This window comes from Methyloversatilis sp. (assembly GCF_030696805.1).
In the GTDB taxonomy this organism is placed as follows: Bacteria; Pseudomonadota; Gammaproteobacteria; order Burkholderiales; family Rhodocyclaceae; genus Methyloversatilis.
This window is the reverse complement of the sequence record NZ_JAUYRO010000103.1, coordinates 1-56,227: the sequence shown is the minus strand read 5'-3', so window position 1 is coordinate 56,227 and position 56,227 is coordinate 1. Positions and strand designations below refer to the sequence as shown.

The following is a 56,227-nucleotide window of genomic DNA, read 5'->3' as shown; positions in this document are numbered from 1 at the left end:
ACGACGGTGCTGTCCCTGACCGAAACGTCGCAGACCTTCGACTTCGACCTGTCGAGACATGGCCTGATGCAGCCACCGCTGCCGTCGCTGCTGCGCAACTTCTCGGCGCCGGTCACGCTGCGGTTCGACTGCCCGGACAGCGCGCTGGCAACGCTGATGGCGCACGACAGCGACGAATTCAATCGCTGGGAAGCGGGGCAGCGGCTGGCAACCAGGCTCATGCTCGCCGGCGTCGCGACCTTGCAGTCAGGTGGCGAACCGGAGGTGCCGGCGGTGTTCCTCGACGCCTTCACCGCCACCCTGAGCAAGGCGGAGCACGACCCGGCCCTCGCCGCCGAGGCGCTGGCGCTGCCGTCGGAAATCTGGCTCGGCGATCAGATGACGGTGATAGATCCGGATGCTGCGCACCGGGTACGCCGGCTGTTCCGCCGCACGCTGGCGCAGGCCTTGCGTCCGCAGTTCGAAGCGCTGCTCGAATCGCTCGCCGTGACCGGTCCCTACGGGCCGGACGCCGCGGCGATGGGTCGGCGTGCGCTACGCAATCTTGCGCTGGGCTATCTGATGGAACTGGACGATCCGGCGCTGCAGTTGCGCGCCCTCGTGCAATTCCGCGATGCCGACAACATGACCGACCAGTCAGCGGCGCTGACCCTGCTGGCACACAGCGAAACGCCGCTGCGCGAGGTTGCGCTCGCGGAGTTCTACGCGCGCTGGAAGCACGAAGCGCTGGTGGTGGACAAGTGGCTTGCGGTGCAGGCGACCTCGCCGGCAGTCGGCACGACGGCACGCGTGCGCGAACTGATGGCGCACGAGGCATTCGACCTGAAGAATCCGAACAAGGTGTACGCGCTGGTGCGCACTTTCTGCGCCGCCAATCCGCTGCATTTTCATGCGGCGGACGGCTCGGGCTACAGCTATGCAGCCGGCGTCATCCGCGAGCTCGACCCGGTGAACCCGCAGGTCGCCTCACGCGTGGCACGCGCCTTCGATCGCTGGCGCCGCTTCGACGACGGCCGCCAGACGCATGCCCGCGCCGCGCTGGAAAGCATCGCCGCACAACCCGGGCTGTCGCCGGATGTCGCCGAGGTCGTCAGCCGGGCTCTGGCCTGACGGCAGCTGCAAGGTGCAAGGCTCAAGAAACAAGGCAATTCCGGGCAGTGCTGGCGGCCCTCCGGGCCTTGCACCTTGGACCTTGATCCTCAATCCGTGGCAATCATCGCCTCGAAGGCGAGCGCCGCGGGGCTGAGTGGCCGACGTGGCAGGCGCAGTCGGTACAGCTGCCGACTCAACTGAACGTCGGGCAGGGTCAAGGTGGCGACCTTGCCGAGCGCGATCTGGTCGGCCGAACTGACCCGCGGCACCATCGAAACGCCGCCGCCGGCCGCCACGGTCTGGATGACGGCTTCCGTGCTGCCGGCTTCGATCAGCCGGGCGGGGCGGATGCCCAGATTGTCGAGCCAGCGATTCACGACTTCGCGCGTGCCCGAACCGGGTTCGCGCACCACCCATGTGGCCTGCGACAGCGCCTCGACCGTGACTTCGCCGGCCTTTGCCAGCGGGCCGTCGGGCGGTGCGACGATCAACAGCGCCTCCTCGCGCCACGGGCGTGATTCGATGCGCTCGTCATCGACCGGGCCTTCCACCAGCGCGATATCGACCTCGCAGGCGAGCAGGCTTTCGGCGATGGTTTGCGTGTTGGCGCTGGTCAGGCTCAGCGACACACCCGGATGGGCCTGCGCAAAGTCGGCCACGTAGCCGGGCAGCCAGTAGGCCGCCACAGTCATGCTGGCGCCGATGCGCAGGCGGCCCCGCTCGAGATCGGAATAGGCCTGCAGCGCTTCCAGCGCCTCGCGCTCCATCGCGAAAATGCCCACCGCGTATTCGAACAGCACCTGACCCGCTTCGGTCAGCGAGACGACGCGCGCGCCGCGTTCGATCAGCACCACGTCTAGCTGGTCTTCCAGCTCTCTCAGCGCCTTGGACACGGCAGGCTGGCTGACGCCCAGATGTTCGGCTGCGCGGGAAAAGCTGGTGTGCTCGCCGACAGCGTGGAAGATGCGCAGAAGGTGCAGGTTCATTGCGGGACAGTCGATGGACGAGCCCGCATTGTTTCACATCGCTGCACGTGAAAAGGCCCGCTTGACGCGGGCCTCGGAGGGGCGCTGCAGACCGGCGGCGGTTCAGCCGGCCATCTGCACCGGAATGTGACCGCGCTGGTTCACGATGCGGTTCTTGCCGTCGACGTACACCAGCTTCGGTTCGAAGCGGGCCAGTTCGACTTCGGTGTATTGCGCGAAACAGGCAATGATCAGCAGGTCCCCGGCTGCCGCCTTGCGGGCCGCCGCACCATTGACCGAAATGATGCCGGTGCCGCGTTCCGCGCTGATCGCATAGGTCGAGAAGCGCTCGCCGTTGGTCACGTTGTAGATATCGATCGCCTGATACTCGCGGATGTCAGCCGCATCGAGCAGGTTCTGATCGATCGCACACGAACCTTCGTAGTGCAGTTCGGAATGGGTGGTCGTGACACGGTGCAGCTTGGACTGAAGCATGGTGCGTTGCATGGGCGCTCCTTCGATATCGCGCTGTTTCAACCACTGCACGTACCGCAGCACGCACAACAGAGCGCTGCTGGAACACCACCGGCCCGATGTCCATGGACTCCGGAGCACATCGTGGCGACCTACACTTCCAGGTTGTCGATCAGGCGCGTCGACCCGAGCAGGGCGGCGGCCACGATCACCAGACTGGATTCGTGAGCGGACGGCGATTGTAGGTCGGCTTGTCGTCGCACTGCAACATATTGTGGAGACCAGCCACGGGCCTCAAGAAACGATGAGGCGTCATGCTCTATCCGGGCGAATTCCCGGTCTCCGGTCTGCAGTGCATCACGCGCCGACGACAGCGCTTCGTACAGCTGCACCGATTGCGCGCGCTCGGCTGCCGACAGATAACCGTTGCGCGACGACAGCGCAAGCCCGTCATCGGCGCGCAGCGTCTCACCGCCCACGATGGTGATCGGCAATGCCATCTGGCGCACCAGTTGGCGGATCACCATCAACTGCTGGTAATCCTTCTTGCCGAACACCGCCACCTGCGGCTGCACGATGTTGAACAGCTTGGCGACCACCGTGGCGACGCCAGTGAAGAAGCCCGGCCGGAACGCGCCTTCGAGCATGTCGGCCAGCACCGGGTCGGGCACGACGCGCAGCGTCTGCGGCTGCGGATACAGCTCGCCTTCGGACGGCGCGAACACGTGCGTCACGCCGGCTGCCTGCATGCGGGCGCAGTCGGCGTCCAGGGTGCGCGGGTAGCGATCGAAATCTTCGTGCGGGGCGAACTGCAGGCGATTGACGAACACGCTGGCCACGACGCTGTCTGCCAGCGTGCCGGCCTGCCGCATCAGCGAGGCGTGGCCCTCGTGCAGATTGCCCATCGTGGGCACGAAAGCAATGCGCGCGCCTTGCGTGCGCAGCGGGTCAAGCGCGGCGCGCAGGCCGTCGATCGTCGGGTGTATCTGCATGGCGGTCCGGCGTGGCGAGGAACAGTGCGAAAGGCGGTCTCGGCGGCGGTCTCAGTAGGCGTGCTCGGGGCCGGGGAAGCTGCGTTCCTTGACCGCGGCGATGTAGCGGCTGAGCGCATCCTGCACGTCGTCGGCACCCGGCATGAAGTTGCGCACGAAACGCGGGCGCCGGCCGGGGAACAGGCCGAGCACGTCATGCAGCACGAGCACCTGACCGTGGCAGTCCAGCCCGGCGCCGATGCCGATCGTTATGAAGCGGCGCGCGACCGTGACTTCCGTCGCCAGTCGCGCCGGCACCATTTCCATCACCAGCATCGAGGCGCCGGCTTCGTCAAGCAGCGCGGCGTCGGCCTTCAGTCGTTCGGCCGATTCGGTGGTCACGCCCTGCGCGCGATAGCCGCCGAGCTGATGCACCGACTGCGGCGTCAGGCCGAGGTGGGCGCATACCGGCACGCCGCGCTCGACCAGGAAGCGCACGGTGTCGACCAGGTGCGCGCCGCCTTCCAGCTTCACCATCTGTGCGCCTGCCGTCAGCAGCTTCACTGCGTTGCGCATCGCCTGTTCGCGGCTTTCCTGATAGCTGCCGAACGGCATGTCGCCGATCAGGAAGGCGCGGCCCTCGACATTGCGCAGTCCGCGTGCCACGCATGCCGTGTGATAAGCCATCTCGTCGATGGTGACCGGCAGCGTCGTGTCATGGCCCTGCAGCACATTGCCGAGCGAGTCGCCGACCAGCAGCACGTCGGCACCGACGGCGTCGCACACCGCTGCGAAGGTGGAGTCGTAGCAGGTCAGCATGGCGATCGGTTCGCCGGCGGTGCGCATGCGGGCGAGCGTATTCAGCGTGACCGGGCGGCGGGCCGGGTCGGTATCGCGGACATAGGTCATGTGGCGTATCCGAAAAATTCGCGGAAGGAGCGCATCTGGGTCAGTCGTTCGACCAGCAACGCAAAATCGTCGTCGTTGTCGACCGGATTGAGCTCCTCCGCATTGACGATGAACAGCGGACTCGCATCGTACTGGTAGAAGAAGCGCGCGTAACGCTCCACCACGCGAGCCAGGTAGCTTTCGCTGATGCGCCGCTCGGCGTCGATGCCGCGCCGGCGTACCCGTTCGGCCAGCGTGTCGGCGTCGGCCTGCAGGTAGATGACCAGATCCGGCGCCGGCGCCTGCAGCTTCAGCGCGGTGAAGATCTGCCGGTACAACGCGTACTCGTCATCGGTCAGGTTCATCGACGCGAACAGCGGGTCCTTGTCGATCAGGAAGTCGGCCACAAGCCGGCCGGAAAACAGGTCGTCCTGCGCCACCTCGCGCAGTTGTTCCATGCGCTGGAACAGAAAGAACAGCTGGGTCTGCAGCGCATAGCGCTCCATGTTCTGGTAGAAGCGGCCAAGGAAGGGGTTTTCTTCCGGCTTCTCGAACAGCGTCGGCGCCTGCAGGTGTTCGGCGAGGCGTCGGGCGAGTGAAGTCTTGCCGACGCCGATGGGCCCTTCGACGACGATGTAGCGTGCTTTGTCCAGCATCGGTGCGGTATTCCGGTCGGAAGGTCGGATCAGCGGAAAATGAAATACACCGCGCCCAGCATACACAGCGCGGCCCACAGGTAGTCAAGCTTGAATGGCTCGTGCATGTAGAAGATCGCGAACGGCACGAACACCGACAGCGTGATCACTTCCTGCATGATTTTCAGCTGGCCGAGCATCAGCTGGGTGTGGCCGATGCGATTGGCCGGTACCTGCAGCAGATACTCGAACAGCGCGATGCCCCATGAAAACAGCGCCGCAACCCACCAGGGCCGATGATTCAGGTCGCGCAGGTGGGCGTACCAGGCGAAGGTCATGAAGATGTTCGACAACCCCAGCAGACCGCCGGTCTGCAACCAGACAGGCAGTTGCGGCATCGTCATTCAGGCGCGACCTGGCTGTTGCCGTTCGGCTTGCGACGTACCCGACGACGTTTCTTGACCGCTTCTTCCGGCCGCAGCATGGCTTCGCGGGTCGGGCCGTCGGCGTCGGCAAATTCGGTCCACCAGTCGGCCAGTTCCTGCGGCACCTCGCCGGAGCCGGCGCGCAGCAGGAGAAAATCATAGGCGGCGCGATAGCGCGGCAGTTCGAGCAGGCGGAATGGCCGCTTGCCGGCGCGCGCGTCGAAGCGCGGCTGCAGCGACCAGATGTCCTTGATGTCGGTGGCGATGCGCCGCGTGATGGCGAGCTTTTCCGCCTGCTGGTCGAGCACCACGGTCATCGCGTCGAACATCGCCGGAATCGATGATTCGCCGGCGTCCTTGCGTTTTTCCCATTCGGCCAGCACCTCGTGCCACAGCAGGGTGGCGAACAGGAAGCCGGGTGAAATCGATTTGCCTTCGCGCACCCGCTCATCGGTGCGCTCCAGCGCCAGCATGACGAAGCGCTCGCCCATCGGCTGTTCAAGGATGACGTCGAGCAGCGGCAGCAGGCCGTGATGCAGGCCATCCTCGCGCAGTTGGCGCACACAGCGCACCGCGTGGCCGCTGGTGAGCAGCTTGAGCATTTCGTCGAAAAGGCGTGCCGGCGGTACGTTTTCGAGCAGGCTGGCCATCGAGCGTATCGGATCGCGTGCATCCGGGTCGATCACCAGCCCGAGCTTGGCCGCGAGGCGCACCGCGCGCAGCATGCGGATCGGGTCTTCGCGGTAGCGGCGTGGCGCTTCGCCGATCATGCGCAGCGTCTTCTGCTTGAGGTCGGCGACGCCGTGGTGGAAGTCGATGACGGTTTCGGTCGCCGGGTCGTAATACAGCGCATTCACCGTGAAGTCGCGCCGCGCGGCGTCTTCTTCCATGGTGCCGAACACGTTGTCGTGCAGGATGCGACCGTGCTCGTCAGTCACCGCTTCGGAATCGCCCCGGAAAGTGGTCACCTCGATCGTGTCGCGGCCGAACATGACATGCACGATCTTGAACCGGCGCCCGATCATGCGCGCCCGGCGGAACACCGCTGTCACCTGTTCCGGTGTCGCGCTGGTGGCGACGTCGAAGTCTTTCGGCACGATGCCGGCGATGAGGTCGCGTACCGCACCGCCCACCACATAAGCCTGATAGCCCTCGGCCTGCAGCCCGTCGCACACCCGGCGCGCGGCCGGCAGCAGTGCGTCGCGCGAAATTCCGTGCTGGGCAATCGGTATGCTGACCGGGCCTCTCGGCCGTGTCGCATTGAGGCGGGTGGGGTCTTCGGGGCGTCGGAATATCCGGCGCAGCAACTTTCGGATCATCAGTAGTGGGACTTTCTGGCGCGGCCCGGCGCCGGGCGCTTGGATAATCGACGCGCCATGTTAACGCAAGCCGGCGCGCGTCAGTCCGCCGTGTTGCATGTCGATCGACAGGCGCGCTACCATCCGCGCCGATGAACGCCACTCGATCCAATTTCCGCCTGACCCTGCTGATCGCGCTCTTCGCGGTCTGCGCGCAGGCACTGCTGCCGACGCTGATGCGCTGGCAGCAGTCGGTCGACCCGACCGCGATGACGGAAATCTGCACCGTGTTCGGTGTTCAGGCGCTGGCCGAGGATGGCACGCCGCAACCGGTCAAGCCGGGGCACTGTCCGTGGTGCGTGGCGCAGACCGCGTTCGTGCTGCCGATGCACACCTTCGACGCCGTGTTCGCCCGCCATGCGGAGTCCGAGCAGCCACCGGCGCAGCTCATACCTGATTTTCCCGCCTTCCCGCCGGTCCCGGCATCTCCACGCGCGCCGCCCCGGCACGCCTGATTCCCGCCTGATCTGCCGGTGACGCGCGGCCCTGCCGCCGCGCGCACTGTCTTCCGACCTTGTCGCGCCCCGGTTGCGCGGCCGCATCACGGAACACCTTCATGCAACAGACCTTCATGGCCGCTGCACGCCTGTGCGCTTTGTCGCCGTTCGTCTTCGCCGCCGGCAGTCTTGCGATCGCGGCTGACACCACGGCTCAGCTGCCGGAGCTGCACATCGAAGCCCAGCGCATTTTGTCCATGACGCTGGCCGACGTCGAAACTGCGCGCGCCGCGATGGCGCTGACGCCCGGCGGCGCCTCGGTGATCGACGCCGAATCGTTTCGCGACGCTCGCGTGTCGACCTTGCAGGACGCGCTCGGCTACAGCGCGGGCGTATTCGTGCAGCCGCGCTTCGGTTCGGAAGAATCGCGCCTGTCGATCCGCGGCTCGGGCCTGCAGCGCACCTTTCACCTGCGCGGCATCAAGCTGATGCAGGACGGTGTGCCGATCAACCAGGCCGATGGCGGCGGCGACTTCCAGGCGCTGGAGCCGCTCGCCACGCGCTACATCGAGGTGTGGCGCGGCGGCAATGCGCTGCAGTACGGCGCGAGCAGCCTGGGCGGTGCGATCAATTACGTATCGCCGACCGGTCACGACGCTCCCCGCCTGACCGTGCGCGCAGAAACCGGCGCCTTCGGCTACCTGCGCAGCCAGATCGCCACCGGCTTTGTCGCCGGCGACATCGATGGCTATCTCAGCGTGTCCAGCTTCAAGCAGGACGGCTTTCGCGACCATGCGCGGCAGGACACGCAACGCGTCGTCGGCAATATCGGGCTGCGCATCGCGCCTTCGCTGGAAACCCGCTTCTTCATGCAGGCCGCGAAAAGCGACTCCGAACTGCCGGGCAATCTGACGCGCGCGCAGCTGCAGGCCAATCCGCGCCAGGCCGCGCTGGCCAACATCACCGGCGACCAGAAGCGCGACATCGACCTGTGGCGCGTGTCGAACCGCACTGTGTGGCTGGTTGGTAACGGCCTGCGGGTCGAACTGTCTGCCTACTACGCCGACAAGGACCTGTTCCATCCGATCTTCCAGGTGCTCGACCAGCGCAGCAAGGATTTCGGCGCCGAACTTCGCGTGGTGTCCGAAGCGACGCTGGCCGGCCTGCCGCATCGGCTGGTTGCAGGCGTCGGCGCGGCGCGCGGCGACACCGACGACGATCGATACGTCAACGTCGCGGGCCGGCGCGGCGGCCGCACCAACAAGCTCGACACCACCGCGCGCAATATCGAAAGTTACGTCGAAAGCCAGCTCACTTTCGCGCCGGCCTGGACGGCGGTGGTCGGCACGCAATACACACATGCGCGCCGAAAGAGCCGCGACCTGTGTTTCGCTGGCGGACCGCTGACCTGTGCCGGCAGTGACGAAAGTTTCGCGCGCACCTTCGACGGCTGGAGTCCCAAGCTCGGCATGCGCCACGACGTGTCGCCGTCCATGCAGCTGTTCGCCAATGTGTCGCGCAGCTTCGAGCCGCCGTCATTCGGTGAGCTGACCGGCGGTGCGACGGTGATCGACTCGCTGCGCGCACAGCGTGCGACCACCTGGGAAGCGGGCAGCCGCGGCGACTTTGCATGGGGGCGTTACGACTTTGCGCTCTACCACGCGCGGGTGACCGACGAATTGCTGGCCTACACGCTCAATCTGGGCGGCGCACCGGTCAGCACCACGCTGAACGTGCCGAAGACGATCCATCGCGGCATCGAATTCGCGGCCGACGGCCGCTTCGGCGCCGGCTTCGAGTGGCGCCAGGCGCTGCTGTACAACGACTTCCGCTTCGACAACGACCCGCTGTTCGGTGACAACCGGTTGCCTGGTGTGCCGCGCACGCTGTTCCGCGGCGAACTGGGCTATCGCTTCCACGCCGCGCCCGGCGGCCCGCTGAAGATCGCAGCCAGCACCGAGTGGTCACCGCAGCGCTACGCGGTCGACATGGCCAATACCGAATTCGCCGACGACTACGCGCTGTTCGGCGTGCGCGTACAGCAGCAGGTCGGCAAGCAGTTCTCGTGGTTCATCGAGGGACGCAACCTGTCCGACCGCCGCTATGCCGCGACCACCAATGTCGTGCGCGATTTCAGTGCGCTGGCGGCCGGGGCTCGCAATGTTTATCTGCCGGGCGACGGCCGCGCCGTCTATGCCGGCATCGAATGGAAGATGTGACATGAATCGATACCTGAATTGCCTGGCCCTCGTGGCGCTCGGCCTGCCGGCCGTGGCGGCGGCCCATGTCGTGCTGGAGCAGCAGACGGCGCCTGCCGGCAGCTACTACAAGGGCACCTTCCGCGTCGGCCACGGCTGCGAAGGCTCGCCGACCACCGCCATCACGATACGTCTGCCCGAGCCGATGGCCAGCGTGAAACCCATGGTAAAGCCGGGCTGGACGGTCGCCGTACGGACCGAAAAGCTGGCGCAGCCGCTGATGCATCACGGCAAGCCGGTCGGCGAGGGGGTCGTCGAAGTCACGTGGACCGGTGGTCCGCTGGCCGACGCGCACTATGACGAATTCGCGCTGATGATGAAGCTGCCGGACGCGCCCGGACGGCGCTGGTTCAAGGTGCTGCAGCAGTGCGAGCGTGGCGCGAACGACTGGTCGCAGATCCCGGCCGAAGGCCAGGGCACGCGTGATGTGAAAATGCCGGCGGCGCTTCTTGACCTGCTGCCGGCGGAATCCCGGCCGCATCACTGAGCCGATGCACCGATACGCGCGCCCACCTCGCACTGCACGCCTGCTCAGGCTGGCGTGGGTGCTGCTGTGCGCGTTCGTTCTGCAGCTCGCCACGGAATCGCTCGGTGGCGCCATGCGCGTCGCCACGCCGTTCGACGAAATCTGCAGCGTATCGGCAGCCGGCACCGGACAGATCCGGGGCGGCACCGGCGATACGATGTCCCATGGCGAGCATTGTGCGCTGTGCGTTTCGGCCGGCGCTCTGTCTCCCCCACCGCTTCCATTTCCGCTCACCGCAGCCGGCCGGTCCGACGCATCGATCACGCGCGCCATCGATTCCGGGCACCGGATCGAATCCGGTGCGCACTGGCAGCCGCGCGCGCCACCCCTGTTCTCCTGATCCACCTGCCCTGTCGTCCGGCACCGACCTCCGGCTATCGCCGGAGGATCGATGTCGCGCGCTTCTGTGCGCTGAAGCCTGCATGGCTCAGCACACCTGCACGTATCAAGGAGAGCACCCACCATGAAGAACAGAATGATCGTGGCCGCAATCGCCGGCCTGTTTTCCGCTTCCGCCTTCGCCCATGTCAGCTACAGCACGCGTGACTTCCTCGCCAATGGCGTGCAGTCGGGCAACACCTGGACGCTTTCGAACCAGCGCGTCACGTCCGATTTCGGCTGGGCCGATGGGGCCGACGCCGACTGGGGCGACAGCCACCGCCTGCGCTGGGCGAAATTCACGCTGACCGAAACATCGGTCGTCACGCTGACGGTCAGCGCCGCGAGCTTCGACTACCTCAGCGGCGGCAACACGCTGACCGCCCTCGGTGACCTGATCCCGGGCTTTTCGCTGTACAGCGGACTGGCACCGGTAGCGGCCTTCGAAGGTGGCGACCATCCGGACTACCTCGCCAATCATCCGGGCTTCCTGCCCACACTCAACCCGAACTACCTCGGCGCCGGCATCACCGGAACGCGTGAAGGCGCCTTCAACGCCAGCGGCGATTTCTGGCTCGGCAACAAGCTGGCCGAAGTAGGGATGGCCGGCTGGGCGGCCGCTCGGCTGGGCTACATCGGACAGGCTGTGGATGGCGCAGGCGTCGACGTCAACGGTGACAAGGTGATCGACATCACCGGCGACGGCAGTGCAGACGGCACCGTCTCGGCCACCTTCACGCTGGCCGCCGGCCGCTACAGCCTGATCGTGGGCGGCGCGCGCTATGCCAGCCCGTACATCGACTTCGACGCCGGCACGGCGCAGCGCGGCTTTTCGGCAGCGCTGTCGGTCACCGCCGTGCCCGAGCCTGAAGGCTGGGCGCTGATGCTCGCCGGCCTCGGCCTGATCGGGCTGATCGCGCGCCGCCGTGTTGCGCTGCATTGAGTGGATTCGCGCCGCCGATTCCCGCAAGCGGGTCGGCGTGACCGATCCGCATCACATATTCAAACGAAAGGAATATCCATCATGAAAAATGCAATTACCCGCAGTGTCGCCGCCGCCGTTCTCTCCGCCGCCGCATTCGCGCCTTCGGCCGCGAGTGCGCACGCCAGTTTCGAAGACCATTCCGTCACGATCCAGTATGGTCTCGACCTCGGCCTCGGCGCGGGCTTCCAGGCGCTGCAGACCTTTGTGGTCAGCGTCAGCGATGCCGTCGAAATACCGAAGATCAGCCTCAATTCAGCCGGTACGTCGTCGTGGCGCGTGGACATCTTCGACAGCGGTCTGTCTTTCACCTACACCGGCAGCCTCGACTTCATGAACTTCGGTTCGCCCGAATTCATCGGTTTCCGCGTGTTCGACGCCGCCAACGTGCTGGAAGCGATCGAATCCGCATCGATCAGCAACACCGGCTACGTCAGCGGCCAGAGCGGCAACCTGATCGAGGGCTTCGAGCCGTCGCTGCATTTTTCGCATGACGAAAACAACCTCTGGCTGAACCTGAATGGGTCGATGTATCACCACGTCGCGATGCCCGGCATGGGCGATCCGTTCCGCAACCAGATCCGCGTCGCGGTGGCTTTCGAACATGAAGTGAGCCCCCCGCCGGTACCGGAACCCCAGACCTGGGCGCTGCTGCTGGGCGGTCTCGGCCTGACGGCTTTTGCGGCCCGCCGCGCGGCCCGACGCAGCTGATGAACAAGCCGCCCGCCGGTGCGCCTGTCGGCATGCCGGCGGGCGGCCCATATCGATGAAATCCAACCTTTCAATCCGGGCGCGCGGCCTGTGTCTTCTGCTGTGGTCGACTGCTGCCGCTTCGCAGACGGTCGCGCCGACGGTCAGCATCACGGCCCCGCGCAACCATGGCGCGCCCGACACAGTGGTCGACCTGCGTGACATGCGGCGTTCGCACAGCGATGCGTCGGAGCTGTTGCGCGACATCACCGGTTTCAACATCAGCCGGGTCGGCGGCACGGCCGGGAGCGCCTTCCTGCGCGGACTGGGCGGCGCGCGCCTGCCCATCGTGGTGAACGACGCCGTCGCCGATGCCGCCTGCAATCACGGCATGGACCCGGCGACCTCCTATCTGCAGCCCGACAGCTATGACGTGCTGACCGTGGTCAAGGGACCGAACACCGTGCAGTTCGGCCCGGCGCTGTCCGGTCAGATACGCGTGCAGCGCCTGCCGCCCGAGCCGGGGCAGGGCAGCCGGCTGAGGGCGGCGGTCGGCCGCAGCGGTTTCGACCGGCTTGATCTGTCGGCGGAATACAGCTGGTCGGGCGAGCAATTCTGGCTGCGGGCCGGTGCCGTACGCAACGATTCCGATGATTACCGCGATGGCGCGGGACGCCGCTTCCAGTCCTTCTACACACGGTATTCGACAACGCTTGCGGCGGGTGCGCGGCTAGGCCCGGACACCGACGTCGAAGTCGATATCGAAAATGGCGACGCGATCGCCGGTTTTCCGGCCTTCCACATGGACGGCACCCGCTTCAAGCGCTCGGTCTGGGGCGCGAAACTCACCCACCGCAGACCCGGCCGGACGTTGTCGGCGCTGGAGCTCTCGGTGCGCTGGCAGCACGTGAATCACCTGATGGACGATTACACCTATCGCCCGATCAAGCCGGTTGAACTGGTGCCCGGCTTTCTCGACCAGTTCCCGACGCTGCTGATGCGTCAGGACTACACCGGACGCACGGCCCGCCTGAGCGCTCGCTTCGACCTCGATGCAGTCACCGATGTGCTGGCCGGCGCCGATATGCGCGATGACGAGCATGAGGGCGCCAACTTCCGCACCACCCGCATCTGTTTCACCGGCACCGACAACTGTCCGCTGTCGACCGCGTCGCTGACCTCGTTCTACAGCCTCGATGCGCGCGCGCAGGGCGCGTTCGCCGAAATGACCCATCGGCGCGACACCGTCACGCTGCGTGCCGGCCTGCGCGTCGATCGTCTGCACACGCAGGCCGGAGAACTGCGCAACTTCCTCGGTACCCAGCGGTTGCCGGGCAGTGGCGAGGAACGCACCGAAACGCTGCGCTCCGGCTTTCTGCGGCTGCAGTGGCAGATCGATCCGTCGCTCGACAGCTTCATCGCCTTTGGTGTTGCACAGCGCGCAGCGTCGAATCTGGAGCGGGCAAGTTTTGCTGCCTTCCACATCGACGCCGAAACCAACCGCGAAATCAACGCCGGGCTTAACTGGCGCGCCGGCGACACGCACGTTGCCCTGAATGCCTTCCACAGCCGTATCGGCGATTTCATCCTCGCCGAGCAGGGCATCACCGCACGCAATGTAGAGGCTCGTCGTGTCGGTGTCGAGCTGGACGGGCGACTGCGCGTCGTCGGCGATCTGCACGCCGTGGGCTCGGTGGCATGGACGCGGGCCGACAACCTGACACAGGACGTTCCGCTCGCCCAGACCTCACCGGCGGAGATGCGGCTCGGACTCGAATACCTGCGCCCCGCGTTCAGCGTGAGCGGCGGTGTCCGGCTGGTGCAGCGGCAGGACCGTATCCATGCGGGATTCGGCAATGCGCTCGGTACCGACCTCGGCGAAACGCCGGGCTTTGCTACCGTGCGCCTGATGACGAGCTGGCAGGCAATGAAGGGCGTCGTGCTGAGCGCCGGCGTCGACAACCTGTTCGACCGCAACTACGCCGAACACATCAGCCGCACCGGCGGATTTCAGCCGGCCGGGCTGGTGCTGACCGAAAGGGTCAATGAACCGGGGCGGCTCGCATGGCTGCGCGCGCGCGTCGACTTCTGAGCGGTAAGCGGCACAGGGCTCGGCGCAGCTCGTCCGATCGACGAAAGACGTGCGAAATGCTTGCGACACGCGTGCGACGCGTTGCCCGACGCTCAGCGCTGAGCCGCGTGAAGAGGCCTGAAGGGCTTGGGCGCGCCGCTGGCACCGAGCACCTTGCCCGCGACCTCGCGGCCGTACATCGAATCGTCGGTATTGTGGAATTCGTGCCGCGTGCCCTGCACGTCGCCGGTGTAGCGCGGGTCCTGCGGTCGTTCGTGGCTGTTCATGTACAGCGCCACGTCCCATGCCTGCTGATCGGTCAGCGAATCGGGCAGTCCGAGCGGCATATTCGCCTTCACGAAGGCGGCGGCGTTGCTGATGCGCCCCATGCCGGCACCCCAGTTGAACGAATCCGGGCCCCACAGTGCGGGGAATACTGCATATCCATCCTGCGTGCGTTGCCCGGCGCCGTCGTCGCCGTGGCACAGCGCGCAGCTTTCGGTGTAGACCGTCTCGCCGCGGGCGAAGTCGGCCGTCTGTGCCGGCGGGGCCAGCGCCGGGTAACCGCGGCCCGGGATTTTCGGGTCGAGCGGCGCACCGGACGCGAGCCAGTACGCATAACTTTCCAGTGCCACCAGCTCCGGCGCACCGAGCGGCGGCGCGCGCCCGTTCATGCTGTATTCGAAACAGCCCTGCAGCCGCTGCTGGAAGGTGGTGACGCTTTTCGTCTTGCTGCGGTAGGCGGGATAACTGACGAAGGCGGCCCACATCGGTGACGAGTCGGCCAGCCGCCCCGCGTCGAGGTGGCAACTGACGCAGCGCAGGCTGTTGCCGACATAAGCGGGCGCCGCGCGCGGCGTATCGATGAAGATATCGCGGCCGCGGCGGATCACATCGCCGAAATCGCCGGTCGGCATTGTGCTTTCCGGCGGCGGCTGGAACGCCACGTGCGCGCCTGCAGTGCCGTCGGGCGAAGCGAGTTCGGTGCGCGGCGGATCACCCACCAGGTCATTCGCTGCGTTCGGCGTCAGTGGCTTCGCATCGAATTGAGCGGCCTCCGGCGCCGCCATCTTCTGTTCGCGATCCTGTGTGACCTGACCGTCGAACACGCCTGCTGCATAAAGGGCGACAGCGATCGCGATCAACGCCAGCGCGCCGCCGCCCAGGAGACGTTGGCGTGCAGTGCTCACCGACTGCCCCTGGCAGGCAGTTCGGCGTAGTAATCAGCAATGGCGCGCACCTCGTCGTCGGACAGCTTCCTTGCAACGACGGTCATCAGGCCCATCGGGCCGGGCGGTCGCGTACCGGCTTTCCATGCGGTCAGCTGTCCGGCGAGATAGGCCGCACTCTGACCCGCGAGAAGCGGGAAGTCCGGACCCACACCGCGCCCGCCCGGGCCGTGACAGTTCTCGCACGCGGGCAGCGTGTCGGCCCAGCGGCCGCGGGTAGCCAGGGTCGCGCCGACCGCCGCCGCTTCAGGACCGGAGGTGGATGCCGTTTTCGGGGTCGTCGGTCCGGGCGGTTCAGGCAGCGCGGCGTAGTACGCCGACACCGCGGCACGGTCGGTGTCGGACAGGGCCTGGGCGATCGGCATCATCACGGCGTTGACGCGCGTACCATCGGCGAAGGCATCCAGCTGGCGTTGCATGTAGGCCGCACCCAGACCCGCGAGGCGTGGAAAGCCCGCCTGCGCGATGCCCTCGCCGGCAGGGCCATGACAGGTCTGGCAGGCCGGGGCAGCCCCCGCGCCGGTAGTGGCGATCGCCGCGCCGTCGGCGTGGCAGCTGACGCTCAACGTCAGGCCAAAGGCCAATCCAAGTGCCTGCCATCCTCGAACGCCGAGCCGGTTTTCCCGGGCTACTGTCGGGTTCTCGGTGAGCGGCCTCGAGTGGTGCGAGCGAGCGGTTTTCATGAATGTCATCTCTGTGTGGTGTTGGCGCGTCCGTTGCGCCGCAAGGTTGCGCCGCCGCCGGGTCAGTTGCCCGATCCAGCTGGAAGCTGCGCGTGTCGATGCGGTTGCGAATGTGGAACGGCCTCACGCCTGGCAAGCGGTCGCAGCAGGAGCTGCATCACCTCTCCCTGTTGCCATGCGTCGGCTCCGGGCGAAATGGCGGGTGCCGGTATGCTTTGACGGTCCTGGCGCTTTTCCGCCGAACTGATTCGCATGCGCTTGTCCCGTTCCGCGACCATCGCTTCATCGATCTGTCGATCGGCCGTGAAGCCCATCATGAGCAAGGGATGACCAAGGGGCAGCGTCAGTTCCTGGTCCGTATGCCACGTGTGCCAGGTCCTTCCGTAGGTGCTGATCAGCTTTTCCATGAATTCGTACTCGGCCGTCTGCTGGATGCCGGGGGCAACGAGGTGGCCACTCTTCACCTCATGGACATGGCTGTGCCAGAGCTTCTTTTCCTCCGGGAGAAGTGCATCGAAAAGCTTCTTGCTGATGATGGTCTCCATGCCCATCAGTTTGGCGTCCGTGCCATTGCCATCAAAGATGACGCACTGATTGATGTCCTCATTCACCACCGAGCAGAAGTGGTGCGCTTCCATCTGCGCCTGCATGTCGCCGTTGTAGAAGTGAAATCCATCCATATAGAGATTCATTGCTTCGAGAGGCTCTTTGCCCTGCAGGAGCGAAGTTCCGGTTTCCAGAACCTGGGTCTTCAGCCTCGTTTCATCGCCAGGAGCGGTGACGTTCGATGGCGTGTTGTTGTCTCCGCATGCGGCCGACAGCGCACTCAGAGTCAGCGTGGCCAGTACGGTCAGCCACATCTGCACACCTGTGCCAGCTGTTTTGCCTACTTCACCGTCGGTCGTTGCGCTCTGCTGCACGCCATGTCGCCTGAACGGTTGCCAGAACGGAGACGACATTTTCCCGGCGCCACAAACCCTCGCCCGGTCATGCGGCAAGTAGCGGTGTTCGTCATGATTTTTCACTTTGAAAGGGCTCCCCGCAGAAGCGATGAAGTGCTCGTTCTTCCGATGCGAACGTAACTTCCTCCGATCGGACTTGACGCGTCTGTACGACATCGCGCTTAGGGAGTTCGATGACCTTCATCTGCCAACGAGCACACCGGTGCGGGGCCACCTAATGTGCGGCGCCGGACGGACGGGTGCCTTGCGGTTTCAGATGATCTGCAGCGCGCTGCCTGTCCTGCCCGCGTCCGGCGAGACGACGAGGAAACAGGGCGAAAAATACGCAACCGGTGCGCAGCGACGTGCGCAGCGCACTGACCGCGACCAGCTACCCATTTCGGAGGGCGTGCATGTTCTTTCAGCGTTTGAAAACCCCTGGGCTCGGACACAACGCCTACCTGCTGGGGTGCGGAGACGGGCTCGCCGTCGTCATCGACCCGCGCCGCGACGTGGACGACTATCTGCGGCTGGCCCGGGAAAACGACCTCTCCATTGCTTACGTTTTGGAAACGCATCGGCAGGAGGACTTCGAGTTCGGTTCGCGCACCCTGGCGCAGATGACCGGTGCACGAATTGTCGGCGGCCGCCATGCGTTGTTCGGTGAGACGGACGTGAAGCTCGCGGACGAGGAGGAACTCAAGGTGGGCACCACCCGGTTCATCGCGCTTGCGACACCCGGCCACACGCCGGAAAGCATGTCCTACGCGGTTTACGTCAAGGACGGCGGCGACAGATGCTGGGGTGTGTTCACCGGCGATGCGCTTTTTGTCGGTGACACCGGGCGCACCGATCTGCCCGATCCCGGGAGAACCGCCGACAACGCCGGCATCCTGTACGACGCCATCCACCGCAAGATCGAGCCGCTCGGTGAGCACGTGCTGCTGTTTCCGGCGCACGGCGCCGGTTCCGCGTGCGGCGGCAACATTTCGGAGCGCGACGACTCGACGCTGGGGATCGAAAAAGCGACGAACCCGGTGTTCCTCAAAAGCCGCCACGACTTCGTTGCGCACAAGCTGGCGGAAAAGATGGCACGCCCACCTTACTTTGTGCACATGGAAGACGTGAACCGGCTTCCGGGAAGGCCGCTCAAGTCGCCGTCCACCTTCCGGGTGCTGCAGCCGGTGGAGTTCCAGCAGCGGATGCACGAGGGCGTGGTCATCGATACCCGGTCACCGGAAGCCTTTTCAGCGGCACACATTCCCGGTGCCTACAACATCTGGCTCGACGGTTTGCCGGCGTTCGGCGGCTGGGTGGCCAACGAGAACACCCGTATCTTTCTGGTTGCGGACGGACTTGAGGCGATGGAACGCGCGGTGATGTCGCTCGCGCGCATCGGCATCGACTCGGTGGAGGGCGTGCTGGCCAAGGGGATCGAAGGCTGGCGCGACCAGGGTCTGCCCATCGAGTCCATCGCGACGACCAGTGCCGCTGAAACGGCCATCTGGATGCAGCTCGGTCGCGTTCAAGTCCTCGACGTGCGGGATGAGTACGAATGGAACGAGAAACATATTCCGGGCGCCATGCACCGCTATGTCGGGCATCTGGAGAGCGACCTTCCGCTGCTCCCCAGGGACAGCGAAATCGTCGTGCATTGCAACGTGGGGCACCGCTCGGGCGTGGCAGCGAGCATCCTCAAGCGCAATGGATTCACGCGCGTCCACAACATGCTCGGTGGCCTCAGCGCGTGGGAAAAGCTGGGTCTTCCGCTTGACGGGCCGGGCCAATCGAGAAAGGCAGACTGATCATGCAATCCGCATCGGGTGCATGGTCGCCCTACCTCGTCGGCACGTTGATCGGCCTGCTGTCGATGGCGACCTTCTACTTTTCCAACAAGCCGCTGAGTGTGTCGACCGCGTACGCCCGGCTGGCGGGCATGGTCGGTAATCTGTTTTCCAGGCGCCATACCGGGAACCTGAAGTCCTATCAGGACACCCCGCCGAAGATCGAATGGGGTGTGATGCTGGTGGTCGGGATGCCACTGGGCGCCTGGCTCGCTGCAGTCACCGGCGGCGAGATCACCGGTGTATGGGTGCCCGCCTTGTGGGAGCAGCATTTCGGTCCCGACGTCGCGCCCCGGCTCGGGGTGGCGCTGGTGGGCGGCATGATCCTCGGGTACGGGGCGCGGCTCGCGGGTGGCTGCACCAGCGGGCATGGCATCAGCGGCGCACTTCAGCTGTCGGTGGGTTCGTGGATTGCGCTGCCGTGCTTCTTCGTCGGCGCCGTCGCGACGGCCTATCTGCTGTATCGCTTCTGAGCGTCGAATGACGACTCCCGAGAACGTCCCGCCAGTGCTCATCATCCCGCTGCGCGCCGGGGAACAGCAAGACATGGAGGCGCCCGGCAAGCCGGATTCGGCGCGCCAGCTCGTGCTCGCGCTGGTATTCGGCATCGCTTTCGGCTTTCTGCTGCAGAAGGGCGGCGTGGCCAGATACGAGGTGCTGATGGGGCAGTTCTTCCTGACCGATTTCACCGTCATCAAGGTGATGCTGACGGCGATCATCGTCGGCATGCTGGGTATCTTTTCGCTGCGCGCGCTGGGTCTGGTCGAATTGCACGTGAAGCCCACGCACTACGCCGCAAACATTGTGGGCGGCCTGCTGTTCGGTGTCGGTCTCGGTCTGCTCGGTTACTGTCCGGGCACCGGCGTCGCCGCGTTGGGCCAGGGCAACTGCGACGCGATCGCCGGCATCATCGGCCTGATGGCCGGTAGCTATCTTTATGCCGAAACGTCGGGCTACGTCGCTTCGACGATCCAGAAAATCGGCAGCCGCGGGGAAATCACGCTACCCGAGTTGCTGGGGATACGGCTTTCGATATTCCTTGCTGCATTCGTGCCGGCACTCGTCCTGGCACTTTTCGCCCTGGCCCGGTTGGCGCCCTGAAGCGTCCGTTTCACCGCTTCGGCTGTCGTCCAAAAGGCGCTGGATCGAATTCGGGTCGAAGAACGCGCGGGTCACACTGCAACCACGCTGCCGCGCCGGTTGCCACCGAGGGCTTCTTCCGCCGATCCGCGTTCGTAGTGCCGTTGAAACCCACTGCCTTGTTGTGAAACCGGCTCCGATCCGGGATTGCGAACCCTGGAGCACCTCCATTCCGGTTGGCAAATGGGCGAATTGCAGTTGCTTTGGTCGGCAGATGTACGGACACCCAGACAACTGTTGACCTGACTGGCCTAGAGCCGCTATCGGCGCCTACCTGTGTTCGGTACCGCACAGTCATAAGTTCAGCTTATAGGGATATTTTAAAAGCGAAATCCGACGATTAATCGAGTCCTGCAAGATGCCACTCTGGGGGATCAGGAATTGTTTGCACTTAACTACGCGCACCGGAATCAACTGCTGGCATCCCTGCCCTACGAGGAGTTGCGGCTTCTACAGCCGCAGCTCGAACTGGTTGACCTGCCGTTGGGCAAAGTCATTCATGAGTCCGGCGTGCCACCGGAGTTCGCCTATTTTCCGACCAGCGCCATCGTGTCGCTGGTCTACACAACGGAAGGCGGCGCGTCGTCGGAAATCGCGATGGTGGGGCCTGAAGGTGCGGTGGGTATCTGCATATTCATGGGCGGTACGTCCATGCCCATCCGCGCCGAGGTGTGCAGCGCGGGCATGGGCTACCGGCTTCGCGCACATGCCGTCAAAGCGGCGTTTGAACGCTCCGATCGTGTCAAATACCTGATGCTTTGCTATACGCAAGCTCTCCTTACGCAGATCAGCCACACGGCAGTGTGCAATCGCCACCACTCGGTCGATCAGTTGTTCTGCCGCTGGCTTCTGCAAAGTCTGGACCGCCAGCACGGCAACGAGCTATTGATGACCCAGGAATTGATTGCCAACATGCTGGGCGTGCGCCGCGAGGGGGTGACCGAAGCGGCGCTCAGACTGCAGGCTGCCGGCATCATTCGCTACGCGCGCGGGCATATCTGGGTACTGGACCGTGCCGGTCTTGAGGCTCGCGCATGCGATTGTTATCGCGTGGTGAAGCGCGAATACGATCGTCTGCTGCCGGCCGTCAAAGCAGCCTGATCGTTTCGCGGTTCTTGTTCGCTGGCAGACGGCAGTAGCACATCGTGTGCATCAGAGTCATGCGGTCGCTGCCGGGCATCTTGTGCGACCCGCCGACGGCACAGGCCCGCCGGCCAGTGAAGGCAGCGGAAGCCGGGGTGCTTGTGCCAAAGCCCTTACGGTCTTGTGCGGTCAGGCCTTGCGCGATCAGCGTGGCCCGAAGATTGTGGCGAGGTCGGATTCCGGTGCGCCCTGACGCATCTGCACGCTCCCCTTCGCGTCCTTCCAGACCACCGCCGGGGTCGCTCCCAGGCCATAGGCCGCCATCAGCGCAGCGTTTGCATCAAGTTTGACGGCAAGCGCGGCCGGCACCACTGCCAGCGGTTTGAGGCTTTCATCGCCGAGCGGCTTCGGCCGCCCACTGGCCAACGTCTTGGCGGTTGATGCGACGTGCCCACGTTCGTACGCATCAAGCGCGGCGACCGGATTCCTGTCGCCGAGCAACGCGGCCGCCTTGGCGGCGCTGGTCGGGGTCAGGATGCCGACCATGATGTGCCGCAGCTGCACCTTGCCGGCATCGACCCACGGCCGGGCGTCGGCCCACAGCTTGTTGCAATAGGGGCAGTTGGGGTCGGTGAAGACGTAGACGGTGCGCGGCGCGTCTGCACGGCCATCGGCGATCCAGTGACTCTTCTCCAGTTGTTCCCAGACCGCGTCGGTCATCGGTTTGGCGAGCACCTTCTCCAGCCGCGCCGTGGTCAGGTTCGTGCCGGTGGCATCGAACAGTGTTCCGGCGATCACGTGCTTGCCGTCGGGCGTCACATACAAGGCGACCGGCTCGGTGCCCGCGTGGGCGGCGTAGGCAGTCAGTCCGCCCGGGCTCGGGAAGGTGCCGACGATGGTCAGGCCCTTCTTCTCGAGGGCCTGCAGCGCAGCGGGAAGCGCTGGCGCCGCAATAGCGAACGATGCGGCCGCCGATGCGAAGGCGATGATCAGTGCGCCCGTAGTCGAGCGCACGATGGCTGACGAACGGAGGCGTGGGCAGGAAGCGCTGTTGGCAGGGTTCATGGTGTCGTGGCTGGTTGGTTGGGGGGTGAGGCGGCGCGCAGGCTCGCCAGGCGTTGCGCAAGCGTGGCTTGGGACAACTCGCCGATGCGGGTGTCTGCAAGCACTCCTTGTGCGTTGAAGAACAGCGTGGTCGGCAACGCCCGGTGACCCAGCGCCGCGCCGGTGCGACGCTGCGGATCGACCAGCACGTTGCGCAGCGCCAGACTCTGGTGCTCGAGGAACGCGGTAATGGTGTGTGACGCTTCCCCCTGGTTCACGAAGACGATGTTCACGTCCGGATTGGCAGCCTGTGCTTCCTGCATCACCGGCATTTCGCGCTGACAGGGCGGGCACCAGGTTGCCCAGAGGTTGACCACCGTCGGCTTGCCGGAAAAGCCAGCCAGCGATACGGGGCGGCCCTCCAGCGAATTCAGTGTCAGGGGCGGCAGAGGCATCGACGACCAGGCCATCAGCAGGCTTGCGACGCCGCCGAGCAGCAGCACCGCGCCGGTCGCGGATCCCGCGGCGAGCACGGGCGTGCGCAGTCGGGCGTCGCGATGTGCGCGTTGCAGGCCGAACAGCAAGGCCACCACAACGCCGGCGGCCGGTTCCCAGCCGCCGTCGCGAATGTCCAGAATGCTCAGCGGTGCGCTGAAATACTGCTCGCGCCACTGCCAGACGAAGGCGAGGCGCGACGCGAGCAGGCCGACGAGCAGCATGCGCGTCAGTGTTGGCTCGGCTTCGGTGCCCGCGGTCCGCGCCACCCGCCGGCCGACGAACCCGCCAAAAGCAATGGCGACCAGGGTCAGCAGCACCGAAAATGGCAGCGACAAAGGGCCGATCTGCAAGGCCTGATTCATGACGGATTCTCCATGGCGAGCGCCGCTGGCTCAGGCTGCCGCTGCAGAAACTGGTCTCGTGTGAACTCACCGACCAGGCGTGCATCGCGCCGCTCGCGTCCGGCAGCATCGAACAGCATCACGGTCGGTGGACCGATCACCTGGTGGGCGTGCATCAGTGCCCGATGGCGCGCGTCGTTGGCAGTCACGTCGACACGCAGCATCAGCACGCCAGCCAGCGCGCGCTGCACGCGGCTATCGCCGAAAACTTCCTTTTCAATTGCCTTGCACGAGACGCACCAGTCGGCGTAGAAGTCGACGATGGCGGGTTGCCCCACGGCCCTCGCGGCCGCCAGCCTCGCCTGCAGTTCCGGTTCGCTGGCAACCGACACGAATTGCGGGCTCGCATCAAGCTGTGTTCTGCCCGTGGCCAAGGCTGTGGCGAAGGTGAGCGGACGAAGGGGATCCATCGCGCCGCCTGCCGCGCCGAGCACCATCGCGCTGCCCCAGAGCCCGATCACGAGCGCCAGCGTGCGGGCGGCGAGCCGCAGCGGCGACCCCTGGGCGGAGAAGGGTGCTGCGCGGCGCGAAGCCGCGTGAAGCAGTGTCACCGCCACCGAAAGAAGCCACGCACCCCACATCAGCAATGCGACCGGCGCAGGCACGACGCGTTCGAACATCCATACCGCAGTGCCGAGCAGCACGAAGCCGAGCGCGCCCTTCACACGATCCATCCACGGACCCGGCTTGGGCAGGAAGCGCGAGCCCAGCGTGCCGGCGATCACCAGCGGTAGGCCCATGCCCATGCCCAGTGCCGCGAGCAGCAGCGCGCCCTGGGCGACGTTTCCGCTCTGGGCGATGTAGAGCAGCGCACCGGCCAGCGGCGCCGTCATGCAAGGGCCGACCAGCAGTGCCGACAACACGCCCATGGCCGCTGCACCCGGCAGCGATCCGCCGCGCAGGCTCCGGCTTGTGCCGTCTAGCCTGTCGCGTAGCCCGGCCGGCAATTGCAGGGTGAACACACCGAACATGCCGAGCGCGAGCACGACGTAGACGCTGCCCAGCGCGGACATCGTCCAGGAGGTCTGCAGCATCGCCTGCAGATTTGCGCCCGCGAGCGCTGCTGCCACGCCCAGCGTCGAGTAGGTCAGCGCCATCGGCAGCACGAACGCCATCGACAGCGCGAACGCGCGCCGCGGCGGCGCCCGGCTGCCGACGACGATGCCGGACACGATGGGCAGCATCGGCAGTACGCAAGGCGTGAACGCGAGTGCGATGCCGAGCAGGAAGAACAGCGGCACGGTCCAGCCGAGCGAGCGCTGATCGAGCCACTGCAGCACTTCGGAATCGCTGCCGGCAAGACTGTTCCACAGGCCGGCAGATTCCGGTTGCAGCGGCTGAACCGTGGTGTCGGAAAGAGCGGTGCGGGCGGTGTCCGGCGCGACGCCGGTGACCTGAACCGTCTGCGTCTGCGGCGGATAGCACAGCCCGGCGTCAGCACAGCCCTGCCAGGTCACATCGAGTGCTGCGGCGCCACCGTGCGACACCCGCATCGTGACCGCGTCGTGATAGACCTCCATCACTCCGAAGTTGGGGTCGTCCTTGCGGATGCCGGGCGGGAGCTTGCGTTCCAGTTGGCTACCGGATGGAGATGCGGTCACCGCCATGCGGTCCCGGTACAAGTAATAGCCCGGCGCAATGGACCAGGTCAGTTGCACCTCGCCGGCGCCGGCTGGCGCGACCGCCAGGCGAAAGGCCTGCTCGGGCTGCAGGAACTCTTCGGCGGCGTGCGACGGCGCGGCGATGCCGCACAGCAGTACCAGTGCGGTGAGGGCAGCGCGCAAGCTGCTTCGAAGGCGATCGGAAAGTACGGGCATGGGCAGGTATCGAAGTGTGACGAGGCGTCACTGGAGGGCGATCCTTGAGCGCGGCGATTAAGGTGGCGTTAACGTCGGAGCAGGACTTCCTGGCGCCTCGCTGCTCGTGTTTCGCGCGCCCAGCCAGCACAATGAGGGCATGAAACCAATGGGTTCTTGGATTGCACGCTCCGCACGGGTGCTGCCGCTCGCCTGCCGCGATCGACAACGTGCGGCGCACCGGTTCGCCTTGCGGCCGCATCGGGCACGCGCTCGAAAGGCCGCTGCCGTGGCGCCTGCCACGTTCGAGGGTCAGCCATGCACGTCCTGCTGATCGAAGACGACCGCCTCGTCGCGAGCGGCATCGTGGCCGGATTGCGCCTGCTCGGCGTGATCGTGGATCACGTCGACACGGCCGCGAAGGCGCGTGCGGCGCTCGGTACGTCGCACTTTGATGTCTGTGTGCTCGATCTGGGTCTGCCCGACGAAGACGGCATGGCGATGCTGGCGCGCTGGCGCGCCCAGGGCCAGGCCATCCCGGTCCTCGTGCTGACCGCACGCGACGCGCTCGAACATCGTGTCGCCGGGCTGCGGGCCGGCGCAGACGATTACCTGCTCAAGCCCTTCGAACTCGACGAACTGGTGGCCCGGCTGCATGCGCTGGTGCGCCGCGCCAGCGGTCGCAGCAGTGACCTCATCGAGCACGGCAGCCTTGCTTTCAGTGCGTCCAGCGGTGAGGTGCGCCTGCAGGGTGCGCCGGTCGAGCTGTCGCGGCGCGAGTTGGCGCTGTTGCGCGCGCTGCTGCAGAACCCCGGTCGCATTCTGAGCCTGGAGCAACTCCAGTCCAGCCTGTATGGCTTCGAGACCGATGTGGAAAGTAATGCCGTGAATGTGCACATCCACCATCTGCGTCGCAAGCTCGGCCCCGCGATCGTCGAGACAGTGCGCGGCGTCGGCTACCGCCTTGGCGCTGCCGGTGCCGCATTCGAGGAGAAGCGATGACGCTGCGCCTGCGTCTGGTCGCCATCATCGGTTTTTCGCTGACGCTGCTATGGAGCGTCGTCGCGCTGTGGATGTTCATGGATGTGCGCGAGCAGCTGAGAAGCGCTCTGGACGAGCGACTGGCCGCCTCGGCGCGCATGGTGGCAGGTCTGGTCGCGCGCCTTCCGGCGGAGCACCTGCAGGTCAGCGGCCCGGCCGCATTGCCGCTCGATGTGATCGCGCGTGACGGACTCGCGTGCGAGGTGAGCCTGGTTCGCGGCGAGGTTGCGATCCAGCCGATCGCTCGTACCTCGACCAGCCCCGGGTTGGGGGCTGCCGTCCTGGGCTACAGCACCCCGGTCTATGGCGGAAGATCCTGGCGCACTTACGTGTTGCAGGTCGGTGAGGTACGCATTGCCACCGCCGACCGAGTGGATGCGCGCGAAGCCCTGCTGCGCGAGATTGCGCTTTCCGCGGCGGTGCCGTTTGCCATTGCGATGGCGGGCAGCCTGATGCTGCTGTGGATCGGTGTCGGGCGTGGCCTCGCGCCCATTGAGCGGGTGCGCACCGCGCTGCTGCACCGGCGTGCAGATGCCGACGCGCCGTTACCCGCCATCGACGCACCACCCGAATTGCAGCCGCTGATCGACACCATCGCACACTTGCTGGTGCGCGTGCAGGATGCCCTCGAACGCGAGCGGCGCTTCACCGACGACGCCGCACACGAACTGCGAACGCCGCTGACTGCCATCAAGACACATCTGCAGGTGTTGCGTCTGGCGTGCGGCGAATCCGGGTTGCACGGTGCAGCCGGCGAGGCGCTGGAGTATGCGCAGCAGGGCGTGACGCGGCTGCACCGCGCACTCGAACAACTGTTGTTGCTGGCGCGCCTCGAAGGTGCCGCGACGCCCGAGCCCTCGCCACGGGTCGATGCGTTGCATGCCGCTCGACAAGCGATCGACGATGCGTCAGCCGGCATGCCGCGCGTCGAGTTGCGAGCGGCTGCATCGGCAGCAATGCTCGCGGTACCCGAAGCGTTGCTGGTGTCGGCGTTGCGGAATCTGCTCGACAACGCCTTGCGCCATTCGCCCACCCCCGGCTCGGTGGTGCTGCGCATCGAACCGCAGGCAGCTCAAGTGTGCTTCTGCGTACTCGACGAAGGCCCGGGCATGACGGCTGAGGAAAGCGAGCAGGCGACGCAGCGCTTCTGGAGTCGCAACGGCGGCAGTGTCGACGGCGATGCCGGAAGTGGCCTGGGACTTTCGATCGTCGATGCTGTGGCGAGGCGCTACGGCGGCACCTTGCACCTGGCTCCGCGCCGGGGCAGGGGAATGGAAGCGCAACTGTGCTTTCCGACGGCGCTGAGCCAGGACGACGGATCCTGAAGCACTCGCGACCCAGCGCGCTGCCGTGCCGTCCGGCACGCATCGATTGAAGGCAGCGCACGACGCAGTGCAGCAGGCCATGGCCGCGCCCAGGCAGGAGCGCGCCGTTTTCCATTGCGAGACGGAACTGTGGCGCGCGCGATGTGGAAGATCCGGTGTCGATCGGGCGTACGCCCGGTGGTGTCCGCCGCGGCTGAAATCCGTTGCGGGCCCGCGATGCCTTGCGGGCCGAGCGCATTCGGGCAGCACGCGTCCGTCTTTGCGGCAGCAACATCATTCAAGATTCTTACGCAGCAGCGTGCGAGTACCGTGCAGTCGACCAGCGAATCCCGATCAGTTCGCCCACTATCAGGTTTACCTCACAAGCCCATCGAGCGCGTAAAGTGTTAAAAAACGTGAATTTCTGACAGGCGCTACGCTTCAGGGGGCCACATGGTCGAACCATCTCACCCGCGACAGAACAATCTGCTGGCGTGTTTGCCGGATGCCGATTGGCGACGCTGGGAAGCCGAACTCGAGTTTGTCGACCTGCCGCTCGGCAAGGTGCTCTACCAGTCTGGCGCGCAGCAGAATTTCGTGTACTTCCCCACCACCGCGATCGTCTCGCTGCTTTACATGCTGAACGACGGATCGTCGGCTGAGATCGCGGTGGTCGGCCTCGAAGGCCTGGTCGGCGTTTCCGTCTTCATGGGCGGTGGCTCCACCCCGAGCCACGCCGTGGTGCAAAGCGCAGGCGCGGGTTACCGGCTTCGGGCGAAAGCTTTCATGGACGAGTTCGAGATGTCCATCGCGGTATCACACCTGATGCTGCGCTACACGCAAGCGCTGATCACGCAGATGAGCCAGACCGCTGTGTGCAATCGCCACCATACGCTGGACAAGCAATTCGGCCGCTGGCTGTTGCTCAGCCTGGATCGCCTGCCGGGCAATGAAGTGGTGATGACGCAGGAACTGATTTCCAACATGCTGGGCGTGCGCCGCGAAGGTGTCACCGAAGCGGCGCTCAAACTGCAGTCTGCCGGCATCATTCACTACGTACGTGGCCACATCTGGGTGCTGGACCGCCCGGCTCTCGAGCATCGCGCCTGCGAGTGCTATTACGTGGTGAAGCGCGAATACGATCGCCTGTTGCCCGCCATCGAAGCGTCCTGATCTTTTTCGTTGTTTTTGTTCGCTGGCAGACGGTCGCAACTCGCCGTGTGGATCAAAGTGCGGCTGACGCTGTCGCGCACCGGGGAGCTCCCCGTCGGTTGATCGCATGACGGACCCCGATGGCCACTTCGCTCGCTACCTGTGGGCCGGCGCTCGCGAATGCATGCTCACGCGATCCGCTGCGGCTTGCGTCATGCGAACACCGGTGACGCACCCGGTAGTCGCTGCGAACATGGATCACTCCATGACCCACAACACGATTCCGGCGTTTGACACGACTGCAGAAGGACATTGATGGCCAAGCCCTGGCTGAAGAAGAACCCGATCATGAGCTTGTGGCTGAGCACTGCGAACCGTGTCGCCGGCACCTTGCGTGGTCAGGCGACGGCACAGGCCCGGCGACAGGTGAATGCGGCGGCGGCCAGGTTGCTTGCGCCGCCTGCGCTGAAGGCCAAACCCAGGCGCAAGCGCTGACGCGCCGGTCCACTGCGAGCCGATGCGTCACATGCCCCGCTGGATTCCCGCAGCCATTGTCGTGGCGAGCCTGAGCGGGATCGCCGGCTTGCTGATCGCAAATTTCGTGGGCGGTGAAACGAAGATCGAGCGCCGCATCGAGCGTCTTTACACGCTCGATGACCCCCGGTTCATGCAGGAGCTCGGTGTGCTCCTCGGGCCGCCCTTCGTGCAGGGAACGAAGGTGCGCGCGCTGCTGAATGGCGACGAGATATTTCCGCCGATGCTGGCGGCGATCCGTGGCGCCCGGGTATCCATCACTTTCGAGACTTATATCTACTGGTCGGGCGACATCGGCCGCGCGTTTGCCGACGCACTGGCCGAGCGTGCGCGCCGGGGTGTGAAGGTTCATGTGCTGCTCGACTGGGTCGGCAGCGCGAAGATGGACGACAGCCTGATAACCATGATGGAGCAGGCCGGCGTGCAGGTAAGGCGGTTTCATCCACCGCACTGGTCGCATCTCGGACGCCTGAACAACCGCACCCACCGCAAGCTGCTGGTCATCGACGGGGCCGTCGGCTATACCGGCGGCGTGGGCATCGCGCCGCAATGGACCGGCCGCGCGCAGGACCCCGAGCACTGGCGCGACACGCATTTCGAGGTGGAAGGTCCGGTGGTGGCGCAGATGCAGTCGGTCTTCATCGACAATTGGATCAAGGTCACCGGCGACGTCCTGCACGGGCCGGACTACTTCCCGGCGCTGGCGCCGGCGGGCCCGGCGTCGGCGCAGATGTTCAGCAGTTCCCCGAGCGGGGGCAGCGAAAGCATGCAGTTGATGTATCTGCTGGCCATTACTGCGGCATCGCGGTCGATCGATCTGTCAGCCGCGTACTTCGTGCCGGATGCGCTGACGCTGCAAGCCCTTACCGAGGCGTTGAAGCGTGGTGTCAGGCTGCGCATCGTGGTGCCCGGCGAGCACATCGACAGCGACACCGTGCGCAGCGCGTCGCGCGCCACCTGGGGGCCGCTGCTCAGAGCCGGCGCCACCATCGCCGAGTACGCACCGACGATGTACCACTGCAAGCTGATGATCGTCGATGGTCTGCTCACCTCGGTCGGTTCGACCAATTTCGACAACCGGTCGTTTCGCCTCAACGATGAAGCCACGCTCAACATCGTGGATCGCCCATTCGCCAATGCCCAGACCGCTGCGTTCGAAGCCGATCTCGCGCTGGCCCGCCCTGTGACCTATGCACAGTGGGAGGCCAGACCTGTGCGCGAGAGGGTGGGCGAGTGGCTGGCGTCGGTCATCGGCACCCAGCTCTGACCATGTGGGCAGTCGCACAGACGCTGTCGAGCGGCGGGCCAAACATGACTCACCCAGTCCCGGACATCCCGGGCGGATCGTCGGGGGAACACCATGAAGATGCCGCTCATGAAGGACGCACGTTCGACGACATCGAGCCCGAAATGTCACGGTAGCGGGCTTGCGGTGCGGAGTCATCCACGCTGTGCGGGGACAACGCCTGACGTACGGCGCGTGGAATCGGATCAATGGCACCGCCTGACAGTGCCCGCCCGCGCATGCTGCATTCGTTCGCTGCAGCTTATGCCCGCCGCCACTCGACCACGTCCCGGAACAGTCACGCAGCAATTGCCCGGCGGCACGCCGCACTGGGCTGCCCCATCCGATCATTGACCGCCAGAACGAGGTTGCATATGCCGAGAAGTTCGAAAACGAGGCGTCCCGTCGGGCGTCAGGAGGCCACCCCGCCACGGGTCGCCAGAACGCCAGCACCTGCCAGTGGCCTTGCATTGCCACACGAACGGGACGAGTCGCCCGATGCCATCGCCGTGGAACCTGATCCTGTGATGGTTCAGGCCAAGCGCGATATTGACGCCGGCATGGTCGATACCGACATGCACGCGGCGCCCGGCCTGGACGCCGAACTCCGCGCACGTCTGGTTCTGGCGTCGAAGGCACTGGTCTGGAAGAAATGATCGACGTGAGCGTCGTTGCCAGCCGTGCCCGCGACAGCGCGGGCTTTCAACCACATTTCAAGTGGTCAAATCAGGTTTTCAGGTTGAGTGGGCCGAATGCGACGCGGAGATCCTTCAAGGCAACCTGGCAGGGGCGCCTTCCGCCTGAGGCCCGACGCGCATGCGGATTTCAGCCGGCCAGACTGGTGCAGACCTAACCGTGAATCAGCCCGGGCGTCTGGCGCGGTTGCACGTCTGCCTCGACCTCCGACAGACAGTCAGCGCAGGGCTTCGAGCAATTCGGCTACGCGGTCGAACTCACTCGATTTGTCGAGGAAATGATGGGCGCCGAGCGCGAGACTGCGCGCGCGCATGGCAGGGGTGTTGCTGTTGGTGAGCACGACCGCGAGCATTTCAGGGTAATGGTGCTGCAGGTGCTGCAGCACACCGAAACCGCTACCTTCGCGCAGTTGCAGATCGACCACGGCAGCATCGAAGGTGTTGCTGTCGAGCGCCTCGATCGCTGCCGCTTCGGTGTCGACCTCGCCGCTCACGCTGATCCCTGCGCTGTCTTCAAGCAGGGCAACCAGATGTTTGCGTATGAGCGGCGAATCTTCGATCAGTAGCACCCGGATCGGGCGCTGCCGTGCGGCTTCGGAGGGAGAACGGGGCCATTCCACGGTGGCGTCCGGCGTCAGGGGGCGAAGCCCGGGAGCGCGAGTTTCGCACGAACGCTCCCGGTGAACTGTAGGTCGGGGCCGACAGACGGCGTCACTCGATCAATCCATTCTTGAGTGCGTAATAGGTCAGTTCGGCATTGCTCTTCAGGTTCAGCTTGGTCAGCAGACGGCTGCGGTAGGTGCTGACACTTTTCACGCTGATGAACAGTTCTTCGGCGATCTCGGTGACCGATTTGCCGGTGGCCAGTTTGTGCAGCACCTGGAATTCGCGCTCCGACAGTTGCTGGTGCGCCGGCGCGTCGTTGTCACCATTGAGCCGCTGCGTCAGAAGGTCGGCCACGACATCGCTGACATAGCGGCGGCCGCGCAGCACCGTGCGGATGGCGGTCAGGATGTCTTCCACGTCGGCGTCCTTGCGGATGTAGCCATTGGCACCGGCACGCAGCATGTTCAGCGCGTATTGTTCTTCCGCGTAGGCGCTGATGATGAGTACAGGCAGGTCGGCGCGGTGGGTGCGCAGCAGGCGCAGCGTATCCATGCCGTCGCGGTCGGGCATCGATATGTCGAGCAGCAGCAGATCGAAATCCTGCTGGCGCAGCAGTGTCAGCGTTTCCGCACTCGTCGCCGCTTCGGCGCAGACTTCGAGATCGGCTTCGCCATTGATGAGCTGGCGCAGGCCGTTGCGGACGATCTGGTGATCGTCCGCGAGCAGGATGCGTCGTTTGTTCATGATCGATTTCCTTCAGTGGGTGCCACGGGCCGCAGACGCTCAGCGTCTGAACAGCCCGAGTACGAAGGATGCCAGCGTCAGCGCCAGAAAGACGAAAAACAGTATTTTTGCTATACCCGCTGCACTGGCGGCGATACCACCGAAACCGAACAGGGCGGCAATGAGGGCAACGATGAAGAAGATAAGGGCATAGTGCAGCATGGCAGCCTCCTGGGTGAATGACTCACTTTTCTTATCCGACGCCCGCGTCGGAACTCATGGGTTAACGATAGGGCCTTGCCTTGTCGGCAGCTGTCGTCCGCCTCATCGACAGGGCGTCGGACATGTCTGACGTCGAGCGCCGTACGACACCCGGCGCGGAACGTCGTCGCGTCATCACCGAAGGTCTGTCGCGTGCGGCGCGCAGGGCCGAATCGGCCACCGGTGGTGCCGAGCGCCTGACTGACAGCGTACTGATGCGGCTGGCGCGCTTCCGCTGGGGTGCCTTGCTGGTCGTCGCGGTGGGCATCGCCTTCACGGTGATATCCGAAACCACCTTCCAGTCCATGCAGCGCGCGCGAGAGGAAATCGATGCCTCGCGCCTTTCGCTGGCAGCGCTGAATGATCTGGTGTTCGACAACGCGCAGGTCACGATGACTGAAGCCCGCTATATAGAAGAGCCCTCCGTCGCCCATCTGCAGCAGCACCTGATCGCGGCGCAGCGTTTGGCCAGCGCTGCGGACGAGGTGGTCGGCTGGGCGATGCGCCGCCAGATCGAGCCGGAACGCATCGCGCTGGTGCGCAGCGTTGGTATCGCAGAAGCCGAAGAGCTCAAGCGACTGCGGGCGCTGCCGGCGAGTGCGAGTCCGGTCGAGGTGATGGATGTGTTCCTGCCGCCGGTGGTCGCGCCGGAGCCGCTGCGCGAAGCGCTCGAACCGCTGGTGAAGACCGAACGCGCCTATCTGGAAGAGCAGATGGCGCTGCTGGGCGAGGAGATCGAACATCAGCGCAGCGTGGCCATCGCAGTCGTCGCGATCGGCGTGCTGCTGCTCATACTGCTGCTGCGCGCCTACTCGATGCGCAGTCAGGTCGAACTTGCCACGGCGAACCGGCTGCGCGAGGCGCGCGATGAGCTCGATGCGCTGGTGCGCGTACGCACCGAGGAACTGTCTGAACTGGCGAGCCATCTGCAGACCGAGGCCGAGCGGCAGAAGTCATCGCTGGCGCGTGAATTGCACGACGAGCTCGGCTCCATCCTTACGGCCAGCCGCATGGAAGCATCGATGCTGCTGCGCCGCGCGCGCAAGCAGGGCAGTCCGGACGTCGATTCGCTGGCCCGCGTGTGCGATATCCTGGAGCAGGGCGTTCAGATCAAGCGGCGCGTCATCGAAGGTCTGGTGCCGACCGTGCTGACGCATCTCGGGGTACTGCCTGCGCTCGAAGCGCTGGCCGACGAAACACGCGCGTCGGCGCCATTCGAACTGGTGCTGCGGCTACCGGATTCGCTCGAACTCGACCGCGACCGCGGGATCGCGATCTACCGCGTCGTGCAGGAAGCGCTGACCAATATCCGCAAGCACGCGCAGGCCAGCCGCGTGACAATCACGTTGTCGGTTGCAGACGGAAAGATCGCGCTGGAGATTGTCGACGACGGCGTTGGCATCGCCACCGGAGCACGCGGCAAGACCGGGTCGCATGGTCTGCTCGGCATGAAGTTCCGCGCCGATGCGCTGGGGGGGAGTTTCCACATCGGCCCCGCACCGGAGCGCGGCACGCGGCTTTCGCTCAGCCTGCCGCTGCCGGCAGGCGAATGACCACCGCAGCGATCAGGCAAGCACCATGTTGTCGCGGTGGATCAGCTCTTCGGTGTCGATATAGCCAAGCAGCGCCTCGATTTCCGACGAGGCGCGGCGCGCAATGCGGCGAGTTTCCGACGCCGAATAATTGATCAGCCCGCGTGCCAGCTCGTTGCCCTGGGCATCGCGGCACGCAACGACGGCACCGCGCTCGAACTGGCCCTGCACGTCGATCACACCCACCGGCAGCAGGCTTTTGCCCTGGCGCAATGCGCGTGCGGCGCCTTCGTCGAGCGTGACCGTGCCGACCATCTGCAGATGGTCGGCCAGCCACTGCTTGCGAGCGGCCAGCGGCGAACTGCCGGCCTTCAGATACGATCCCAGTGCTTCGCCGCGCACCAGCCGCAGCAGCACATCGGGCTCGCGGCCGCTGGCGATCACCGTATCGGCGCCGCTGCGCGCGGCGCGCCGTGCAGCGCGCACCTTGGTGATCATGCCGCCGCGCGAAATGCCGCTGCCTGCGCCACCGGCCATGGCCTCGAAACGCGCGTCGTCGGCATCGCCCTCGCTGATCAGCGTGGCGGCCGGATCCTTGCGCGGGTCGGCCGTGTACAGGCCGTTCTGGTCGGTCAGGATGATCAGGCAGTCGGCTTCGGTCAGATTGGCGACCAGCGCGCCCAGCGTGTCGTTGTCGCCGAACTTGATTTCCTCGTAGACGACGGTGTCGTTTTCGTTGATGACCGGAACCACGCCCAGTTCCATCAGCGTGGACAAGGTCGAGCGGGCGTTCAGGTAGCGTGTGCGGTCGGCCAGGTCTTCGTGCGTCAGCAGTACCTGCGCGCACACCAGACCGTAGGCGGAAAAGGCGCCTTCATAGGCCTGCGCCAGACCCATCTGGCCGACGGCGGCCGCGGCCTGCAACTCGTGCATCGCGTGCGGCCGTGTGGCCCAGCCCAGGCGCTGCATGCCGGCCGCGATGGCGCCGGACGATACCAGCAGCACCTCGCGGCCATCAGCGCGCAACGCGGCAATCTGGCGCGCCCATTCCTGCAGTGCGCCGAGGTCGAGTCCGGCGCCGTTGTTCGTGACCAGCGCGCTGCCGACCTTGACGATCAGCCGTTTCGCCCGCTCAAGTCGCGCTCTCATCGCCGCTCTCATCGCTGGATTCAGTGATTTCGCGATCGCGCACGTCAGGCTCCGGTTCGGGCGGCGGGCGGGTCGCTTCTACGTGGTCCATCACGGCGTAGCACAGGCCGTCGCAGCCGATGCGCGTCAGCGCCGAAATTGAGAAGACGCGTTCGGCGCCGAAGGCGTCCACGAAGGCTTTTACGCGCGCTGCACGTTCGTCTTCAGGTATCAGGTCGATTTTGTTCAGCACCAGCCAGCGCGGCTTCTGGTACAGCGCATCGTCGTAACGGCGCAGTTCCTCGACGATGGCGCGTGCGTCGTGCAGCGGGTCAGCCGCCTCGTCGAACGGGGCGATGTCGACCAGATGGAGCAGCAAGCGCGTGCGCTGCAGATGACGCAGGAACTGATGACCCAGACCGGCGCCCTCCGCGGCGCCTTCGATCAGGCCGGGAATGTCGGCCAGCACGAAACTGCGCGATTCGTCGACCCGCACCACGCCGAGGTTCGGTGCCAGCGTAGTGAATGGGTAATCGGCCACCTTCGGACGCGCCGCCGACACCGCGCGGATGAAGGTCGACTTGCCGGCGTTCGGCATGCCGAGCAGACCGACGTCTGCGAGAACCTTCAGCTCCAGCTTCAGTTCGCGGCGCTCGCCTTCCTCACCCGGTGTGGTCTGCTTCGGCGAGCGGTTGGTGCTCGACTTGAAATGCAGGTTGCCCAGACCGCCGCGCCCGCCCTTGGCGATCAGCGCACGTGCGCCGTCGCGGTCGAGGTCGGCGATGACTTCGCCGGTCGCCAGATCGGTGATCGTCGTGCCGACCGGCATGCGCAGCTCGCGGTCTTCGCCGCCGCGGCCGTAACAATCAGCCCCTCGCCCGTTCGCACCACTGTCGGCCTTGAACATGCGCGTGTAGCGGAAATCGATCAGCGTGTTCAGGTTGCGATCGGCGATGGCCCAGATGCTGCCGCCTCGACCACCGTCACCGCCGTCGGGCCCGCCGAACGGAATGAATTTTTCGCGCCGGAACGAGGCAGAGCCATTTCCACCGTCACCGGCGATGACTTCTATCTTCGCTTCGTCAAAGAACTTCATTTCGCTTCACACCTGACTGAATCAATGCTGGATACAACGAAAACGCCACCTCAGTGCCGTACTGTGCCGTACCGTGCCTTGCCGGCGCCACAAACAAAAAGCCCTGCCTCGGGGGCAGGGCCTCGGTTCCGTCGAGCCTGAATCAGGCTGCAGCCGGAACGATGGTCACCATGCGACGGCGGCTGGCGCCCTTGACGGAGAACTGTACGACGCCCTCGATCTTCGCGAACAGCGTGTGATCCTTGCCCATGCCGACATTGTCGCCCGGGTGGAATTCGGTACCGCGCTGACGCACGATGATGCTGCCTGCCGAAATCAGTTGACCGCCGTAGCTCTTGACGCCAAGACGCTTCGACTCTGAATCGCGACCGTTACGCGTACTGCCGCCGCCTTTTTTGTGTGCCATTTCATGCTCTCCTGAATACGCTCAGTGCGACCCGCGCACTGTAAACACTCTCAGCCGTTGATGGCTTCGATGCGCAGCTCGGTGTAATTCTGACGATGCCCCTGGTGCTTCTGGAAATGCTTGCGGCGGCGCATCTTGAAAATCGTCACCTTCTTGTGGCGCCCTTGTGTGAGCACCGTTGCACGAACGCTGGCACCGGCAACCAGGGGCGCACCGATCTTGACCGATTCGCCCTCGCCGACCATCAGAACCTGGTCGATCACGATTTCCGAGCCCACATCCGCAGGTATCTGTTCTACCTTGATTTTTTCGCCGCTGGCAACGCGATACTGCTTGCCACCGGTTTTTATGACCGCGTACATGTGTAACCCCAATAAGGTTTAAGGGAATCGATAAGTATATCCGAGCCCGGACGCCGAAGTCAAAGGGTGCTGAATGCGCGAACTTGACGGGCGGGCGTGCGCTGCTACCATCCGCGTTTTTCCGCGTCGGCCGTCTGCCTTGTCATCCCTGAACCGCTTCTACAGCCTGATCGCCGACGACATGAGCCAGCTTGATGTGGTCATTCGTGAGCGGCTGCATTCCGACGTTGTGCTCGTGCGTCAGGTGGCCGAGTACATCATCGGTGCGGGCGGAAAGCGCATGCGTCCGGCGCTGGTGCTGCTGACATCGGGCGCCTGTGGCTACACCGGCGCGCATCGGACCGAACTGGCAGCGGTCGTCGAGTTCATTCATACGGCAACGCTGCTGCATGATGATGTGGTCGACGAGTCGGAACTGCGACGCGGTGCCAAGACCGCCAACGCGCTGTTCGGCAATGCCGCTTCGGTGCTGGTTGGCGACTTCCTCTACTCGCGCGCCTTCCAGATGATGGTGGGCGTGGGCAGCATGCGGGTGCAGGCGGTGCTGGCCGAAGCCACCAATGTAATCGCCGAAGGCGAAGTGTTGCAGTTGCTCAACTGCCACGACGCCGACGTCGACGAACAGCGCTACCTGCAGGTGATCCGCTACAAGACGGCCAAGCTGTTCGAAGCGGCCAGCCGGCTGGGCGCGTTGCTGGCAGGCTCGACGCCCGACGTCGAAGAGCGTTTCGCGCGCTTTGGCATGCATCTCGGCACGGCGTTCCAGTTGGTCGACGACGTGCTCGATTACTCCGGCGACGAGCAATCCATCGGCAAGAATCTCGGCGACGATCTTGCGGAAGGCAAACCCACGCTGCCCTTGATCCACGTCATGAAGAACGGTACGCCGCCACAGGTCGCCGCGGTACGGCATGCGATCGAAGAGGGCGGACGCGACGACTGGGCCGCCGTGCTCGAAGCGGTTGTCGCGAGTGGTGCAATCGATGCGGCACGCAGTCACGCACGCGCCGAAGCGGCGCTGGCAAGCGCCGCGCTGCAGGGTTTGCCGTCCAACGAATACATGCAGAGTTTGTTCGATCTCGCGGCGTTTGCAGTTGAGCGCGAGTTCTAGCATAATGCGCGCCTCGTTGCCGCAGGGTGACGGAATAGCAGTGCTGCACGGGTTACCGGCCGTGCAGATCGGGGAATAGCTCAGCCTGGTAGAGCACTGCGTTCGGGACGCAGGGGCCGGAGGTTCGAATCCTCTTTCCCCGACCACAAATCCCGCGAAAAAGCCACCTCTCGAGGTGGCTTTTTTGTTTCTCTCACCGTTGATTCGACAACAGCGCCCTGAAGGCGAAGGGCCCTGACGAATCGCCGCGTCGATCACCGGATGTCCGTTCGCCCGCGGGGACTCGCGCAAATCGCGGCTGCGCCGTAAGCTTGCTGCACGGTTCAGGCGACGCAGTGGTTGCGCGTTGCCCTGGCATCCGCCGAACCCGACCTTTTCGCGTACCGATGACCCGAATCCTCTTTTTTGCACTGCTGGTGCTGGTTGCCTGGCTGTGGTTCTTCAAGAAGAAACGCAAACCCGATCCGGTCGAGCGCAAGCCCGAGACCAAGGTGATCGAGCAGATCGTCCAGTGCGCGCACTGTGGCCTGCGTTTGCCGGAAGGCGAGGCGCTGGCGGCTGGCGAGCGACATTACTGTTCCATCGAACACCGGGACGCGCATGCGGATGCGCACGACGACGGTCGCTGACGCGGCGGCGGGCGACGACGACAGTGTGAGTCTGTCGTCCCTGACGCCGCTGCGTTACTTCAGCCTCTACCGGCTGCTGATGACGACGGTGCTGCTGGCCATCGTGCTGGGTTTTGCGGGAGAGATCAGCTTCGGCCGCTACAACGAAGTGCTGTTCTCGCGCACGGCGCTCGCGTACTGGGCCTTCGCGCTGGTGACGATGCTCGGCGCCGATCGCGTGCTGCCGACATCAGGCGGTCGCCTCACACTCGGTGTGCTGGCCGACATCGTCTTTCTCACCTTGCTCACCTACGCCAGCGGCGGCGCGAGCAGCGGCCTGCCTTTCATGCATGTGGTCGTGCTGGCCTTCGCGGCGCTGGTCGGGCAAGGCCGGCTGGCGGTGTTCTACGCTGCGGTGGCCAGTCTCGCCATGCTGTTCGAGCAGTCGATACAGGCGATCACCACGGTCGATGACGCGACCACTTTTGTGCAGGTCGGCACCATCAGCATCGGCTTCTTCGCCACGGCGATTGCGGTGCGCCTGCTGGCGCGGCGCGTCATCGCCAACGAGTTGCTGGCGCGCGAGCGCGGGCGCGACCTGGCCGAGCAGGTGCGGGTGAACGAGCGCGTCATCCGCGACATGGAAGACGGCGTGCTGGTGGTCGATCCAGATGGTCGCGTGACGCAGGCCAATCCGCAGGCGCATCGCCTGCTCGACCCCACCATGCCGCGCCCGGTCACGCTGGCCGACTTCTCCCCCGCGCTCGCCGACCTGCTGTCAGGCATCGCGTCGGCCGACCGCGAACGCGTCATGGTGCTCGACCTGCCGGCGCGACCGGCAGCGGTGCGCGTGCGTTGCGTTCCGGCGGGCGGGCAGGGCGGTCACCTCGTGTTCATCGAAGATCTGGCGCGGCTGCGCGAACAGGCGCGCCAGATCAAGCTGGCCGCGCTCGGCCGGCTCACCGCCAGCATGGCGCATGAGATCCGCAATCCGCTGTCGGCCATCACGCAGGCGGCCGAATTGCTGCAGGAAGAGCGTCGCGCCGAGACGCAGGCCCGACTCACCCGCATCATCTGCGACAACAGCCAGCGGCTCGACCGGCTGGTCAGCGACGTACTCGAACTCGGCCGCCGCGACCGGGCCGAACCGGAACTGCTCGATCTCGCGACCTATGCGCGCAACTTCGTCGAAGAGTTGGCGATGCGCGATGCTTCGGTACGCAGCCGCGTGCGCATCGATGCGCCGGCCGCAGGCGCGATCTGGTTCGACCGCGGTCATCTGCATCAGGTGTTGTGGAATCTGGTGGTCAATGCGCTGCGCTACGCCAGTCAGGGGCAGGAATCGGTGCGCATCATCGTGCGCAGCGAAGAGGACGCAACGCTGATCGAGGTGCTCGACGACGGCCCGGGCATCGACATCACGGTGCACACCCATCTGTTCGAACCCTTTTTCACCACGCACAGCAAGGGCACCGGTCTCGGGCTCTACATCGCGCGCGAACTGTGCGAAGCCAACGGGGCGCGGCTGGACTTCGTGGATAATTCGCCCGGGGCGCACTTTCGCGTACGCGGCATGAACAGAAGCTGGGACGGTGCATGGAACGTCGGCGATCACAACGTGAGCTGAAGGTGTTGGTGGTCGACGACGAAGACGATCTGCGCGAGCTGATCGACATGTCGCTCGCCCGCATGGGCCTGCACGCTTCGCTGGCCGGCACCGTCGAACAGGCGCGCGACTTCCTCGCACGCGAGCAGTTCGCGTTGTGCCTGACCGACATGCGCCTGCCTGACGGTGAAGGCATGGATCTGGTGCGCTACATTGCCGAACACCACCGCGACCTGCCGGTGGCCGTGATCACCGCCTACGGCAGCATGGACAACGCGGTGGCTGCGCTGAAGGCGGGCGCCTTTGACTACCTCGCCAAGCCGGTGTCGATCGAACAGCTGCGCGCGCTGGTGCGCTCGGCGCTCGACCTGCCGGGTCGCAATGCGGCCTCGCCGGCACAGGGCGCCGACGCACTGGTGGGCGACGCACCGGCGCTGGTGCACGTGCGCGACATGATCACCAAGCTGGCGCGCAGCAGTGCGCCGGTCAACATCCAGGGCGAATCGGGCAGCGGCAAGGAGCGCGCTGCACGGCTCATCCACGAACTGGGTGCGCGCCGCGCCGGGCCGTTCATCGCCGTCAATTGCGGCGCCATTCCCGAAACCTTGGTCGAGTCGGAGTTTTTCGGCTATACCAAGGGCGCCTTCACGGGTGCGGATGCCGACCGGGAAGGCTATTTCCAGGCGGCAAAGGGCGGCACGCTGTTTCTCGACGAAGTCGGCGACCTGCCGCTGTCGATGCAGGTGAAGCTGCTGCGCGCCATCCAGGAAAAGTCGGTGCGCCGGGTCGGCGCGCGCAGCGAAGAGCCGACCGACATCCGGCTGATCAGCGCCACCCACCGCAACCTGAAGCAGATGGTTGACGACGGCCGCTTCCGGCAGGACCTGTTCTACCGCCTCAATGTGCTCGAACTGCGCATGCCCAGCCTGCGCGAATGCCGCGAATCCATTCCACAGCTCGCGCAGACCCTGCTCGAGCGCATCGCCGCCCCCGACAACGCGCACCCGGTACTGACGCGCGCCGCGATCGACGCGCTGTGCGCCTACCCCTTCCCCGGCAACGTGCGCGAGCTTGAGAACGTGCTCGAACGCGCCTACGCGCTGAGCGCCGACGCGCAGATTGACGCCGCCGACCTCGGCCTGATGCCGCCCGACGCCGATGCCCCCGCCGATCAGGCCGGCGAATTGCCGCTGCAGGACTACCTCGACCGCATGGAGCGCGCCGCCATCGAAGACGCGCTGCGCAAGACCCGCTACAACCGCACCGCCGCCGCCCGCCTGCTCGGCGTCACCTTCCGCTCGCTGCGCTACCGCCTGCAGCGGCTGGGCATCAACGAGTGAAGGTCGTATCTCGGGCGTCGCGGTGCGAATCGCCTGCGGGGCAGGCTCCTACGAAAGACCTCGCGCTTTTCGCAGGAGCCTGCCCCGCAGGCGATCCCGCGCGCCGAACACGTGTTGTCGCGTGATCAGCGTGGCGATCGCGGGCCGGGCCCGCCCCAGCGAGAAGCGTGGTGTTTTTCGTAGGAGCCTGCCCCGCAGGCGATCCGGCGCGTCGAACACGTGTTGTCGCGAAATCAGCGCGGCGATCACGGGCCGGGCCCGCCCCAGCGAAAAGCGTGATGTTTTTCGTAGGAGCCTGCCCCGCAGGCGATCCGGTGCGTCGAACAGGTGTTGTCGCGTGATCAGCGTGGCGATCGCGGGCCGGGCCCGCCCCAGCGAAAAGCGTGGTGTTTTTCGGAGGAGCCTGCCCCGCAGGCGATCCGGTGCGTCGAACACGTGTTGTCGCGTGATCAGCGCGGCGATCACGGGCGGGACCTGCCTTAGCGAAAAGCGTGATGTTTTTCGTAGGAGCCTGCCCCGCAGGCGATCCGGCGCGTCGAACACGTGTTGTCGCGAAATCAGCGCGGCGATCACGGGCGGGACCTGCCTTAGCGAAAAGCGTGATGTCTTTCGTAGGAGCCTGCCCCGCAGGCGATTCAGCTCGTCAAATTCGAGTTGCCGCGTGCTCAACGTGCGAGTTTCCAAAGGCACCTCCTCTTGACCCACCCCGATCACGTCATCGACGCCGACGGCTGGTGCGCGGCGGCGCGGCGCGTCGATTCTCCCAATCGCGATGCGCGGCCGGACGATGCGCCGGTGTCGCTCATCGTGCTGCACAGCATCAGCCTGCCGCCGGGCGATTTCGGCGGGCCGTGGATCGAAGATCTGTTCACCAACCGGCTCAATCCATCGGCTCACCCCTACTTCTTTGATATCTCAGCACTTCGGGTGTCGTCGCACTTCGTGGTGCGGCGCGACGGCGAGCTGCTGCAGTTTGTGTCCACCCTTGAGCGCGCCTGGCACGCGGGGGTATCGAGCTGGCAGGGGCGCAGCCGCTGCAACGATTTTTCGGTTGGCATCGAATTCGAAGGCTGCAACGTGCTGCCCTTCGAAGACGCCCAGTACGCGCGCGCCCGCGCGCTCATCGGGGCGCTGCGCAAGCGCCATCCGATTGCCGATGTCGTAGGCCACTCGGATGTGGCGCCCGGTCGGAAGACCGATCCGGGCGCCTGTTTCGACTGGTCGGCGGTCGGCATTCCGCGCCGCTGAAGCGTTTCCGGCGGATTCGCCGCGGGCGGAAAAAAGCGCTTGCGGTGTCCGGGTCGCATCACTACACTTAGTAGCTCAAACCGCTTGAACCACTATAGGTAGTGGTCGAAGAGCACACTTCCCCACCTCCAGATTCATTCCGCCGCAGCGTGGCTGCGGTTCTCCAGGGAGATGTACGCATGCAAATCACCGCCGAACACGGCAGCAACCGTTCACTGTCCGGTACGCCGGACCAGATCAGCCTCGAGTCGTCGGCCGCCACGCACAGTGCGCACACCGATTACAAGATCATCCGCAGGAACGGTGCCGTGGTGGCGTTCGAGCCAGCCAAGATTTCCATCGCCATGACCAAGGCCTTCCTGGCCGTGAATGGCGGGCAGGGCGCAGCCTCGGCGCGTGTGCGCGAACAGGTTGCCGCGCTGACCGATGCGGTCGTCGGCGCGCTTCTGCGTCGCCTGCCGCACGGCGGCACCTTCCATATCGAAGACATCCAGGACCAGGTCGAACTGGCGCTGATGCGTTCGGCGGAACACGATGTGGCCCGCGCCTATGTGCTCTATCGCGAAAAGCGTTCCGCCGAGCGCGCGCAGAAGCAGCAGGCGGTCGAAGCGTCGATCGAGCAGCCGGTGCTGCACGTGGTCGATGGCGACCGCCGCATGCCGCTCGACCGCGAAGCGCTGCGCACGCTGATCCAGGACAGTTGCGAAAATCTGGGCGACGTTGTGTCGGTGAATACCATTTTCGACGCCACGCTGACCAATCTGTACGACGGCGTGCCGGTCGACGAAGTGCGCAAGTCGGCCATCCTGGCCGCGCGCTCGCTGATCGAGAACGACCCCGCCTACGGCTACGTCACCGCCCGCCTGCTGCTGCACACCATCCGCGCCGAAGTGCTGGGCGAAGAAACGTCGCAGGGCGCGATGGCCACCGCCTACGCCGACTACTTCCCGCGCTACATCAAGCTGGGCATCGAAGCCGAACTGCTCGACCCGAAGCTGGCGCAGTTCGACCTCGCCAGGCTGGGCGCCGCGCTCGACCACCGCAACGACCTGCGCTTCAACTACCTCGGCCTGCAGACGCTGTACGACCGCTACTTCCTGCACATCCGCGACCGCCGCATCGAGCTGCCGCAGGTGTTCTTCATGCGCGTCGCCATGGGCCTCGCGATGAACGAAATCAACCGTGAAGCGCGCGCCATCGAGTTCTATCAACTGCTTGCCAGCTTCGACTTCATGAGCTCGACGCCGACGTTGTTCAACAGCGCCACGCTGCGGCCGCAACTGTCGTCGTGCTACCTCACGACGGTGGCCGACGACCTCGACGGCATTTTCGAGGCGATCAAGGAAAACGCGCTGCTGGCCAAGTTCGCCGGCGGTCTGGGCAACGACTGGACGCCGGTGCGCGCGCTGGGCTCGCACATCAAGGGCACCAACGGCAAGAGCCAGGGCGTCGTGCCCTTCCTGAAGGTGGTCAATGACACCGCCGTCGCGGTGAATCAGGGCGGCAAGCGCAAGGGCGCGGTGTGCGCCTATCTGGAAAGCTGGCACCTCGACATCGAGGAATTCCTCGAACTGCGCAAGAACACGGGCGACGACCGCCGCCGCACGCACGACATGAACACCGCGAACTGGATTCCCGACCTGTTCATGCGCCGCGTGATGGAAAACGCTGAATGGACGCTGTTCTCGCCGTCCGACTGCCCCGACCTGCACGACCTGTTCGGCCGCGCCTTCGAAGAGGCCTATACCCGCTACGAAGAGCGCGCCGCGCGGGGCGAAATCCGCGTGTTCAAGAAAATGCCGGCGGTGGCGCTGTGGCGCAAGATGCTGTCGATGCTTTTCGAAACCGGCCACCCCTGGATCACCTTCAAGGATCCGTGCAACCTGCGCTCGCCGCAGCAGCATGTCGGCGTGGTTCATTCCAGCAACCTGTGCACCGAGATCACGCTGAACACCTCCGACACCGAAATCGCCGTGTGCAACCTCGGCTCGGTGAATCTGGTCGCCCACCTGAAGGACGACGGCCAGGGCAACAAGGTGCTCGACCACGAAAAGCTGCGCAAGACCATCCGCACCGCGATGCGCATGCTCGACAACGTCATCGATATCAATTACTACTCGGTCGGCAAGGCGCGCAATTCCAACCTGAAGCATCGCCCGGTCGGCATGGGCCTGATGGGCTTCCAGGAAGCGCTGCACGAGCTGCGCACGCCGTACGCCTCCGACGACGCGGTTGAATTCGCCGACCGCTCGATGGAAGCCGTCGCCTACTACGCCTACTGGGCCTCGACCGAACTGGCCGAAGAGCGCGGCCGCTACGCCAGCTACAAGGGCAGCCTGTGGGACCGCGGCATCCTGCCGCACGACTCGCTCGACATCCTGGCCGAAGAGCGCGGCGGCTACCTCGAAGTCGACCGTTCGGTCACGATGGACTGGAGCGCACTGCGCAGCCGCATCGCCGATTACGGCATGCGCAATTCCAACTGCCTTGCCATTGCACCGACCGCGACCATTTCGAACATCATCGGCGTCGATGCCAGCATCGAGCCGACCTACCAGAACCTGTTCGTCAAATCGAACCTGTCGGGCGAATTCACCGTGGTGAACGAGCACCTGGTGCGCGACCTGAAGAAGATGGGTCTGTGGGACGAAGTGATGGTCGCCGACCTGAAGTATTTCGACGGCTCGCTGTCGCGCATCGACCGCATTCCGGCCGATCTGCGCAGCCTGTACGCCACCGCCTTCGAAGTCGAGCCGAAATGGCTGGTCGAAGCCGCGTCGCGGCGCCAGAAGTGGATCGACCAGGCGCAGAGCCTGAACATCTACATGGCCGGCGCCTCGGGCAAGAAGCTTGACGAAACCTACAAGCTGGCCTGGCTGCGCGGCCTCAAGACCACGTATTACCTGCGCGCCATGGGCGCCACACACGCCGAAAAGTCCACCGGCCGCGGCGGCGAACTGAATTCGGTCCCGAGCGAAGCCGAGCCGAAATTCTGCGCCATCGACGACCCCACCTGCGAAGCCTGCCAGTGACGCTGCGCCTGACCTCTCCCCTCTCCCGCATCAGCGGGAGAGGGGCCGGGGGTGAGGGCCGGGGGTGACTGAGAAAAAATTGCCGGCAACGTCCGCCCCGAATATCCGAATCAACCAGAAGCCGGTCGCTCCACGCACCGCCCACGGAGAGAACATCCATGCTGAGTTTTGAAGACGACCTGCCCGTGAAAACCCCGCAACCCGCCCTCGGCCTGCGCACCGCCACTACCGAAAATCCTCGTGTGGGCGCCGCGCCACGCCGCGACATGTATGCCGAGCCGCTGCCGATGACGGCCCCCATCGCCGAACTGCAGATCGCGCCGCGCGCCCCCGCACCGGCCCAGACCGAATCCACCCGCATGCGCCGCATCCGCGCCGAAGACAAGCGCGTCATCAACGGCGGCACCGACGTGAACCAGCTGGTGCCGTTCAAGTACAAGTGGGCGTGGGATAAATACCTGTCCGGCTGCGCCAACCACTGGATGCCGCAGGAAGTGAACATGCAGCGCGACATCGAGCTGTGGAAGACACCCAACGGCCTGACCGACGACGAGCGCCGCCTCATCAAGCGCAACCTCGGCTTCTTCGTCACCGCCGATTCGCTGGCCGCCAACAATATCGTGCTCGGCACCTACCGCCACATCACGGCGCCCGAGTGCCGCCAGTACCTGCTGCGCCAGGCGTTCGAGGAGGCCATCCACACGCACGCCTACCAGTACATCGTCGAATCGCTCGGCCTGGACGAAGGCGAAGTGTTCAACGCCTATCACGAAGTGCAGTCGATCCGCGACAAGGACGAATTCCTGATCCCGTTCATCGACGTGCTGACCAACCCGCTGTTCAAGACCGGCACGCCCGAAACCGACCAGCAACTGCTGAAAAGCCTGATCGTGTTCGCCTGCCTGATGGAAGGCCTGTTCTTCTACGTCGGCTTCGTGCAGATCCTCGCCCTCGGCCGTCAGAACAAGATGACGGGTGCGGCCGAGCAGTACCAGTACATCCTGCGCGACGAGTCCATGCACTGCAATTTCGGCATCGACCTGATCAACCAGATCAAGCTCGAAAACCCGCACCTCTGGACCATCGAATTCCGCGAAGAGCTCAAAACCCTGTTCCGCAAGGCCGTCGAGCTCGAATACCGCTACGCCGAAGACACCATGCCGCGCGGCGTGCTCGGCCTGAACTCAGCCATGTTCAAGGAATACCTCCGCTTCATCGCCAACCGCCGCGCCCAGCAGATCGGTCTCGACGTGCTCTACCCGGGGGCAGAAAACCCGTTCCCGTGGATGAGCGAAATGATCGATCTAAAGAAGGAGAGGAATTTCTTCGAGACCCGGGTGATTGAATATCAGACGGGTGGGGCGTTGAGTTGGGATTGATTGCAAAACATCGTAGATTCTCATTAGAGACGAGAGCAGTCTCACTAGAGACGATAACGTCTCATTAGAGACAATAATGAAAGACCTCAGGGCGCCTTCGGGCGCCCTTTTCCTTTTCTGGAGCGGATTTGCGGCATTTTTGACACGCGCTAGTACTGGGTCTTGGCAGGCCTGCACCGGCGAAAAGCGCATTTGCCATGACAGTTTTAGTAGTGTGCTGAGCCGAGAAAAGTCCGTAGATTCTCATTAGAGACGAGAGCAATCTCACTAGAGACGATAACGTCTCATTAGAGACGGTAACGCACACCTCAGGGCGCCTTCGGGCGCCCTTTTTCTTGTTCCCGCTGGATTGAAGAGCGCTCTCATGCGGGAAGGTGTTGCGTGCTCTCGGACCAGCACGACCTTGCTGTCTTTTAGCTGTCTCACTAGAGACAAGAAAAATATCTCATTAAAGACGAGAGTAGTGTGTCTCTGCCGCCCTGCACGGATTTGGGTTCTCGCCTACATGCCGCCATTGAAACCGGCTTTACCTCGGGCCGCTTAACGATTGAGACAGAAGTGGAGTCTCGTTAGAGACAAGAGTGGTGGGGAGTGAGGTCGTCCAGCGGGTAGAGATGAGGGATGACGCGCAGGGGCGCATGCGTCGCCCAGGTACGTGCATTTTGGGCTTCGCGTTCTTGGGGGTGAACGCGTGTTTGACGCTGGTAGGGCGTGTCGGGGAATCTGGAAAGTGACCGCCCGGTTCGCGGTGGAACTGTCAGGGGCGTGGAACTATGCGTTCAACCGCTTCGACACCCCCCTACGAATCGGCTGCACCTCGCCCGCGTTAGCCATCTGGAGCACGTCGTTCCGCCGGAACAGTACCACTCCGTGGATCTGGGTTTCCTTCTCAGGGGCTCGCGTGATCCTGCCGCTTCGTTCTGCATTCAGCAGGTATCGGCTATGCGTATTCAAGAGCGTGCCAGCCTGAGCTGCGCTCATGAATCGCTTCAGGTTCTCGTGAATTCTTGGAATGTCGCTTTGTTGGACGCGGAGCTCGCCTAACGGCGCCACGCACTCAATGAAGCCCGAGTCAATGAAGCGAACGACGAACTCTCGCTTCGTTAAGCCGACCTCTGACGATACGGATTCAATCGTTCGAAGTGAGGCCAACTCATCCTTCAATCGCTTGACGGCAGTTCTTCGGAAGTACTTTCGGTTGTCCGCTTCTCGATTGGGCGGAACTTCTGCAGGCAACTGCCCGGTACGTTGTAAGACTGCGATCTGTTGAGTGTTCATGGCGAGCTCGTCAGCCGCTTCGACGGCCGTCATCCAGACCGTTTGATCGTAGGTCACGCTGCCTGCCGGCTTGCGTCCTGCTCGGGTGGGGTAGTCCTTGAGCGCCTTAACGCGTTGGAGATCAACTTTGGCGATGTCCGAACGGCGAAAAACATTGACCAGGGCGCCATCTACCCTAGGACCGGATACCGGATGGACCCCCACAGCCGCAAGCTTGTCGGATAGTGAGGTTGCTCCGGTAGCCAACTGCGTTGCGAGGCTGCCCACGAACACATACTGTCTATCGAACGCCTCCACGTCGCTAGCGGCGAACATCATGGGTTGCCGAGCTTTCTCACCGGACGGGACGTGGCGGGAGAGCAGTCGGGTCTTTTCTATCCGTCGCACAGCTTCAGGGTAGGTACGGAGGCGCTCAGCCGTCTGTTGCAAGCCCATGAGCTTTTTATCCTTCGCTTGGCTCTCTGCAGTCCCAGACTCCTCCAAGTTGGCCCACGGTACGGCAACGCGGGCACTGCAAGGCAGAGCTCCCTGCACATCCTTAATCTTGATTGACCTCAAAGACGGCAGTCCTTGAGCAATGTTGAATCGATCGACGATTCGGGCGCCCGCATTCATTTCAGCCAACTCATCCGCATATGCCTGAGTGCGCGTTTGCTCGTCAGATCCGTGGCACTCTGAACGGCTGCTCTTCGCAAGCCTCGCCATCAAGGACGATATCTCGTGACTGCCATACCGATTTCTGATGATTGAACTGCGCTCGATGCGGTTCAGGATTTGAGCGGTGCTCAGACTAGTGAGTGTGTTGGGCGTGATGCCCAGGACAGCAGAAGCAGCTCTGCTGTCCAAAAGTAGCAACAGGTCTTCGTCCGCGACCCCCTCCGGGACTGTCCTTGCGCAAGAGATGTCGTAGTCACGGGAGAGGCGTTGGGCAAGATCTTCGGCTGCTTGCCTCGCTGGGGAGTGGATAGCAAGCAAACGAGCGAGCCAAACCCGGGGTAGTAGGTGCGGATAGCGCCTTTGTTGGTGCCGCGCGAATGCGCGGACTCCACGGTCGACGTCCGTAGCAAGAAGTGCTGCGTAGGCGAGCAGTTTCGAACGCTTTACGTAGTCGGGTTCCCGTTCGATCTCGAGAACGCGTACGAACGCCAGCAGGCGGGACACCCAGGCTTGGTCGCCATCCTCCATGGCTCGGTACAGCCTTCGCTCACCAAAGGCGAATGCTCTGGAGCCGGGATTGCTGGATATCCTGGCCTTGCAGCTGCACTGATCAATGCCGCGCTGCCCGGGCCCGTATAGAGATTCGCACTCAGGACACTTACGAATCAGTTTTTGGCCGTGCTTGGCGCAGTACTCGAAGAGCGCAACGCTGGTTTCCGCACGATAGTAGCCATCGGCTGCGCATCGAGGACAAACCGGCTGATAGAAGAACCGGATCAGATCCCCAGGAAATTCCGCATTCAGAATCCGGACCGGCTTGCGGGAAGATATGCTAGGCAGTTCCTGAAAGAAGCAGGCGAGCAGTCGCGCCTGAAGGCGTTCCGGATATAGCTCTACGATTTTTTTCGCGAAATGACCGCTCCGAAACAGAACAGATTGAGCGGGGCTCTTGATCAACCGGTAGATGAACTTGCTTGCCGAAGAGTATCCGTTCTCTTCCGTACAGCGGAGCACGACGCTAAGGGGCGATTCGCCAGGAATGGGCAGCGGCAGATAGTTCATCGGCGCTTTCTAGATAGTGCGAGGCTGTCTTCAGTCATGGTGAACGGGTTGAGGCCTTCCGGAACCAGCGCCCGAGCTATCTGGATGCGTTCGAAGGCTTGCTTGAAGTGCACACCGCTGATTTCTGCGCTCTTGCCACGAAGTGCGAGGTCGGCCGCTTCGACGAATAGATCCTTTGTGGCGCACATGTTGCCGGCAGTGGCTGCGTACATGCGCTGACCGAATTGGGGCGTCTTCAATTCAGCGCTTGGTTGCAACGAGCAATGGTCCTTTAGACGTTTCACAAAGAACACGAGAACCTTGAGGTAGTCGTTGTTCAAGCTGAACTCTGTAAGGGAGCATCTGCGTCGAAATCGCCGTTCGATCTGCTCATCCCCTTCCAGAAGTGGCAACAGGTCTTCCGTCCCGACCAAGATGATGGGCACCTTGGACTCGTTCATCAGATCCTTGACCCAGTTCCGCACGGTTGCGTGGGTTTTCTCCTTTTTCGGATCTACGAGGTGCTGGAATTCGTCAAGGATGTAGAAGCGCGTCTGACACGTCTTCAGGTTCTGAACGAGTCTCTCGGTCAGCTGCGTACGGTTCCCGGAAAGATCTGTCACCTGCAGGCGAATCAGCAGCTTCTGCGCCAAGTCCTTGATCGTCGCAACCCCCGGCACCGCTTGGTAGAACGCCGGAATCACCCGTCGGATGCCCTCGGGTTCCTCCTGTGTCTGGATACGGTGTTGCGCGAGCAAGTGGTTGCAAAGGGTTGTCTTGCCAGTGCCGGCGCGGCCACTTATGGCAAGCGATACCGGCTCGAGTCGGCCGTCATTGAAGCGGAGGACTTCGTTGAAAGCTTCGAGGCACTTCAGCACCTCATCGTGTTGATAGAACACGTCCCGAAAGGCCTCGAGACCGGTTGGCAGCATTTCCAGTTTCATGTTGGTCGTTCTCGATCAGAGGGACTTGAAGATGTCGCCTTCTTCGTCCCAAATATCCTCGACGGTGCTTTGGCCAGGCTTGCTCTCCTCAAAAGAGGGTAGCGTTGCTTCCAGAAGGTTAGTCTGTTCGGAGGGGAGTGCGCTCGCGTCCGGATCGGATGCGAGCTGGCCCTGGTCTCCCGCGGCGCGGAGACGACTTGCCATCTTTTCGTTCTGCATCCGAGCAAATCGCTTTCGGGCTTTCGTCGTCGAGAGATCGAGCTCGTCCCAAAGGCGCTTGCGCGCTTGGTTCAAAAGGATGGTGTTCGTTGCTTCCTTGCCCGCAGCCTTGAGCGCAGTGGTGGCCGCCTGGTGCTCAGTAAACGTGAGCCCCTTTTGGTAACGCGCATCTACGGGATCTGCGCGGACAAGCCGGGTGGAATCTTCAGGATCCACAACGAACACATGATCGAGATCGGTCTCGTCGTAGAGAACTGTCACTCGATCCTTCTCCGGATGCTGTGCGAGTCTTGCCGCCAGATCCGGCAGGGCGGGGCTTGTCCAACACAAATTGAAGAGCTGCACTCGCCCACCGGAAATGGCGCGCTCAACCGACTTGCGGCAAACCATGTCCAAGCCTTCGTCGCGATACCGTGTAGGCGTGTCGAGTTCAGTCGCCTTTTTCCACGCGACTGACGGCGGTATCCCGAGCTCGGAATGCAGGGAGTTGTGGTAGATCTGCTCGAGCCAGGCCGCGAATCGCTCGCGCAATTCCTCGAGTTGAATCCACGCGTTCTTGACGGCCCTGTAGTCACCTCGATCCTGTGGAGAGGAACGGGTCGTTCCATGCATGAGGTGAATGAACGTGGTGTTCATGGTGCGGAAGAACCGCTCCACATGAGGCTTTTCGTTGGGCTCCCGCGGGGAAACGATGCGGACAGAGGTACCAAATCGCTCTGCCACTTGGAACAGGCTGCTGTTTCTGAATTCGGGGCCGCCATCTACGATGAGCTCAATCGGAGCGCCGCCTGCGAGGCGCCCGTTCTCCGAAGAAAGGGCGTCTTTGTATGCGCGGAGGGTTTTTGCGGCGCAAGGCGGCACAAACGAGAGATCCCACCCCAGAACGCAGCGACTGAATATGTCGATAAGAACGGTCAATACAGGCCGACCTATCGGATCGCCGTTCTCGTCCACTACGATCAGATCCACGTAGTTGCTATCAGACTCGACGCGCTCCAGAACCATCGAAGGTGGATGGATACGCACGCCATGGCGGTGTTTGCGCTTCGCGTACTGCTTTCCGTGGCGATTCAAGTCAGCGTCGTAAGCGTCCAGGGTCGCGACCGTCCGGTAAAACGACGCGCGGGAGGGCGCGCGCAACTTATCCTCAGGGTTTCGCTTGAGATTCTCGCCTTCAATTTCCGCGCACAGCAGGTGATAGATCGCTTGTGCGCTTGGGCGTCGGTCATCGAGGAAGGTTGAACGGAGGATCGATTGGGTAAGCTCGATCACCGTGTGGTTCATGCGGGGCTTACGCTGTCGAGTCCGATGCTCTCGTGTGATGAGGGCCAACGGATTCTTCCCGGCTTCTCGATACTGACGAAGCCAGAACCGTACGCGGGAGATGGAGGGTGGTTTTTCCGACCGCTCCTCTGCGACCCTCTTGATCAGTAAGAGTCCAAGCTCGGTTGGCGCGCGTCCGAGAAGCTCACGTTCAAATGCCTGCACATAGGCGAGGCGGCGCTGATGTGTCGTCGCTTCTTTGTCTGTGAGGTTTGCGGCGTTACGGTAGAGATCTTGCCACTCTGCATGCTCGACAAGCGCTGTCATTCGTCCCCGTGCAGCGAGGTCCTGCCAGCGCAGCAATGGGATATCGCTTTGTCGTTTCGCGTTTACGCCGCGGATGGTGACGACCGCTTGGTCAATCCGCAGCACCTCGTACTCGAATCCCGAATAGAGATAGCGCTCGCCTACCTTGGGCGGCCTGAACTCTTGGTTCGCCAGCGCGCTCATCGTGGCCGTCTCCACACAAGCCAATTCGGACCAATTGGCTTCTCCAGTTCCACCTCTACCCACCCCTCAAGGAGACCCCGTCCGATGTGCCCGAGGTTGCTGGGCATCTGGGCTGCGATTTCCTTCAAAGTTGCTGGCGAGCCGTCTTTAGGCAATAGCGCCAAGAGATCGATGAGTCCTTCTCGGGATACCGTTCGGGCGCGGCCGTACAGATTTCTCAGAGTAGTGATGCGAGGTTCAATACGGATATGGCGCTCTGTCCGAAGCACGTACTCGAGATCCATACCGAGAAAGTGTTGCCGTGCAACTTCGATGCGTTGAGCCCGAAACGATTGAGAGGCTCGTGCGTGCGGCTTCACCTCAAGCAGGAAGGCGCGTCCCCCCGTCGGTTGAACTTCAAAGTCAGGCGTGTGATTGAACAGCCCGTGCTCGTCCTCAAGTCGAACGGTCAGCGGCTGTGACCTGTAGCTCTTGATTGCGGGGTCAAACTCAAGAAGCAGGCACATGTCTGCCTCGAGCCGGCCCTCTACAGGGATGACTCGTTGGTTCTTCTCCGACGGGAACTGGACGATGTGGACGCCGGGGCGCCCTCTGCCAATCTTCCGAGCAGGAGTCTTAGACGGCGGCTGCGGCGGGGCGGTGGTGAGGTTGCTGGAAGCAATCTGGTCGTGGCGCATCTTCCACATTACGGAACCCGATGTCCGACCTTGAGGACGCGGAGCAGTCGGTGGATCCGCCCCGTGCTGTGCTCCAAGCTAAAGTTGAGCGGCCAAAGCCCAGTGAGGTACCGCTTGAGCAACGCCACCTAGTTGGCGCACGGCAACCGTCCAACTATTGAGCTTTAGTTCAATTCGGGGGCGGTTCTTGCCATCAGGAGCGTAGCCAACTTGATGCCTGCACTTCCCCGACGGTGCATCATTGGATGTAAGCGTCTGCCCCACCTGCACCCGAGCGGGGGCAATGAGGGATTACCTGGCGCCTATATCCGCCGCACCCATATCCAAGCGACCGAAGCCGAAGCACTGGACGTGGCATTGAACGATCTAGCGGGCGCGCTGCACAGGCACATGAGCCGTCATGAACTATAGGAACCCCGGATAGAGCGCCACTTCCTCGAACTCTCGTGCGCAGAGTATTTAGAAGAGTACCGGCGTGGTGGTACAACATTAACCGGAATTGATTTATGCTAACGTAGAGCAGTAGGCCGAAGCGGTTTTAGGGGGGATAGAAATGAAGTTCAAGTTCTTGGTGCCGGTTGCTGGCCTTGTTGCAGCCATAGCGAATCAGTACGCGAGTGCTGCTATCGAGAACACGGAGCCTTCGAGTACCCCTGTCGCGGCCGGCCTGACTGACGCACCAACGACCCTTGCACTCACTCATGGTGGGGAGCAACTGGTTCGAGCTGGTGATGACAACTACTCTTTCATTCTTAAGCGGGCCGCTTCTGGCGAGATGATGGCTTGGCATCAATCACATGCGTCTCACGCGTCGCACAGCTCGCATAGTTCGCATCGATCGGGGTTCTAATTCTTGCCTTGGCAGTGATCTTTGGCTGGAGAGCGTGTGAAAAAATCACATAAGTTTCTCGTGCCCGTTGCTCTGTTAGCAAGTGGGATTCTCTCCGCTTACGCTAAGCAGGCGCCTAAGGGGACGGATCTGGCGGTGCCTTACGCCCCGTCCGTTGATAATCACGTCCTCAACCTGATTGGCACTACCGAGACCGTGGCTATCCACTCGGACGGGGAGGTTTTCGACTTTGTTCTGAAGCGGGCCGACACTGGTCAGATGATGGCCTACCATCGCTCGCATCGATCGCACTCCTCACATCGATCGCACTCCTCACATCGATCGGGCTACTAAAAGTGTTAGAGCGCGTGATCTCGTTTGATCCTGCCGCCTACAGCCTCGAAACGATTCAGAGGGCGGCATACCGCTACATTGACAAGTTCAGCATTGGATTCAATGTCAAAGAGGCCTCCATCGATTGCATTTTGCAGTTCGATAAAGAGGTCGATGACCTTGACGGAGTGATTCAGGACTTCCGTAAGGAGGTGCTGGACCAGCATCTTCGTGCCCGAATCGCAAAAGAAACAGAATCCATTCGCCACCTGATACTGGCCCACGCCTTTTCTCGCACCGGCTTGGTGTAAGACCCATGAGCAAGTTTTTACCGCCAGAGTCTTTTGCGGCTACTGGCGCCTACGACCTATTGCCCTTCAACTTTACGCGGCTTGAGGGTGACAGCTATTTAGCCACCAATATGGTCGGGGAGTCATTGATCGTAGATCGTAGTACGCTCGATGATCTCGTAAATAAGCGCCTTGCTCCTTCTCACCCAAGTTATACGGATGCTCGAGCGAAACACTTGATCGCTGAGAAAGGAGACAAAGCATCAGCTGAATTACTGGCGTTGAAGACACGCACCCGATATCAGCGACTTCAGAACTTCACGAATCTTCATATGTTCGTCACCACGCTAAGGTGCGATCATAGTTGTCAGTATTGTCAAGTCTCCCGGCAGTCAGAAGACAAAGGGGCTTTTGACATGACCCTGGAGATGGCCGATAAATCTCTGGATATGGTATTCCGATCTCCGTCGAAGGCGGTCAAGATCGAGTTCCAGGGTGGAGAGCCTCTGCTCAATTTCGATCTAATCCGCTATATCGTATCAAAGGCAAAGGTGCGAGCGGCGGCAGAGGGACGAGATCTTGAAATTGTGATTGCTACCACATTGTCGCTGGCAACCACCGAGATTCTCGAGTATTGCCGAGACAATCATATCCTGCTCTCGGTATCACTAGACGGTCCTAGCGATCTTCACAACAAAAACCGCCCCCGCCCCGGAAAAGATAGCTACCAACGGTTTGTCGCAAACCTACAAGCGGCTCGGGAAATCGTTGGGTATGATCGCGTGTCTGAACCGCCCCGGCTTTCGCGGAGGCCCGTTGGGTTAAGTCAGGCCGGCACGAGGTCGGCCTGACGGGTGAGTTGCTGATAGTAGTTCGCCTCTGCCTCGGCTGGCGGAATGTAGCCGATGGAGCTGAGCAGGCGATGGTG

The 56,227-nt window shown here is 63.8% G+C and carries 53 protein-coding genes and 1 tRNA gene (1 of these 54 cut by a window edge); 29 read left to right on the top strand and 25 right to left on the bottom strand.

The window, feature by feature from the left end; all coding sequences use genetic code 11:
* Positions 1-1,110, top strand: the 3' portion of a protein-coding gene (gene pepN / locus Q8R75_RS17280; protein WP_305626584.1) for an aminopeptidase N. 1,539 nt of this gene lie to the left of the window's left edge; only the last 1,110 of its 2,649 coding nucleotides appear in the window; its start codon lies beyond the left edge, outside the window; its stop codon occupies positions 1,108-1,110.
* An 89-nt stretch (positions 1,111-1,199) separates the two neighbouring features.
* Here pepN and Q8R75_RS17275 read toward each other — a convergent pair whose 3' ends face one another.
* The 7 genes from Q8R75_RS17275 to pcnB all read right to left on the bottom strand — a co-directional run bounded on the left by Q8R75_RS17275 (position 1,200) and on the right by pcnB (position 6,769).
* Positions 1,200-2,078 (bottom strand): LysR family transcriptional regulator, encoded by an 879-nt coding sequence (locus Q8R75_RS17275; protein WP_305611649.1) that lies wholly within the window; start codon positions 2,076-2,078, stop codon positions 1,200-1,202.
* 102 nt (positions 2,079-2,180) lie between these two features.
* Entirely contained in the window at positions 2,181-2,564 is a 384-nt protein-coding gene (gene panD, locus Q8R75_RS17270) for an aspartate 1-decarboxylase (RefSeq protein ID WP_069040451.1), read from the bottom strand.
* Positions 2,565-2,683: 119 nt separating this feature from the next.
* Entirely contained in the window at positions 2,684-3,523 is an 840-nt protein-coding gene (gene panC, locus Q8R75_RS17265) for a pantoate--beta-alanine ligase (protein WP_305611648.1), read from the bottom strand.
* 51 nt (positions 3,524-3,574) lie between these two features.
* Positions 3,575-4,411 carry a 3-methyl-2-oxobutanoate hydroxymethyltransferase gene (gene panB, locus Q8R75_RS17260; RefSeq protein WP_305663806.1) on the bottom strand — a complete coding sequence of 279 codons (837 nt, stop codon included), beginning with the start codon at positions 4,409-4,411 and terminating at the stop codon, positions 3,575-3,577.
* Complete coding sequence (locus tag Q8R75_RS17255; RefSeq protein WP_305611646.1) at positions 4,408-5,046, bottom strand: deoxynucleoside kinase; 639 nt, start codon at positions 5,044-5,046, stop codon at positions 4,408-4,410. The genes panB and Q8R75_RS17255 overlap by 4 nt, the downstream gene beginning before the upstream one ends.
* A gap of 29 nt (positions 5,047-5,075) precedes the next feature.
* Positions 5,076-5,429, bottom strand: coding sequence for a DMT family protein (locus Q8R75_RS17250; protein WP_305626587.1), 354 nt, complete (start codon positions 5,427-5,429; stop codon positions 5,076-5,078).
* Positions 5,426-6,769 carry a polynucleotide adenylyltransferase PcnB gene (gene pcnB, locus Q8R75_RS17245; RefSeq protein WP_305611644.1) on the bottom strand — a complete coding sequence of 448 codons (1,344 nt, stop codon included), beginning with the start codon at positions 6,767-6,769 and terminating at the stop codon, positions 5,426-5,428. The genes Q8R75_RS17250 and pcnB overlap by 4 nt, the downstream gene beginning before the upstream one ends.
* A 131-nt stretch (positions 6,770-6,900) precedes the next feature.
* On the opposite strand from pcnB, the gene Q8R75_RS17240 reads away from it, so the two are divergent.
* From Q8R75_RS17240 to Q8R75_RS17210, 7 genes are all read left to right on the top strand, one after another.
* Positions 6,901-7,263, top strand: a complete 363-nt coding sequence (locus tag Q8R75_RS17240; protein WP_305611643.1) for a DUF2946 family protein — start codon at positions 6,901-6,903, stop codon at positions 7,261-7,263.
* Positions 7,264-7,364: 101 nt separating this feature from the next.
* Positions 7,365-9,464, top strand: coding sequence for a TonB-dependent receptor (locus tag Q8R75_RS17235; RefSeq protein ID WP_305611642.1), 2,100 nt, complete (start codon positions 7,365-7,367; stop codon positions 9,462-9,464).
* Position 9,465: 1 nt separating this feature from the next.
* Entirely contained in the window at positions 9,466-9,990 is a 525-nt protein-coding gene (locus tag Q8R75_RS17230) for a YcnI family protein (protein WP_305611641.1), read from the top strand.
* Positions 9,991-9,994: 4 nt separating this feature from the next.
* Positions 9,995-10,369: a DUF2946 family protein gene (locus tag Q8R75_RS17225; RefSeq protein ID WP_305611640.1), complete on the top strand. Its 375-nt coding sequence runs from the start codon at positions 9,995-9,997 to the stop codon at positions 10,367-10,369.
* A gap of 123 nt (positions 10,370-10,492) precedes the next feature.
* Positions 10,493-11,350 carry an FxDxF family PEP-CTERM protein gene (locus Q8R75_RS17220; protein ID WP_305611638.1) on the top strand — a complete coding sequence of 286 codons (858 nt, stop codon included), beginning with the start codon at positions 10,493-10,495 and terminating at the stop codon, positions 11,348-11,350.
* A gap of 81 nt (positions 11,351-11,431) precedes the next feature.
* Positions 11,432-12,100 (top strand): PEP-CTERM sorting domain-containing protein, encoded by a 669-nt coding sequence (locus Q8R75_RS17215; RefSeq protein ID WP_305611636.1) that lies wholly within the window; start codon positions 11,432-11,434, stop codon positions 12,098-12,100.
* Positions 12,101-12,155: 55 nt separating this feature from the next.
* On the top strand, positions 12,156-14,171 hold the full coding sequence (locus tag Q8R75_RS17210; RefSeq protein WP_305611634.1) for a TonB-dependent receptor: 2,016 nt from the start codon (positions 12,156-12,158) through the stop codon (positions 14,169-14,171).
* 92 nt (positions 14,172-14,263) lie between these two features.
* Here Q8R75_RS17210 and Q8R75_RS17205 read toward each other — a convergent pair whose 3' ends face one another.
* The 3 genes from Q8R75_RS17205 to Q8R75_RS17195 form a co-directional block, all read right to left on the bottom strand.
* Positions 14,264-15,340 carry a c-type cytochrome gene (locus Q8R75_RS17205; protein WP_305611632.1) on the bottom strand — a complete coding sequence of 359 codons (1,077 nt, stop codon included), beginning with the start codon at positions 15,338-15,340 and terminating at the stop codon, positions 14,264-14,266.
* Positions 15,337-16,062 (bottom strand): c-type cytochrome, encoded by a 726-nt coding sequence (locus tag Q8R75_RS17200; RefSeq protein ID WP_305611630.1) that lies wholly within the window; start codon positions 16,060-16,062, stop codon positions 15,337-15,339. The genes Q8R75_RS17205 and Q8R75_RS17200 overlap by 4 nt, the downstream gene beginning before the upstream one ends.
* Before the next feature lie 62 nt (positions 16,063-16,124).
* A complete protein-coding gene (locus Q8R75_RS17195; protein WP_305611629.1) occupies positions 16,125-17,087 on the bottom strand; it encodes an OBAP family protein in 963 nt (320 codons plus the stop codon).
* 329 nt (positions 17,088-17,416) lie between these two features.
* On the opposite strand from Q8R75_RS17195, the gene Q8R75_RS17190 reads away from it, so the two are divergent.
* The 4 genes from Q8R75_RS17190 (at position 17,417) to Q8R75_RS17175 (ending at position 21,088) form a co-directional block, all read left to right on the top strand.
* Complete coding sequence (locus tag Q8R75_RS17190; protein ID WP_305611628.1) at positions 17,417-18,808, top strand: rhodanese-like domain-containing protein; 1,392 nt, start codon at positions 17,417-17,419, stop codon at positions 18,806-18,808.
* Positions 18,809-18,810: 2 nt separating this feature from the next.
* A complete protein-coding gene (locus Q8R75_RS17185) occupies positions 18,811-19,320 on the top strand; it encodes a YeeE/YedE thiosulfate transporter family protein (protein WP_305611626.1) in 510 nt (169 codons plus the stop codon).
* 7 nt (positions 19,321-19,327) lie between these two features.
* Positions 19,328-19,948 (top strand): YeeE/YedE thiosulfate transporter family protein, encoded by a 621-nt coding sequence (locus Q8R75_RS17180; protein ID WP_305611625.1) that lies wholly within the window; start codon positions 19,328-19,330, stop codon positions 19,946-19,948.
* 420 nt (positions 19,949-20,368) lie between these two features.
* The gene (locus Q8R75_RS17175) at positions 20,369-21,088 is read left to right on the top strand and encodes a Crp/Fnr family transcriptional regulator (RefSeq protein WP_305611624.1); all 720 of its coding nucleotides are present in this window, start codon (positions 20,369-20,371) and stop codon (positions 21,086-21,088) included.
* Positions 21,089-21,274: 186 nt separating this feature from the next.
* Here the strand turns inward: Q8R75_RS17175 and dsbG are convergent, their stop codons facing one another.
* Genes dsbG through dsbD form a run of 3 tightly spaced genes read right to left on the bottom strand, consistent with a single transcriptional unit; the run spans position 21,275 to position 24,830 of the window.
* The gene (gene dsbG, locus Q8R75_RS17170) at positions 21,275-22,135 is read right to left on the bottom strand and encodes a thiol:disulfide interchange protein DsbG (protein WP_305611623.1); all 861 of its coding nucleotides are present in this window, start codon (positions 22,133-22,135) and stop codon (positions 21,275-21,277) included.
* The gene (locus Q8R75_RS17165) at positions 22,132-22,929 is read right to left on the bottom strand and encodes a TlpA disulfide reductase family protein (protein ID WP_305611622.1); all 798 of its coding nucleotides are present in this window, start codon (positions 22,927-22,929) and stop codon (positions 22,132-22,134) included. The genes dsbG and Q8R75_RS17165 overlap by 4 nt, the downstream gene beginning before the upstream one ends.
* Positions 22,930-22,970: 41 nt before the next feature.
* Positions 22,971-24,830, bottom strand: a complete 1,860-nt coding sequence (gene dsbD, locus Q8R75_RS17160; RefSeq protein ID WP_305611621.1) for a protein-disulfide reductase DsbD — start codon at positions 24,828-24,830, stop codon at positions 22,971-22,973.
* 297 nt (positions 24,831-25,127) lie between these two features.
* Here dsbD and Q8R75_RS17155 point away from each other — a divergent pair, with 297 nt between their 5' ends.
* From Q8R75_RS17155 to Q8R75_RS17130, 6 genes are all read left to right on the top strand, one after another.
* The gene (locus tag Q8R75_RS17155; protein ID WP_305611620.1) at positions 25,128-25,811 is read left to right on the top strand and encodes a response regulator; all 684 of its coding nucleotides are present in this window, start codon (positions 25,128-25,130) and stop codon (positions 25,809-25,811) included.
* Positions 25,808-27,175, top strand: coding sequence for an ATP-binding protein (locus Q8R75_RS17150; RefSeq protein ID WP_305611618.1), 1,368 nt, complete (start codon positions 25,808-25,810; stop codon positions 27,173-27,175). Before Q8R75_RS17155 ends, Q8R75_RS17150 begins: the two co-directional genes overlap by 4 nt.
* A 432-nt stretch (positions 27,176-27,607) precedes the next feature.
* Positions 27,608-28,327, top strand: coding sequence for a Crp/Fnr family transcriptional regulator (locus Q8R75_RS17145; RefSeq protein ID WP_305626593.1), 720 nt, complete (start codon positions 27,608-27,610; stop codon positions 28,325-28,327).
* A gap of 294 nt (positions 28,328-28,621) precedes the next feature.
* On the top strand, positions 28,622-28,801 hold the full coding sequence (locus Q8R75_RS17140) for a hypothetical protein (protein ID WP_305615291.1): 180 nt from the start codon (positions 28,622-28,624) through the stop codon (positions 28,799-28,801).
* Positions 28,802-28,832: 31 nt separating this feature from the next.
* Positions 28,833-30,107 (top strand): phospholipase D-like domain-containing protein, encoded by a 1,275-nt coding sequence (locus tag Q8R75_RS17135; RefSeq protein ID WP_305615289.1) that lies wholly within the window; start codon positions 28,833-28,835, stop codon positions 30,105-30,107.
* Positions 30,108-30,634: 527 nt separating this feature from the next.
* The gene (locus Q8R75_RS17130) at positions 30,635-30,781 is read left to right on the top strand and encodes a hypothetical protein (RefSeq protein WP_305615287.1); all 147 of its coding nucleotides are present in this window, start codon (positions 30,635-30,637) and stop codon (positions 30,779-30,781) included.
* A gap of 257 nt (positions 30,782-31,038) precedes the next feature.
* Here the strand turns inward: Q8R75_RS17130 and Q8R75_RS17125 are convergent, their stop codons facing one another.
* The 3 genes from Q8R75_RS17125 to Q8R75_RS17115 all read right to left on the bottom strand — a co-directional run bounded on the left by Q8R75_RS17125 (position 31,039) and on the right by Q8R75_RS17115 (position 32,371).
* The gene (locus Q8R75_RS17125; RefSeq protein WP_305615285.1) at positions 31,039-31,440 is read right to left on the bottom strand and encodes a response regulator; all 402 of its coding nucleotides are present in this window, start codon (positions 31,438-31,440) and stop codon (positions 31,039-31,041) included.
* Between the two features lie 91 nt (positions 31,441-31,531).
* Entirely contained in the window at positions 31,532-32,170 is a 639-nt protein-coding gene (locus Q8R75_RS17120) for a response regulator transcription factor (RefSeq protein ID WP_305615283.1), read from the bottom strand.
* 39 nt (positions 32,171-32,209) lie between these two features.
* On the bottom strand, positions 32,210-32,371 hold the full coding sequence (locus Q8R75_RS17115) for a DUF1328 domain-containing protein (protein ID WP_083223920.1): 162 nt from the start codon (positions 32,369-32,371) through the stop codon (positions 32,210-32,212).
* Positions 32,372-32,493: 122 nt separating this feature from the next.
* Between Q8R75_RS17115 and Q8R75_RS17110 the strand changes: the two genes are divergently transcribed.
* Positions 32,494-33,963 (top strand): sensor histidine kinase, encoded by a 1,470-nt coding sequence (locus Q8R75_RS17110; protein ID WP_305615280.1) that lies wholly within the window; start codon positions 32,494-32,496, stop codon positions 33,961-33,963.
* 12 nt (positions 33,964-33,975) lie between these two features.
* Here the strand turns inward: Q8R75_RS17110 and proB are convergent, their stop codons facing one another.
* From proB to rplU, 4 genes are all read right to left on the bottom strand, one after another.
* On the bottom strand, positions 33,976-35,091 hold the full coding sequence (proB, locus tag Q8R75_RS17105) for a glutamate 5-kinase (RefSeq protein WP_305615278.1): 1,116 nt from the start codon (positions 35,089-35,091) through the stop codon (positions 33,976-33,978).
* Positions 35,075-36,166, bottom strand: coding sequence for a GTPase ObgE (gene obgE, locus Q8R75_RS17100; RefSeq protein WP_305615272.1), 1,092 nt, complete (start codon positions 36,164-36,166; stop codon positions 35,075-35,077). Before obgE ends, proB begins: the two co-directional genes overlap by 17 nt.
* A 142-nt stretch (positions 36,167-36,308) precedes the next feature.
* On the bottom strand, positions 36,309-36,572 hold the full coding sequence (gene rpmA / locus Q8R75_RS17095) for a 50S ribosomal protein L27 (protein WP_305615270.1): 264 nt from the start codon (positions 36,570-36,572) through the stop codon (positions 36,309-36,311).
* Positions 36,573-36,622: 50 nt separating this feature from the next.
* On the bottom strand, positions 36,623-36,934 hold the full coding sequence (gene rplU / locus Q8R75_RS17090) for a 50S ribosomal protein L21 (RefSeq protein ID WP_069038061.1): 312 nt from the start codon (positions 36,932-36,934) through the stop codon (positions 36,623-36,625).
* Between the two features lie 181 nt (positions 36,935-37,115).
* On the opposite strand from rplU, the gene Q8R75_RS17085 reads away from it, so the two are divergent.
* The 5 genes from Q8R75_RS17085 to Q8R75_RS17065 all read left to right on the top strand — a co-directional run bounded on the left by Q8R75_RS17085 (position 37,116) and on the right by Q8R75_RS17065 (position 41,599).
* A complete protein-coding gene (locus tag Q8R75_RS17085; RefSeq protein ID WP_305615836.1) occupies positions 37,116-38,045 on the top strand; it encodes a polyprenyl synthetase family protein in 930 nt (309 codons plus the stop codon).
* Between the two features lie 69 nt (positions 38,046-38,114).
* Positions 38,115-38,191: transfer RNA gene (locus Q8R75_RS17080), tRNA-Pro, on the top strand.
* 240 nt (positions 38,192-38,431) lie between these two features.
* Positions 38,432-38,674, top strand: coding sequence for a PP0621 family protein (locus tag Q8R75_RS17075; RefSeq protein WP_305615834.1), 243 nt, complete (start codon positions 38,432-38,434; stop codon positions 38,672-38,674).
* Complete coding sequence (locus Q8R75_RS17070) at positions 38,652-40,280, top strand: ATP-binding protein (protein ID WP_305663805.1); 1,629 nt, start codon at positions 38,652-38,654, stop codon at positions 40,278-40,280. Before Q8R75_RS17075 ends, Q8R75_RS17070 begins: the two co-directional genes overlap by 23 nt.
* On the top strand, positions 40,250-41,599 hold the full coding sequence (locus tag Q8R75_RS17065; RefSeq protein WP_305627107.1) for a sigma-54 dependent transcriptional regulator: 1,350 nt from the start codon (positions 40,250-40,252) through the stop codon (positions 41,597-41,599). Before Q8R75_RS17070 ends, Q8R75_RS17065 begins: the two co-directional genes overlap by 31 nt.
* A 48-nt stretch (positions 41,600-41,647) precedes the next feature.
* Here Q8R75_RS17065 and Q8R75_RS17060 read toward each other — a convergent pair whose 3' ends face one another.
* On the bottom strand, positions 41,648-42,172 hold the full coding sequence (locus Q8R75_RS17060) for a hypothetical protein (RefSeq protein WP_305663804.1): 525 nt from the start codon (positions 42,170-42,172) through the stop codon (positions 41,648-41,650).
* Positions 42,173-42,295: 123 nt separating this feature from the next.
* On the opposite strand from Q8R75_RS17060, the gene ampD reads away from it, so the two are divergent.
* The 3 genes from ampD to Q8R75_RS17045 all read left to right on the top strand — a co-directional run bounded on the left by ampD (position 42,296) and on the right by Q8R75_RS17045 (position 47,258).
* Positions 42,296-42,847 carry a 1,6-anhydro-N-acetylmuramyl-L-alanine amidase AmpD gene (ampD, locus tag Q8R75_RS17055; RefSeq protein ID WP_305615828.1) on the top strand — a complete coding sequence of 184 codons (552 nt, stop codon included), beginning with the start codon at positions 42,296-42,298 and terminating at the stop codon, positions 42,845-42,847.
* A 179-nt stretch (positions 42,848-43,026) separates the two neighbouring features.
* Complete coding sequence (locus Q8R75_RS17050; RefSeq protein ID WP_305615825.1) at positions 43,027-45,879, top strand: ribonucleoside-diphosphate reductase subunit alpha; 2,853 nt, start codon at positions 43,027-43,029, stop codon at positions 45,877-45,879.
* 158 nt (positions 45,880-46,037) lie between these two features.
* Positions 46,038-47,258: a ribonucleotide-diphosphate reductase subunit beta gene (locus tag Q8R75_RS17045; RefSeq protein ID WP_305663803.1), complete on the top strand. Its 1,221-nt coding sequence runs from the start codon at positions 46,038-46,040 to the stop codon at positions 47,256-47,258.
* A 771-nt stretch (positions 47,259-48,029) separates the two neighbouring features.
* Here the strand turns inward: Q8R75_RS17045 and Q8R75_RS17040 are convergent.
* The 4 genes from Q8R75_RS17040 to Q8R75_RS17025 are packed head-to-tail and all read right to left on the bottom strand — an operon-like array spanning position 48,030 to position 53,856.
* On the bottom strand, positions 48,030-50,255 hold the full coding sequence (locus tag Q8R75_RS17040; RefSeq protein ID WP_305626800.1) for a TniQ family protein: 2,226 nt from the start codon (positions 50,253-50,255) through the stop codon (positions 48,030-48,032).
* Complete coding sequence (locus Q8R75_RS17035) at positions 50,252-51,178, bottom strand: TniB family NTP-binding protein (protein WP_296809746.1); 927 nt, start codon at positions 51,176-51,178, stop codon at positions 50,252-50,254. Before Q8R75_RS17035 ends, Q8R75_RS17040 begins: the two co-directional genes overlap by 4 nt.
* Positions 51,179-51,193: 15 nt before the next feature.
* Complete coding sequence (locus tag Q8R75_RS17030) at positions 51,194-53,170, bottom strand: Mu transposase C-terminal domain-containing protein (protein ID WP_305626803.1); 1,977 nt, start codon at positions 53,168-53,170, stop codon at positions 51,194-51,196.
* Positions 53,167-53,856, bottom strand: coding sequence for a Tn7 transposase TnsA N-terminal domain-containing protein (locus tag Q8R75_RS17025; RefSeq protein ID WP_296809751.1), 690 nt, complete (start codon positions 53,854-53,856; stop codon positions 53,167-53,169). The genes Q8R75_RS17030 and Q8R75_RS17025 overlap by 4 nt, the downstream gene beginning before the upstream one ends.
* 1,176 nt (positions 53,857-55,032) lie before the next feature.
* Between Q8R75_RS17025 and hxsD the strand changes: the two genes are divergently transcribed.
* Positions 55,033-55,320 carry a His-Xaa-Ser system protein HxsD gene (gene hxsD, locus Q8R75_RS17020; RefSeq protein WP_305626805.1) on the top strand — a complete coding sequence of 96 codons (288 nt, stop codon included), beginning with the start codon at positions 55,033-55,035 and terminating at the stop codon, positions 55,318-55,320.
* Between the two features lie 5 nt (positions 55,321-55,325).
* Positions 55,326-56,150 carry a radical SAM protein gene (locus tag Q8R75_RS17015; RefSeq protein WP_305626807.1) on the top strand — a complete coding sequence of 275 codons (825 nt, stop codon included), beginning with the start codon at positions 55,326-55,328 and terminating at the stop codon, positions 56,148-56,150.
* Positions 56,151-56,227: the final 77 nt, after the last annotated feature.

What these genes read in the sequence shown, in the direction of transcription:
- Q8R75_RS17275 (WP_305611649.1), bottom strand. Translation starts at nt 2,078, where the DNA reads ATGAACCTGCACCTTCTGCGCATCTTCCACGCTGTCGGCGAGCACACC.
- panD (WP_069040451.1), bottom strand. Translation starts at nt 2,564, where the DNA reads ATGCAACGCACCATGCTTCAGTCCAAGCTGCACCGTGTCACGACCACC.
- panC (WP_305611648.1), bottom strand. Translation starts at nt 3,523, where the DNA reads ATGCAGATACACCCGACGATCGACGGCCTGCGCGCCGCGCTTGACCCG.
- panB (WP_305663806.1), bottom strand. Translation starts at nt 4,411, where the DNA reads ATGACCTATGTCCGCGATACCGACCCGGCCCGCCGCCCGGTCACGCTG.
- Q8R75_RS17255 (WP_305611646.1), bottom strand. Translation starts at nt 5,046, where the DNA reads ATGCTGGACAAAGCACGCTACATCGTCGTCGAAGGGCCCATCGGCGTC.
- Q8R75_RS17250 (WP_305626587.1), bottom strand. Translation starts at nt 5,429, where the DNA reads ATGACGATGCCGCAACTGCCTGTCTGGTTGCAGACCGGCGGTCTGCTG.
- pcnB (WP_305611644.1), bottom strand. Translation starts at nt 6,769, where the DNA reads ATGATCCGAAAGTTGCTGCGCCGGATATTCCGACGCCCCGAAGACCCC.
- Q8R75_RS17240 (WP_305611643.1), top strand. Translation starts at nt 6,901, where the DNA reads ATGAACGCCACTCGATCCAATTTCCGCCTGACCCTGCTGATCGCGCTC.
- Q8R75_RS17235 (WP_305611642.1), top strand. Translation starts at nt 7,365, where the DNA reads ATGCAACAGACCTTCATGGCCGCTGCACGCCTGTGCGCTTTGTCGCCG.
- Q8R75_RS17230 (WP_305611641.1), top strand. Translation starts at nt 9,466, where the DNA reads ATGAATCGATACCTGAATTGCCTGGCCCTCGTGGCGCTCGGCCTGCCG.
- Q8R75_RS17225 (WP_305611640.1), top strand. Translation starts at nt 9,995, where the DNA reads ATGCACCGATACGCGCGCCCACCTCGCACTGCACGCCTGCTCAGGCTG.
- Q8R75_RS17220 (WP_305611638.1), top strand. Translation starts at nt 10,493, where the DNA reads ATGAAGAACAGAATGATCGTGGCCGCAATCGCCGGCCTGTTTTCCGCT.
- Q8R75_RS17215 (WP_305611636.1), top strand. Translation starts at nt 11,432, where the DNA reads ATGAAAAATGCAATTACCCGCAGTGTCGCCGCCGCCGTTCTCTCCGCC.
- Q8R75_RS17210 (WP_305611634.1), top strand. Translation starts at nt 12,156, where the DNA reads ATGAAATCCAACCTTTCAATCCGGGCGCGCGGCCTGTGTCTTCTGCTG.
- Q8R75_RS17200 (WP_305611630.1), bottom strand. Translation starts at nt 16,062, where the DNA reads ATGAAAACCGCTCGCTCGCACCACTCGAGGCCGCTCACCGAGAACCCG.
- Q8R75_RS17190 (WP_305611628.1), top strand. Translation starts at nt 17,417, where the DNA reads ATGTTCTTTCAGCGTTTGAAAACCCCTGGGCTCGGACACAACGCCTAC.
- Q8R75_RS17185 (WP_305611626.1), top strand. Translation starts at nt 18,811, where the DNA reads ATGCAATCCGCATCGGGTGCATGGTCGCCCTACCTCGTCGGCACGTTG.
- Q8R75_RS17180 (WP_305611625.1), top strand. Translation starts at nt 19,328, where the DNA reads ATGACGACTCCCGAGAACGTCCCGCCAGTGCTCATCATCCCGCTGCGC.
- dsbG (WP_305611623.1), bottom strand. Translation starts at nt 22,135, where the DNA reads ATGAACCCTGCCAACAGCGCTTCCTGCCCACGCCTCCGTTCGTCAGCC.
- dsbD (WP_305611621.1), bottom strand. Translation starts at nt 24,830, where the DNA reads ATGCCCGTACTTTCCGATCGCCTTCGAAGCAGCTTGCGCGCTGCCCTC.
- Q8R75_RS17155 (WP_305611620.1), top strand. Translation starts at nt 25,128, where the DNA reads ATGCACGTCCTGCTGATCGAAGACGACCGCCTCGTCGCGAGCGGCATC.
- Q8R75_RS17150 (WP_305611618.1), top strand. Translation starts at nt 25,808, where the DNA reads ATGACGCTGCGCCTGCGTCTGGTCGCCATCATCGGTTTTTCGCTGACG.
- Q8R75_RS17145 (WP_305626593.1), top strand. Translation starts at nt 27,608, where the DNA reads ATGGTCGAACCATCTCACCCGCGACAGAACAATCTGCTGGCGTGTTTG.
- Q8R75_RS17140 (WP_305615291.1), top strand. Translation starts at nt 28,622, where the DNA reads ATGGCCAAGCCCTGGCTGAAGAAGAACCCGATCATGAGCTTGTGGCTG.
- Q8R75_RS17135 (WP_305615289.1), top strand. Translation starts at nt 28,833, where the DNA reads ATGCCCCGCTGGATTCCCGCAGCCATTGTCGTGGCGAGCCTGAGCGGG.
- Q8R75_RS17120 (WP_305615283.1), bottom strand. Translation starts at nt 32,170, where the DNA reads ATGAACAAACGACGCATCCTGCTCGCGGACGATCACCAGATCGTCCGC.
- Q8R75_RS17115 (WP_083223920.1), bottom strand. Translation starts at nt 32,371, where the DNA reads ATGCTGCACTATGCCCTTATCTTCTTCATCGTTGCCCTCATTGCCGCC.
- Q8R75_RS17110 (WP_305615280.1), top strand. Translation starts at nt 32,494, where the DNA reads ATGTCTGACGTCGAGCGCCGTACGACACCCGGCGCGGAACGTCGTCGC.
- proB (WP_305615278.1), bottom strand. Translation starts at nt 35,091, where the DNA reads ATGAGAGCGCGACTTGAGCGGGCGAAACGGCTGATCGTCAAGGTCGGC.
- obgE (WP_305615272.1), bottom strand. Translation starts at nt 36,166, where the DNA reads ATGAAGTTCTTTGACGAAGCGAAGATAGAAGTCATCGCCGGTGACGGT.
- rpmA (WP_305615270.1), bottom strand. Translation starts at nt 36,572, where the DNA reads ATGGCACACAAAAAAGGCGGCGGCAGTACGCGTAACGGTCGCGATTCA.
- rplU (WP_069038061.1), bottom strand. Translation starts at nt 36,934, where the DNA reads ATGTACGCGGTCATAAAAACCGGTGGCAAGCAGTATCGCGTTGCCAGC.
- Q8R75_RS17085 (WP_305615836.1), top strand. Translation starts at nt 37,116, where the DNA reads ATGAGCCAGCTTGATGTGGTCATTCGTGAGCGGCTGCATTCCGACGTT.
- Q8R75_RS17075 (WP_305615834.1), top strand. Translation starts at nt 38,432, where the DNA reads ATGACCCGAATCCTCTTTTTTGCACTGCTGGTGCTGGTTGCCTGGCTG.
- Q8R75_RS17070 (WP_305663805.1), top strand. Translation starts at nt 38,652, where the DNA reads ATGCGCACGACGACGGTCGCTGACGCGGCGGCGGGCGACGACGACAGT.
- Q8R75_RS17065 (WP_305627107.1), top strand. Translation starts at nt 40,250, where the DNA reads ATGGAACGTCGGCGATCACAACGTGAGCTGAAGGTGTTGGTGGTCGAC.
- Q8R75_RS17050 (WP_305615825.1), top strand. Translation starts at nt 43,027, where the DNA reads ATGCAAATCACCGCCGAACACGGCAGCAACCGTTCACTGTCCGGTACG.
- Q8R75_RS17045 (WP_305663803.1), top strand. Translation starts at nt 46,038, where the DNA reads ATGCTGAGTTTTGAAGACGACCTGCCCGTGAAAACCCCGCAACCCGCC.
- Q8R75_RS17040 (WP_305626800.1), bottom strand. Translation starts at nt 50,255, where the DNA reads ATGAACTATCTGCCGCTGCCCATTCCTGGCGAATCGCCCCTTAGCGTC.
- Q8R75_RS17035 (WP_296809746.1), bottom strand. Translation starts at nt 51,178, where the DNA reads ATGAAACTGGAAATGCTGCCAACCGGTCTCGAGGCCTTTCGGGACGTG.
- Q8R75_RS17030 (WP_305626803.1), bottom strand. Translation starts at nt 53,170, where the DNA reads ATGAGCGCGCTGGCGAACCAAGAGTTCAGGCCGCCCAAGGTAGGCGAG.
- Q8R75_RS17025 (WP_296809751.1), bottom strand. Translation starts at nt 53,856, where the DNA reads ATGTGGAAGATGCGCCACGACCAGATTGCTTCCAGCAACCTCACCACC.
- Q8R75_RS17015 (WP_305626807.1), top strand. Translation starts at nt 55,326, where the DNA reads ATGAGCAAGTTTTTACCGCCAGAGTCTTTTGCGGCTACTGGCGCCTAC.